Origin of the sequence: Algoriphagus sp. TR-M9, assembly GCF_027594545.1 — a bacterium.
Classification (GTDB): Bacteria; Bacteroidota; Bacteroidia; order Cytophagales; family Cyclobacteriaceae; genus Algoriphagus; species Algoriphagus halophytocola.
Genome location: NZ_CP115160.1, coordinates 3121858 through 3179528, shown reverse-complemented (window position 1 = coordinate 3179528; position 57671 = coordinate 3121858). Strand labels below are relative to the sequence as shown.

At 41.6% G+C, this 57671-nt stretch carries 56 protein-coding genes and 1 tRNA gene (2 of these 57 only partly in view); 22 read left to right on the top strand and 35 right to left on the bottom strand.

The window, feature by feature from the left end:
- On the bottom strand, nucleotides 1-521 hold the 5' portion of the coding sequence (locus tag PBT90_RS13340) for an ABC transporter ATP-binding protein (protein ID WP_270129694.1). Its footprint begins 112 nt before the window's first position; only the first 521 of its 633 coding nucleotides appear in the window; it begins with the start codon at nucleotides 519-521; its stop codon lies off the left edge, out of view.
- Nucleotides 522-923: 402 nt separating this feature from the next.
- Here PBT90_RS13340 and PBT90_RS13335 point away from each other — a divergent pair, with 402 nt between their 5' ends.
- On the top strand, nucleotides 924-1316 hold the full coding sequence (locus PBT90_RS13335) for a DUF1398 domain-containing protein (RefSeq protein WP_270129693.1): 393 nt from the start codon (nucleotides 924-926) through the stop codon (nucleotides 1314-1316).
- 166 nt (nucleotides 1317-1482) lie between these two features.
- The gene (locus PBT90_RS13330) at nucleotides 1483-1929 is read left to right on the top strand and encodes a hypothetical protein (protein WP_270129692.1); all 447 of its coding nucleotides are present in this window, start codon (nucleotides 1483-1485) and stop codon (nucleotides 1927-1929) included.
- Between the two features lie 87 nt (nucleotides 1930-2016).
- Here PBT90_RS13330 and PBT90_RS13325 read toward each other — a convergent pair whose 3' ends face one another.
- The gene (locus tag PBT90_RS13325; protein ID WP_270129691.1) at nucleotides 2017-3360 is read right to left on the bottom strand and encodes an ammonium transporter; all 1344 of its coding nucleotides are present in this window, start codon (nucleotides 3358-3360) and stop codon (nucleotides 2017-2019) included.
- Nucleotides 3361-3638: 278 nt separating this feature from the next.
- Between PBT90_RS13325 and PBT90_RS13320 the strand changes: the two genes are divergently transcribed.
- Entirely contained in the window at nucleotides 3639-4478 is an 840-nt protein-coding gene (locus tag PBT90_RS13320) for a cyclase family protein (RefSeq protein WP_270129690.1), read from the top strand.
- Nucleotides 4479-4518: 40 nt separating this feature from the next.
- Here PBT90_RS13320 and PBT90_RS13315 read toward each other — a convergent pair whose 3' ends face one another.
- From PBT90_RS13315 to PBT90_RS13305, 3 genes are all read right to left on the bottom strand, one after another.
- The gene (locus tag PBT90_RS13315; RefSeq protein ID WP_270129689.1) at nucleotides 4519-4710 is read right to left on the bottom strand and encodes a helix-turn-helix transcriptional regulator; all 192 of its coding nucleotides are present in this window, start codon (nucleotides 4708-4710) and stop codon (nucleotides 4519-4521) included.
- Nucleotides 4707-5108, bottom strand: coding sequence for a hypothetical protein (locus PBT90_RS13310; RefSeq protein ID WP_270129688.1), 402 nt, complete (start codon nucleotides 5106-5108; stop codon nucleotides 4707-4709). Before PBT90_RS13310 ends, PBT90_RS13315 begins: the two co-directional genes overlap by 4 nt.
- 124 nt (nucleotides 5109-5232) lie before the next feature.
- Nucleotides 5233-5934 (bottom strand): LytR/AlgR family response regulator transcription factor, encoded by a 702-nt coding sequence (locus PBT90_RS13305; RefSeq protein WP_270129687.1) that lies wholly within the window; start codon nucleotides 5932-5934, stop codon nucleotides 5233-5235.
- Between the two features lie 148 nt (nucleotides 5935-6082).
- On the opposite strand from PBT90_RS13305, the gene PBT90_RS13300 reads away from it, so the two are divergent.
- Entirely contained in the window at nucleotides 6083-6412 is a 330-nt protein-coding gene (locus PBT90_RS13300; RefSeq protein ID WP_270129686.1) for a MotA/TolQ/ExbB proton channel family protein, read from the top strand.
- 35 nt (nucleotides 6413-6447) lie between these two features.
- Here PBT90_RS13300 and PBT90_RS13295 read toward each other — a convergent pair whose 3' ends face one another.
- The 4 genes from PBT90_RS13295 to PBT90_RS13280 all read right to left on the bottom strand — a co-directional run bounded on the left by PBT90_RS13295 (nucleotide 6448) and on the right by PBT90_RS13280 (nucleotide 11822).
- Entirely contained in the window at nucleotides 6448-6795 is a 348-nt protein-coding gene (locus tag PBT90_RS13295; protein ID WP_270129685.1) for an N-acetylmuramoyl-L-alanine amidase-like domain-containing protein, read from the bottom strand.
- Entirely contained in the window at nucleotides 6788-7288 is a 501-nt protein-coding gene (locus PBT90_RS13290) for an N-acetylmuramoyl-L-alanine amidase-like domain-containing protein (protein ID WP_270129684.1), read from the bottom strand. Before PBT90_RS13290 ends, PBT90_RS13295 begins: the two co-directional genes overlap by 8 nt.
- 95 nt (nucleotides 7289-7383) lie before the next feature.
- Nucleotides 7384-10947 carry a M1 family aminopeptidase gene (locus PBT90_RS13285; RefSeq protein ID WP_270129683.1) on the bottom strand — a complete coding sequence of 1188 codons (3564 nt, stop codon included), beginning with the start codon at nucleotides 10945-10947 and terminating at the stop codon, nucleotides 7384-7386.
- A complete protein-coding gene (locus PBT90_RS13280) occupies nucleotides 10944-11822 on the bottom strand; it encodes an ABC transporter ATP-binding protein (protein WP_270129682.1) in 879 nt (292 codons plus the stop codon). Before PBT90_RS13280 ends, PBT90_RS13285 begins: the two co-directional genes overlap by 4 nt.
- Before the next feature lie 58 nt (nucleotides 11823-11880).
- On the opposite strand from PBT90_RS13280, the gene PBT90_RS13275 reads away from it, so the two are divergent.
- Together PBT90_RS13275 and PBT90_RS13270 are read left to right on the top strand one after the other, a co-directional pair.
- Nucleotides 11881-13143: a sensor histidine kinase gene (locus PBT90_RS13275; RefSeq protein WP_270129681.1), complete on the top strand. Its 1263-nt coding sequence runs from the start codon at nucleotides 11881-11883 to the stop codon at nucleotides 13141-13143.
- Complete coding sequence (locus tag PBT90_RS13270) at nucleotides 13131-13820, top strand: LytR/AlgR family response regulator transcription factor (RefSeq protein WP_270129680.1); 690 nt, start codon at nucleotides 13131-13133, stop codon at nucleotides 13818-13820. The genes PBT90_RS13275 and PBT90_RS13270 overlap by 13 nt, the downstream gene beginning before the upstream one ends.
- A gap of 74 nt (nucleotides 13821-13894) precedes the next feature.
- On the opposite strand, the gene PBT90_RS13265 is transcribed toward PBT90_RS13270, so the two are convergent.
- From PBT90_RS13265 to PBT90_RS13220, 10 genes are all read right to left on the bottom strand, one after another.
- Nucleotides 13895-14764 (bottom strand): SDR family oxidoreductase, encoded by an 870-nt coding sequence (locus tag PBT90_RS13265; RefSeq protein WP_270129679.1) that lies wholly within the window; start codon nucleotides 14762-14764, stop codon nucleotides 13895-13897.
- A gap of 44 nt (nucleotides 14765-14808) precedes the next feature.
- Nucleotides 14809-15963 carry a serine hydrolase domain-containing protein gene (locus PBT90_RS13260; RefSeq protein ID WP_270129678.1) on the bottom strand — a complete coding sequence of 385 codons (1155 nt, stop codon included), beginning with the start codon at nucleotides 15961-15963 and terminating at the stop codon, nucleotides 14809-14811.
- Nucleotides 15964-16052: 89 nt separating this feature from the next.
- Nucleotides 16053-16613: a hypothetical protein gene (locus PBT90_RS13255; RefSeq protein ID WP_270129677.1), complete on the bottom strand. Its 561-nt coding sequence runs from the start codon at nucleotides 16611-16613 to the stop codon at nucleotides 16053-16055.
- A gap of 141 nt (nucleotides 16614-16754) precedes the next feature.
- Entirely contained in the window at nucleotides 16755-16970 is a 216-nt protein-coding gene (locus PBT90_RS13250) for a hypothetical protein (RefSeq protein WP_270129676.1), read from the bottom strand.
- A gap of 319 nt (nucleotides 16971-17289) precedes the next feature.
- Complete coding sequence (locus PBT90_RS13245) at nucleotides 17290-17910, bottom strand: CatB-related O-acetyltransferase (RefSeq protein ID WP_270129675.1); 621 nt, start codon at nucleotides 17908-17910, stop codon at nucleotides 17290-17292.
- Nucleotides 17911-18014: 104 nt separating this feature from the next.
- Nucleotides 18015-19241 carry an MFS transporter gene (locus PBT90_RS13240; protein ID WP_184492713.1) on the bottom strand — a complete coding sequence of 409 codons (1227 nt, stop codon included), beginning with the start codon at nucleotides 19239-19241 and terminating at the stop codon, nucleotides 18015-18017.
- Between the two features lie 4 nt (nucleotides 19242-19245).
- Nucleotides 19246-21027 carry a tetratricopeptide repeat protein gene (locus tag PBT90_RS13235; RefSeq protein WP_270129674.1) on the bottom strand — a complete coding sequence of 594 codons (1782 nt, stop codon included), beginning with the start codon at nucleotides 21025-21027 and terminating at the stop codon, nucleotides 19246-19248.
- A 228-nt stretch (nucleotides 21028-21255) separates the two neighbouring features.
- Complete coding sequence (locus PBT90_RS13230) at nucleotides 21256-22212, bottom strand: NAD(P)-dependent alcohol dehydrogenase (RefSeq protein ID WP_270129673.1); 957 nt, start codon at nucleotides 22210-22212, stop codon at nucleotides 21256-21258.
- Entirely contained in the window at nucleotides 22209-22913 is a 705-nt protein-coding gene (locus PBT90_RS13225; RefSeq protein ID WP_270129672.1) for a DUF4386 domain-containing protein, read from the bottom strand. Before PBT90_RS13225 ends, PBT90_RS13230 begins: the two co-directional genes overlap by 4 nt.
- 217 nt (nucleotides 22914-23130) lie before the next feature.
- Nucleotides 23131-24108, bottom strand: a complete 978-nt coding sequence (locus PBT90_RS13220; RefSeq protein ID WP_270129671.1) for an AraC family transcriptional regulator — start codon at nucleotides 24106-24108, stop codon at nucleotides 23131-23133.
- A gap of 329 nt (nucleotides 24109-24437) precedes the next feature.
- Between PBT90_RS13220 and PBT90_RS13215 the strand changes: the two genes are divergently transcribed.
- The 3 genes from PBT90_RS13215 (at nucleotide 24438) to PBT90_RS13205 (ending at nucleotide 26663) form a co-directional block, all read left to right on the top strand.
- The gene (locus tag PBT90_RS13215; protein WP_270129670.1) at nucleotides 24438-25679 is read left to right on the top strand and encodes a serine hydrolase domain-containing protein; all 1242 of its coding nucleotides are present in this window, start codon (nucleotides 24438-24440) and stop codon (nucleotides 25677-25679) included.
- A gap of 38 nt (nucleotides 25680-25717) precedes the next feature.
- Nucleotides 25718-26368: a hypothetical protein gene (locus PBT90_RS13210; protein WP_270129669.1), complete on the top strand. Its 651-nt coding sequence runs from the start codon at nucleotides 25718-25720 to the stop codon at nucleotides 26366-26368.
- 100 nt (nucleotides 26369-26468) lie between these two features.
- A complete protein-coding gene (locus PBT90_RS13205; protein WP_270129668.1) occupies nucleotides 26469-26663 on the top strand; it encodes a LytTR family transcriptional regulator DNA-binding domain-containing protein in 195 nt (64 codons plus the stop codon).
- A 58-nt stretch (nucleotides 26664-26721) separates the two neighbouring features.
- Here the strand turns inward: PBT90_RS13205 and PBT90_RS13200 are convergent, their stop codons facing one another.
- The 4 genes from PBT90_RS13200 to PBT90_RS13190 all read right to left on the bottom strand — a co-directional run bounded on the left by PBT90_RS13200 (nucleotide 26722) and on the right by PBT90_RS13190 (nucleotide 29256).
- Nucleotides 26722-27519: a hypothetical protein gene (locus PBT90_RS13200; protein WP_270129667.1), complete on the bottom strand. Its 798-nt coding sequence runs from the start codon at nucleotides 27517-27519 to the stop codon at nucleotides 26722-26724.
- 330 nt (nucleotides 27520-27849) lie between these two features.
- Nucleotides 27850-28290, bottom strand: coding sequence for a hypothetical protein (locus PBT90_RS13195; RefSeq protein ID WP_270129666.1), 441 nt, complete (start codon nucleotides 28288-28290; stop codon nucleotides 27850-27852).
- 542 nt (nucleotides 28291-28832) lie between these two features.
- Complete coding sequence (locus tag PBT90_RS20465) at nucleotides 28833-29126, bottom strand: GIY-YIG nuclease family protein (protein WP_264811055.1); 294 nt, start codon at nucleotides 29124-29126, stop codon at nucleotides 28833-28835.
- A gap of 56 nt (nucleotides 29127-29182) precedes the next feature.
- A tRNA-Asn gene (locus PBT90_RS13190) sits at nucleotides 29183-29256 on the bottom strand.
- Nucleotides 29257-29571: 315 nt separating this feature from the next.
- On the opposite strand from PBT90_RS13190, the gene PBT90_RS13185 reads away from it, so the two are divergent.
- Nucleotides 29572-30429 (top strand): hypothetical protein, encoded by an 858-nt coding sequence (locus PBT90_RS13185; protein WP_270129665.1) that lies wholly within the window; start codon nucleotides 29572-29574, stop codon nucleotides 30427-30429.
- Between the two features lies 1 nt (nucleotide 30430).
- A complete protein-coding gene (gene ctlX / locus PBT90_RS13180; protein WP_396127643.1) occupies nucleotides 30431-31363 on the top strand; it encodes a citrulline utilization hydrolase CtlX in 933 nt (310 codons plus the stop codon).
- Nucleotides 31364-31370: 7 nt separating this feature from the next.
- On the opposite strand, the gene PBT90_RS13175 is transcribed toward ctlX, so the two are convergent.
- Nucleotides 31371-31508, bottom strand: a complete 138-nt coding sequence (locus PBT90_RS13175; RefSeq protein WP_270129664.1) for a hypothetical protein — start codon at nucleotides 31506-31508, stop codon at nucleotides 31371-31373.
- 235 nt (nucleotides 31509-31743) lie between these two features.
- Nucleotides 31744-33087: an adenylosuccinate lyase gene (purB, locus tag PBT90_RS13170; RefSeq protein WP_270129663.1), complete on the bottom strand. Its 1344-nt coding sequence runs from the start codon at nucleotides 33085-33087 to the stop codon at nucleotides 31744-31746.
- A 216-nt stretch (nucleotides 33088-33303) separates the two neighbouring features.
- Here purB and PBT90_RS13165 point away from each other — a divergent pair, with 216 nt between their 5' ends.
- A complete protein-coding gene (locus tag PBT90_RS13165) occupies nucleotides 33304-34407 on the top strand; it encodes a ferredoxin--NADP reductase (RefSeq protein WP_270129662.1) in 1104 nt (367 codons plus the stop codon).
- Nucleotides 34408-34416: 9 nt separating this feature from the next.
- Entirely contained in the window at nucleotides 34417-34899 is a 483-nt protein-coding gene (locus tag PBT90_RS13160) for a hypothetical protein (protein ID WP_270129661.1), read from the top strand.
- A gap of 145 nt (nucleotides 34900-35044) precedes the next feature.
- Here PBT90_RS13160 and PBT90_RS13155 read toward each other — a convergent pair whose 3' ends face one another.
- From PBT90_RS13155 to PBT90_RS13120, 8 genes are all read right to left on the bottom strand, one after another.
- Nucleotides 35045-35974, bottom strand: a complete 930-nt coding sequence (locus PBT90_RS13155) for a DUF4097 family beta strand repeat-containing protein (protein WP_270129660.1) — start codon at nucleotides 35972-35974, stop codon at nucleotides 35045-35047.
- A gap of 206 nt (nucleotides 35975-36180) precedes the next feature.
- The gene (locus PBT90_RS13150) at nucleotides 36181-36978 is read right to left on the bottom strand and encodes a hypothetical protein (protein WP_270129659.1); all 798 of its coding nucleotides are present in this window, start codon (nucleotides 36976-36978) and stop codon (nucleotides 36181-36183) included.
- 45 nt (nucleotides 36979-37023) lie between these two features.
- The gene (locus PBT90_RS13145; protein ID WP_264811047.1) at nucleotides 37024-38055 is read right to left on the bottom strand and encodes a PorT family protein; all 1032 of its coding nucleotides are present in this window, start codon (nucleotides 38053-38055) and stop codon (nucleotides 37024-37026) included.
- Nucleotides 38056-38188: 133 nt separating this feature from the next.
- The gene (locus PBT90_RS13140; protein WP_270129658.1) at nucleotides 38189-39019 is read right to left on the bottom strand and encodes a hypothetical protein; all 831 of its coding nucleotides are present in this window, start codon (nucleotides 39017-39019) and stop codon (nucleotides 38189-38191) included.
- On the bottom strand, nucleotides 39012-39581 hold the full coding sequence (locus tag PBT90_RS13135; RefSeq protein WP_264811045.1) for an RNA polymerase sigma factor: 570 nt from the start codon (nucleotides 39579-39581) through the stop codon (nucleotides 39012-39014). The genes PBT90_RS13140 and PBT90_RS13135 overlap by 8 nt, the downstream gene beginning before the upstream one ends.
- A gap of 123 nt (nucleotides 39582-39704) precedes the next feature.
- Complete coding sequence (locus tag PBT90_RS13130) at nucleotides 39705-41105, bottom strand: MBL fold metallo-hydrolase RNA specificity domain-containing protein (RefSeq protein WP_270129657.1); 1401 nt, start codon at nucleotides 41103-41105, stop codon at nucleotides 39705-39707.
- A 64-nt stretch (nucleotides 41106-41169) separates the two neighbouring features.
- On the bottom strand, nucleotides 41170-43152 hold the full coding sequence (locus PBT90_RS13125; RefSeq protein ID WP_270129656.1) for a PspC domain-containing protein: 1983 nt from the start codon (nucleotides 43150-43152) through the stop codon (nucleotides 41170-41172).
- Between the two features lie 132 nt (nucleotides 43153-43284).
- Nucleotides 43285-43620: a PadR family transcriptional regulator gene (locus PBT90_RS13120; RefSeq protein ID WP_264811042.1), complete on the bottom strand. Its 336-nt coding sequence runs from the start codon at nucleotides 43618-43620 to the stop codon at nucleotides 43285-43287.
- A gap of 357 nt (nucleotides 43621-43977) precedes the next feature.
- Between PBT90_RS13120 and PBT90_RS13115 the strand changes: the two genes are divergently transcribed.
- The 8 genes from PBT90_RS13115 to PBT90_RS13080 all read left to right on the top strand — a co-directional run bounded on the left by PBT90_RS13115 (nucleotide 43978) and on the right by PBT90_RS13080 (nucleotide 54797).
- Complete coding sequence (locus PBT90_RS13115; protein ID WP_396127641.1) at nucleotides 43978-45108, top strand: putative type IX sorting system protein PorV2; 1131 nt, start codon at nucleotides 43978-43980, stop codon at nucleotides 45106-45108.
- Nucleotides 45108-50129, top strand: a complete 5022-nt coding sequence (gene porU2 / locus PBT90_RS13110) for a putative type IX secretion system sortase PorU2 (RefSeq protein ID WP_270129655.1) — start codon at nucleotides 45108-45110, stop codon at nucleotides 50127-50129. Before PBT90_RS13115 ends, porU2 begins: the two co-directional genes overlap by 1 nt.
- A 147-nt stretch (nucleotides 50130-50276) precedes the next feature.
- Nucleotides 50277-51050: a hypothetical protein gene (locus tag PBT90_RS13105; protein ID WP_270129654.1), complete on the top strand. Its 774-nt coding sequence runs from the start codon at nucleotides 50277-50279 to the stop codon at nucleotides 51048-51050.
- 167 nt (nucleotides 51051-51217) lie between these two features.
- Nucleotides 51218-52027, top strand: coding sequence for a hypothetical protein (locus PBT90_RS13100; RefSeq protein ID WP_270129653.1), 810 nt, complete (start codon nucleotides 51218-51220; stop codon nucleotides 52025-52027).
- 416 nt (nucleotides 52028-52443) lie between these two features.
- Nucleotides 52444-53061, top strand: coding sequence for a hypothetical protein (locus tag PBT90_RS13095; RefSeq protein ID WP_270129652.1), 618 nt, complete (start codon nucleotides 52444-52446; stop codon nucleotides 53059-53061).
- 124 nt (nucleotides 53062-53185) lie between these two features.
- Nucleotides 53186-53665, top strand: coding sequence for a hypothetical protein (locus PBT90_RS13090; RefSeq protein WP_270129651.1), 480 nt, complete (start codon nucleotides 53186-53188; stop codon nucleotides 53663-53665).
- Between the two features lie 150 nt (nucleotides 53666-53815).
- Nucleotides 53816-54160, top strand: coding sequence for a hypothetical protein (locus PBT90_RS13085; RefSeq protein ID WP_270129650.1), 345 nt, complete (start codon nucleotides 53816-53818; stop codon nucleotides 54158-54160).
- An 88-nt stretch (nucleotides 54161-54248) separates the two neighbouring features.
- On the top strand, nucleotides 54249-54797 hold the full coding sequence (locus PBT90_RS13080) for a hypothetical protein (RefSeq protein WP_270129649.1): 549 nt from the start codon (nucleotides 54249-54251) through the stop codon (nucleotides 54795-54797).
- Nucleotides 54798-54957: 160 nt separating this feature from the next.
- Here PBT90_RS13080 and PBT90_RS13075 read toward each other — a convergent pair whose 3' ends face one another.
- The gene (locus PBT90_RS13075; RefSeq protein ID WP_270129648.1) at nucleotides 54958-55653 is read right to left on the bottom strand and encodes a TVP38/TMEM64 family protein; all 696 of its coding nucleotides are present in this window, start codon (nucleotides 55651-55653) and stop codon (nucleotides 54958-54960) included.
- Between the two features lie 115 nt (nucleotides 55654-55768).
- Between PBT90_RS13075 and PBT90_RS13070 the strand changes: the two genes are divergently transcribed.
- Nucleotides 55769-56914, top strand: coding sequence for a cystathionine gamma-synthase (locus PBT90_RS13070; RefSeq protein WP_270129647.1), 1146 nt, complete (start codon nucleotides 55769-55771; stop codon nucleotides 56912-56914).
- Between the two features lie 272 nt (nucleotides 56915-57186).
- On the opposite strand, the gene PBT90_RS13065 is transcribed toward PBT90_RS13070, so the two are convergent.
- Nucleotides 57187-57671 carry the 3' portion of an App1 family protein gene (locus PBT90_RS13065; protein ID WP_270129646.1) on the bottom strand. Its footprint extends 652 nt past the window's final position, so the window shows 485 of its 1137 coding nt (coding positions 653-1137); the start codon falls outside the window, past its right edge; the stop codon is at nucleotides 57187-57189.

The following is a 57671-nucleotide window of genomic DNA, read 5'->3' as shown; positions in this document are numbered from 1 at the left end:
TCTAGTTCACGTTTTACCAGTTCGGTAAGTCGCTTCTGCGAACCCACATCGATGGTGGTGTAAGGTTCATCCAGAATGATCAAGCTAGGTTTGCCCAGAAATGCTAAGATCAATCCTGCTTTTTTCAGCATTCCTGAGGAATAGGTGGTGATCGCATTTTTGGAAAAATCACCAATACCCAGGATCTCTTTTAAGGATTCAATTTGGGCTGTTTCAGCTCCTTTGGTTTTGGATACAAAAGCAATCAACTCATCCAAACTTAGGAAGTCAGGAAATAGAGGTTCTGCCTCGGAGTAGTTGACCAGCTTGCGAAAGGGGATAGGATCTCTTCTTAGTGAAACTCCATCCAAAATAATCTCACCCTCAAAGTCATGAATTCCGGCAATTGCTTTCAGTAAAGTTGACTTGCCAGAACCATTTTCACCTTTGATCAGATGTATGCCCTTAGTCAATTGAAGAGATTCAATTTCCAACTGGAAACCTGTAGGGTAAGATTTTTTGAAGTGCTGGATTTCTAGCATAGGGTTTTAACCACAGAGTACACAAAGGTCGCGCAAAGGTCGCGGTTGTCCTGCTTCTCCCGAAGTTGGACATGAGTTATTATTTCTAATCCATTTAGGGGGGGGTTATACATAATCGTTTTTCAAAAAGTACTGGGTTCAATATCTGAATTTCTGGGAATTAGTGAGGGAGGTTTAGGAATTTTAACCAATTCAGGTCTGAAATAAGAGATTGTTTTTTTACTGCCAAAATTATAATTCCTGATATCATATAACTTAAACTGTCAAATGATTACTTTAATCTAAGTAATCCAAGAACACATCTAGAGATTTGAGATATCAACGCTAGTGAAAGTGGGAGTTGAGTAAACACAAGGTTTGGAGCTCATAAACTATACAATACAGAAAGTAACAAAAGGAACGATGTTTACAGTAGAACAAATTGAATTGGCCCATACTAAAGTCAAGTCGGGAGCAGAATTTCCAGCATATATTCAGGAGATTAAAAATATGGGCGTAACCTCATTTGAAACATGGGTTACAGATAGCCATACCAAGTATTTTGGGAATAATGATTTTCAAACAAAGTCAAATCCGAAGTATGAAGAAATAGGAATAGCAACCCACAGTGATGAAAAACTATTTAGTCATTATTTAAAAATCCATCAAAAAGGAGAAACGGATTATTTTACATTTTGTCACCATTGCGCTGAAACAGGAATTGAAAAATGGATTGTAAATCTTGATAAAATGACCTGTACCTATTATGACAAGGCTGAAAATGAAGTAGTAATAGAAGATGTTCCCTCTGTATAAAAACCTAACTTCCAACATTTTAAAAAGCATTAGCAGGTGAACTGTAAAGCTGGAAGTTTGTGCAATTAATATACTTAGGTTGTGGGGGGAATTATCGCTCTGAAATCCGCTATTGTTTTATTAGACCGTTGGAGCTCGTTCGAAGAAAAGTAAAAAAACTAGAGAAATGGAAAAGATTCATAATAATTCAAGACTTCTACTCTTAAAGTATCTGCTGATTACAGGTACTGTGACCATTATCGCAATCGTCTTGCTGATCTTAATTATGGTGGGAACCATTGGAGAAAGCAGTAGCGGGTTAGCAATTGGCTTTGCAATTGAACCGATGCAAATTTTTATGGTTGGGCTGTTAATCTTTTGCTCACTTACGATAGCGTATTTCATTGGATCATTCGCTTTTAATGCTATAAATCAAGGGCAAAATGGGGCTTATGTAGGTTTCAAAAGTCTTTTGATCTGTTGGTCAGTTCCTTGTGTTTTTAGATCTCTATTGGCTGCTATTCCTGATCTTACGTGGGGTGTTTTGTTAGGGAGTGGAATCATTGCTATCGTCCCAGCCGTGCTATTGGGGCCAATTTTGGGGCTTGCCATGAAGAAGGAAATAGTGAAGTAATACTTCCTGTCCTTAACAAATTAGCCGCTTTTGTTTCCAAAAGCGGCTGATTTATTGAAGGGATATTTTAGATTTTTCGTTGATTCTTTAGATAGATTCCCCGTGCTGGGACATATCCAGTCCTATTTCTTCGTATTCCTTACGTACCCGAAGGGTTACAAATTTGTTCAGAACAAAGAATATCGCGTAGGACATGCCAAAAGAGAAAAGGCATACACCTACCAGGACTAACATATGGGATGCAAAGACACCAAAGCCCCCATGAAGTAAACTAGAGCCTTCCTTGCCAGCAAAAATTGCCGTTAGGATCATTCCCATAATTCCCCCGATTCCATGGCAGGCAAAGACATCCAACGTATCATCTATTCTCTTCAAAAACTTGGCATTCATAGCCAAATTGGAAACTACCGCACCAATTCCTCCGAAGAAGAAACTTTCAGGAACGGTAATGTAACCCGCGGCTGGTGTGATCACTACCAAACCAACTACGGCCCCGATACAAGCCTGCAAAGCTGAGATTTTTCTCCCCTGGATTCTATCAAAAAGCACCCAAGTCATCATCGCTGTAGCTGAGCTGATCGTGGTAGTCGCAAAGGCTAATGCGGCTGTCCCATTGGCTCCAAAAGAAGATCCTGCATTGAATCCAAACCAGCCAAACCAAAGCATGCCGGTTCCCAGAAGTACATAAGTGATATTAGATGGCTCATGATTAGGCTTGTTTCTCTTGCCCAAAAACAAGGCACCGGCTAGTGAAGCCATACCCGCACTGATGTGCACCACTGTACCTCCAGCGAAATCAAGTACTCCAAAATAGGAACCGATCAGCCCATTGGGATGCCAAACCATATGGCAAAGTGGGGCATAGACAAAAATGGAGAAGATCCCGATAAAGAAAAGATATCCAATAAATCTCACCCGCTCAGCAAATGAACCTGTGATGATCGCCGGAGTGATCACGGCAAATTTCATCTGGAATAAGGCAAATAGGATAAATGGAATAGTGCTTCCCAGGGCTTTGTGCGGAAGTTCGGCCACCTGATCGAAAAACAAGTATTGAAAGGGATTGCCAATAATTCCGTATTTCACCCCATCTATGGTGATTCCAATTGGATCTCCGAAAGACAAGCTAAAACCTACCACCACCCAAAGCATAGTGATCACCCCCAAAGAAATGAAACTCTGTAGCATGGTGGAAATCAGGTTTTTTTTGTTGACCATGCCTCCGTAGAAGAGGGAGAGACCAGGGGTCATCAAAAGTACCAGACAAGAGGCGGTCAGCAACCAGGCGATATCCGCAAAAACCAAATCCTCTTCTGTTCCGAAATTATCAAGAACTGGTTGGGCATGTTTCCAAAAAAGTCCGATAACCGGTGCCGCAATCGTAATCAGGAAAGCAACTTTCCACTTAAATTTCATTCCACTTTTTTCCATGTTGCAAAAATAATGGATTAAATTTTTTATTCTGTGTTTGAAAGAAAATTCAGAATAAAAAATCAGTAATTCTTAATTTTATGATTAAAATTAAGGTTTTGAGGCGGTCTCTAAGCTCTTCTGAAACAGGTTTTTAGCGCGGGTATGGTGTCATTCGCGCTGCCTTTTGAGAAATGCGGGGTTGATTTTTGGTAGTACTTTTAGGTGTGAATAGTGTAAGGAAATGTACTTTTACTCAAATCTGTTTATAACTTACTAGTAACAAAATAATTAGGAAGATGAAGCTTTTTAAAATCACCAAAACTCTAGTGATCCTACAGCTATTTATAGCTCTGGTAGCTCTTTTCTCTTGTAAACAGCAGAAATCTGAGGTAGAAGCACCGAAAGTTTCTTTTCATGAGCTGGAATGGATAGACCTGAGTTATGCATTTGATTCCACCACTTTGTACTGGCCAAATAATCCGGATGGATTTCAGCACAGAGTGGATGCAGAAGGCGTGACGGATCTGGGCTATTACTATTCTTCCTACACCATTTTAACTCCCGAGCATGGAGGTACGCATTTGGATGCACCCATTCATTTTTATGAAAAGGGAGAAACGGTGGATGAGCTTCCGCTAGCTAAGTTGACCGGGGAAGCAGTAGTGATAGATGTGAGTGCGAAAGCCCTGGCTGATCGGGATTACCTGATAGATTCTGTGGCGGTTTTGGATTGGGAAGCTAAGCATGGAAAAATCCCGGAGCAGGCGATGGTACTGTTTCACACTGGGTATGGCAAGTTTTATCCTGATCGGGAAGCCTATTTTGGAACAGCCAAAACCGGTGCTGATGCTATTCCTGAGCTTCATTTTCCTGGAATTCAACCGGAAACTGCTGAGTGGCTGGCAAAGTCCCGAAATATAAAAGCAGTGGGCTTGGATACACCAAGCTTGGATTATGGACAATCCAAAGACTTTGCGGCACATCAGCGCTTGATGGAAAATCAGATTCCCGGCTTCGAAAATGTAGCCAATTTGGATCAGCTCCCTGCAACTGGGATTTATGTGGTTGCATTACCCATGAAAATCAAAGGGGGAAGTGGAGGTCCATTGAGGATTGTGGCAGCTGTGATGGAATAATCTAGAATCCATGAACTTCTCAGACCTTGTCTGTCCCGAATCAATCAAATTGAAAAATCTCTTCAATAGGTTTTTCAAAAAGCTTTGACATTTTAAAAGCTGTGGGTAAACTCGGATCAAATTTTTCTTTTTCTATGGCATTGATCGTTTGCCTAGAAACTCCGATGATTTCTGCCAAATCTTCCTGAGTCAGCCCTTTTGCTGTGCGAAAATCCCTGACACGGTTTTTCATTTGAAACGTCTTTTATTTATGAACAAGGTTATCATATATGTGATAGCAATAAACATAACCAGAAAGCTTATATCAGCATCAAATGGGATTATATCCAATTGGTCGAGAAGTGAAAAAGTAAGGCCGAAAACTAGTCCTAGACCGAGGGAAATTGCCATGCTTTCCAGGTGAATTTTCTTTTCGAGTTCATCAAAATGATTGAAAAGATCTCTGTTGGCTAGGATCATCAATATGCCATTGGATAGATTAACTATGATAGCAAAGTAGGTTAGTAAGGAGTTATCATCCCAAATGAACATGGGGCCAAATGTGGCAATAGCCAAGGTGGCTACCCAAGTCCAGGTCCAAAGTGCCAGTTTCTTTAATCTTTTGTTGCGTTCCAATTTCATTGTTTCCATTTTGTTTTTGTAAAGTTGACTTTACAAATGTAAATAACACTTTACAAAAGTCAAGTTTTGTTTACATTTATTTTAATGCAAGATGGAAATTCTAAAAGGCGATAGGGCTTTGGTATACATTAAATTAGGATTCTAAAAAATGGCGTCGAGTGATTTCTTTAAATTTTCGTGATATTGGAACAAGCTGTTTTCCATCCATTTCAATCTCATTGCCTTTGTAGATAGCAAAGGTTGGATTGATCAGAAAAGACCGGTGAATTCTTAAGAATTTAGGAAGCTTATTCTCCCATTCGCTAATTTTAATGCTGTTTTTCAATGTTTGGCCATTTGAAAGTCGAACCGTGGTATGATCCGACAAGCTCTCTATCATCAAGATATCTTTAATTGGGACAGAGGTAATTTTTCTTTCGCTATAGAAACTAATAGTTTTCTCTTCCACATCTTCCTGTTGCTGACTTCTATGAAAAAGGAAAAAATGAAGCCCAACAAAAAAGCCCATAATCACCCACAATAGGATTGGATTAATGATTGATTTTTCAAAAAAGTTTGGGTTAAAATTCAGGAAGTACCAATAAACAAATGCAATAACCAAATACGCTAAGTTGAGTGAAAGAATACCACTCAGCAATAGTCGGACAATACGCTTGAATGAGTTGAATTTTAGGGACCATTTTATCCCAAAAAGAAGCGTGCCAGTTGGTAATAAAAGTAAGGTGCCTGCTAGCCAACTTCCACTAATATTGGAGAAAGCATCTTTCACCAGAAAGCTAAGTAAAATAGCCGTCGCTAACCAGAAAATGGCCTTGCGTATTATTTGATTAAGCATATTCGAAAATACGTAAAAACAGCTTTAATAACCTTTTCGGCAAATCGCGAATGCCCTAAACTGGGGTTTTTACTATTCAACAGCTGTTTTTGACTTACCTTACGAACTCTATCTCAGGTAAATTTGTGTCAAACCAAAACACAAAATTATGATACATTTATTTAACGCGGGAGGGCCAGTTTATATGAGTATTCTGACTATCCTTTTATTGACGGTACTGTTATCAGTATATAAATTTCCAAAATGGACTAAGGAAATAGGATTATTGGCCCTGACTGTGGGTATTTTGGGCCAAGTCGTAGGGCTTTATGGGGTTTTTGAAGGGATAGAATCAATGGGGGGTAATGTGGAGCAGGCAATGATTGTCGGTGGACTTAAAATAAGTATGATTTCCATGATTTATGGAGTAATAATCTTTATCGTTTCCCTTTTGGGAAGATTAATAAATAAAAGGGGGATTTTGAATACTACTCCATAACTAAATCACCTCGGTTCAAAAAAATGAACCGAGGCTTACTTTAGCCTAGCCACCATAATCCCTGACTGAGATTTGTTTCCAGCCAGGTAGTCGCTTAGCGGCTTTTCGGAAATCTCCACTTCCATACTCTTCGAACTGGCATGTAGCAAATGGATTCTTCCGTTTTTCTCAATAGCGAAGCCCGTGTGGACGATGTCCAGATTAGTCATGGAGGTCGTAATTGCGATCAGGTCGCCGGATTGGATATTTTTCTCTAGGGACTGAATTTCCGCTTTTGGGATGTAGAAATATCCTCGTTTGGCAATTTTGGTTTCCGCCTCTTTGATTGCGTCCAGATTCTCAGTTTCGCTTAGTTGCCTGTAAAATTGTGGGTTTTCAGACATAAAAAGTAGGAGCATTGGCATAAGGAGAGCCACCTATTTCCTGGGTGACATCAGTGATAATTTCCTTTGCTTCATTTTCAAAGATCCAATCGGAGAAATAATGAAGACGGGAGGAATATCCCTGATTTTTTCCTGCTCGGTATCGCAGGTTTTCCAGTTCTTTCTCAAAGTCCTCAAAGGAAACTGTTCCGGATTTGGCAATTCTACTGAGCGTAACCACCGTTTCCAAAAACGTGGTGCAATCAACACCAGTGGTATTGATAACCAGCTTTTCTGTGCCCGGTAATTCCAGCGTTTTTTCCACATAAGGAGTCGCCAGAAACCACTGTCCAATTTCTATATTCAATTCATTTGGGGATTTGACGGAAAAATCGCTTTCCTCTAGTTTGGCCAAAAAACCTTCCAGTTTTTCACGGCTTTCTAGGGTGCAAACGGTTTGGGCTGAGGAGATGAAAGGGAGAAATAGTAGGAGAATGAAGAATATTCTGTACATAGATTAGATCCAATTGCAGCTTGAAGATAATTGATTTGCCAAGATCATACCATTCCTTGAAGAGGAATTGAATGCTGAAAATTACAGTATACAGTTCAATCTAGCCTGATGAAATTATCCCTTCTATCCTGATCTGGTCTGGTTCCCCAAGGATCGATTCCTATCCATTTTGGCTTTACTCTAGAATGTAAGATCAGCTCGTTTTTGCCACTTTCTAGGGTAAATATCTCTGATGAAATAATCTCTTTCTCCATGATGTTTTTATTTGGGTGATTCTCAAAAAGAGCAATTCTTATCGGCTCATTCAATTCTATTTCCCGGATAGATCCATCACTTAGCGTTTCGAGTTTTTTTGCAGCATAAGCCACTCTAATCTCGAAATTTCCATTGTCAAATTCGCTGGATTGTAAAGACTCGATTTTGATGTCGTAGTGGATTACTTTTTCCAGCCAATCCCGGATTAACCTCATTTCGGAAGCCTTGCAATTGGCATCTAATTCCTTGAGGAAATCCTGAAAGGCGATGCTTGGAATACTATTTTCTCGACTTTTATCGACCATCTTTCGGATTACGGAGTTCAGTTTTTTTGATCCGATTAAGTCCTCCATTGCCAATAAACTCAAGACACTTTTCCCATAAGCTAAATAGTTTTGGCCCCTCATTTCGCTGAGTGCAGGTTCAGTCTCCGTGGCAAATGCTCTCCCTGAAAAATAGTTCCGATTGGCATTATCAGTTATGTTCCAAAACGCTTGTTTTCCTACCGTTTTCTCCAAAACCAAAGCCTCCGAGTACTTTGCCAGACCCTCTACAAAAAAGGATGCGCCAGGAAGATTTCTAGGCGCCAGCAAATGTCCGAACCATTGATGCGCAACCTCGTGAATTACCCTTTTGGATTGAAGGTCAAACTGATTTTTAGGGTTGGGCTTTACCAGAAAATAGTTGTCTTCCACCATACTGATCATCCCCGGATGGGCAAATCCGCCAAATCCCCAGTAGGAAGGAATCTCCAAAATGGAGAGTTTTTTGAAAGGGTAAGGACCAAAGGTTTCTGTTAAAATTCGGAGACTTTGGTCCATCACTTCCAAAGTTTTCTTGGAAGCAAACTGATGCGCTGGATGGGAATAAACCTCGAGTTGTACGGAATCTGAGATTAGGATCTCCTTCTGATAAATGCCAGAGAAAATGGCGATTGCAGGCATAATTTTCTCAGGGCTTTTGAAAAAGAATAACTCCCTGTTTCCTTCCGTTTTTTTCGCAACTAAATCACCAGAGGTTAACGCTGTTTGTCCTGATTCGGTACTGATCTCAGCTTCGAAATCCACTTTCATTAGGTTGACCTCCAGCATCTCGGGGTGATCCTGAGTTGAAAAGCTATCAGGCTTGAGTGGGAGATCCCGCTTTTTTCTTTCCTGATTATCCCTGATTTCCCTTCCTTCCGAATAGCCAAAATAAGGGGCGAAATCCCTGAAATTGAGGTAAGAACCATCTTGAATAACGCCTGGATTATTATGGAATAACTCAGACTTGGTTTTTACCTCAAAAGAGAATTCTATTTCCTGATTTGGAGAAATAGGGTTTTCAAATTCTATTTCGTAGACCTTCAGGTACTCATTTTTAGTCAATTTAGAAGCTTGCGCTATCCAGAGGTTTTCTAAAAGTTCTTTCTCTGTGAGAAGCATTTTATCAATAGCTTCCTCAGAATTATTCTTCAATTTTCCTTTCACCAGAGCCTGATAGGTCCCATTGGAAGGGAAAAGGTCCACTTTCAATTGTAGGGAAGAGTAAGTCAACTCCGGATCATTCTCAAATTGCTTGTATGTTAGCTCATAGGCTTCCTGCTGATCCAGTAGCTGATTTCTGCTTTGATATCCTTCGATGAAGTTGATCTGATACGCACAGAAACCCGATAAAGCGATAAATCCCAAGAAAGCTCCTAGCCCTAGGAATGTGGGTTTATCCCAGGCTGGCGCTACTTTGATCCTATTTAATCCACCTTTCCAATGCTTGGCCGAAAGCAGCAATGCCGACAATGCCAGCACAGACCATAGCAAGGCCAAAATCCAAAAACCTGCACTGTTCATTTCCCATCCCGCTTGCTGGCTGTAGCTTAGAGGAGGTAGATCACCCATTTTCCAAAGGGTATGATTTAAGCCAATTGCTGTTCCCAGAGGTCCGGTAAATAAAGCAAAGGCAATGACCGAAAACCCCATTCCCAGGTAATTGTTTCTACTGAAATTCTGAATCAGGAGAAATAAGCAAGTATAAAAGAGCAGGGGGATTCCCGGGAAGAGCAACATGCTGAAAATTGCGAAGCTGTCCATACTGAGATAGCCTTCGACCAACTGGAAACTGAAGGAAATAGCCATGGTAATCCCGATCAAAAGCATCAAAAGAAGCGAAAGCGCTCCCAATTTTGAAAGGAAAAAATAGGCGTTTGGGGTAGGAGTGGCCCCTATGATTTCATGGAATTTCCCGTTCTTCACTCTCCAGACCAGTTCACCGGAGAAAAACACCAACAGCAAGATTCCAAACAAGTACAAAGGTTGCTGCACTTGCTCCAATAGCAATTGGCTGGCTGGAAAGTAGTTTTCATCATAAGCTCCGCCTGAGTAGATTTTAGTATAAATTTCGGTGATAGCCAGTACCACCCAAGTTCCCAACACTGCCCAAAAAGGAATGCTTTGAAGAATAAATTTCAGATCCATTCGGATCAGGGAAGATAGGATTGGGAAGTAATTATGGATTGATGTTTTGATCCTTTTGGGTTGGGTAAAATAGGCTTGCTTCGAATTTTCGAATTCTATAGAATCATCACTTTTAGGTAGTTTTTTATGGGAAATTCTAAAAGAGAATTTGCGATAGCTAACAGCCATAATCAATCCGCTAAACCCAAGCCAGATCAGCCTATTCAATCCCAGTAAACTGATGAAGGAAACCTGCTCTTGGTTTTTTTGAAATGGGGTCCAAAGATTGGTTTGCTCGAAGAAAGCAGACAACCCAAAAGGATCTGCCAGTGCCGCAGGAAATAAGCTTTCACTGGAAACCGGAGCTGCATTTGCCAAGAGCGGAGAGTTCAGAAAAATGGCAGATATGAAATACAAAGCATAGATTAAAACCGCCACGGAATAGGTGGCCAAGGAGTTTTTGGTGAGCAGGCAAACGGAGAATAGCAGGACTGTGCAAATGCTAACAGAAGGAATCAACAGCATCCAAGCCACTGCAACTGTATCATTCCATTGAAGAGGTGTAATCCGGTTTGGGTCCAATTCGGAAAGGAAAAGTCCGCAATAAAACCCTGGAATTGCCATCAGAATGACTAGGATTGAGACGATCCAAGCGCCAGCAAAACGGCTCAGGAAAAATTCAGATTTGCTGAGCGAGGTGGAGTAAATCAGTGATTCCATCCCATGCTTGTGATCTCTTTGGATGGCCGTAATCACAAAAAACATAATGGAAAAAACTGCTCCTAAACTCAGTAGCCCCATTTTAAAAAACAGCACATATTCTGAATTGAAATTGACTCCGGCCGGAACTGCGCCTTGGGTTCCCATCAAGTAGGAAAACCCAAAATAGATCAATGAAAAAAGATAGACCGCTTTGGTTTTAAGCTGGTATTTCAATTCGAATAACAGAAGTGAGGGAAATCGGGAAGTATTCATTTCTGGGAGGAAGTCAAGGTTGAGAAATAGAAATCTTCTAGACTTGGGCTGATTTGCTCGAAACCGACATCAGGCAAGTCCTCTGCCTGAACATGAATCAAGGTTTCTCCAGCGATCAGCTTAGAAGAGATCACCTGAAGTTTTTCTTTGAAATGAAGCAATTCTGCTTTGCTGACTTTTTTAGCCCAGATTTTTCCGTCCAGACTGGAGGTGAGAGCAGCAGGATTTCCCTGAACCAAAATTTGCCCTCGATTCATGATTGCCATTTGGGAGCAAAGCTCAAAGACATCATCCACCAAGTGGGTAGAAAGAATGACAATGATATTTTCTCCGATTTCACTCAGAAGGTTCAGGAATCGATTTCTTTCTTCAGGATCCAAGCCGGCTGTAGGCTCGTCTACGATAATCAATTTGGGTTCACCGAGAAGCGCCTGAGCGATTCCAAAGCGTTGTCTCATCCCTCCTGAATAGGAGTGTACCGCCTTTTTTCTATGTTCGTAGAGATTGGTTTGTTGCAAAAGATAATGCACCTGCTCTTTGCGCTGTGCAGCATCCGTGATCCCTTTGAGGACAGCGATATGATCCAATAAATCCAAGGCAGAGACTTTGGGATAGACGCCAAACTCTTGAGGTAAATAGCCTAATACAGACCGGATTTGCTCTGGCTTTTTTTGCACCTCCTGGCCGTTAAAAAGTATCTCCCCTGACCCAGCCTCCTGGAGCATGGCAAGGGTTCTCATCAAACTTGATTTTCCTGCTCCATTGGGGCCCAAAAGTCCAAACATTCCATTTTGGATCGTGATGGAAATATCATTTAATGCTTTTACACCATTTGGGTAAGTTTTGCTGAGATTGCGAATTTCAAGTTGGTTCATGGCCTGTGTTTTTTACTCCGGTAAATCTTAAAAATCCGCATGGCTTGGTCTAATTAATATGTCGAACAGGCTAGTATTGAGGATGAACTTGGAAAAAAACAGCAGATACAACCTGATCGTAATTTTCTTGGCGTTCGTCATCAATATGTTCCGGTTGGTCATCTATATTTTCAAACTATACGGGCTTACTTATCTTAGAAGAATGTTTCCAAAAACTTCTTTTTACAAGGCACTGGGCTGGGGTTTTGCAGTGACCTTGCTAGTCACCTTTTTGTTCCAAAGAATGGGGTTTATCAGGATTGACTTTGATGAATACCTGGAGAATATCCTGATCCTAGGTTCTTGGTGGATGTTGAGCAGTTTGGTGTTTTATTACAGCCGCAAAATCCGATTGCGTAAGCAGAGCTTACTCAGGATTCTTTATCTGGCACTTTTTCTCACGGGGGCCTTGCTTTTGGACCAATGGATGTCCGTTCCTGACAATCCTGTATCCATCTTTTTGCTGATTCTATTTTGGATGGGGATAGCCCATTTTGTGGCTCCGGCTTTTTTCAAAAAATACCAAAAGGTCATTTTCTTTGTTTATGGGGTGATTTGGATAGGATTTACGTTGATTCGATGGGATGAGACTTTCATGCAGGAAAACCATGATTGGGTGATTTTAATGCTGCTGATGCCTATTCCTGTTTTCCTGCTGCTTTGGGTTTTCGAACAGTGGAAAAGGATCAAAGATCTGGAAAATCAAAAAAATCAGGCCGAGCTAGCCATGTTGAAAAATCAGATCAATCCCCATTTCCTCTTCAATACCCTAAATAACCTTTATGGACTTTGCGTGGAAAAATCCGATGCAGCGCCTGAGGTGGTGCTGAAGCTGTCGGAAATGATGCGGTACACCATTTATGAGGGAAAAGAAAATGAGGTTTTGTTGAGCAAGGAGGTGGAATACCTTGAGAGTTTTTTGGCCTTGCACAAATTGCGTCACCGGAATGAGCCTACCATTGAATTTAATGTTGCTATCATTGAAAATCTAAAAATCGCCCCTTTGCTTTTTATTGTTCCGGTTGAGAATGCTTTTAAACATGGGGTGGAAAAACTTACTGAAGGCGCTTTTGTTACCATTGATTTGTCTGCAAATCTGGAAAAGCTTAGCCTGAAAGTGGCCAATAATTATGATTTGGAAGGTAAGAATAAGGGAAATGGAATCGGTTTGGAGAACTTAAAGAGAAGACTGGAATTAACTTATCCCGGGGAACATTCCTTGCAAATCACTCAAAAGAACGGTATCTATACTTTGGTTTTGGAAATCTTATGGAGCAGGTAACCTATGTGATTTTGGATGATGAGCCTATCGCGCATCGTATTATTGAAGGCTATTGTGAGAACTTTTCCTTTTTGGCAAAAGCGGGCAATTTCTACAATGGATTTGAGGCTCTGGAGTATTTCAGGAGTAATCAGGTAGATCTGATCTTTTTAGATATCAATATGCCAAAACTTACAGGCTTTGAATTATTGAAATCTCTGCCAAACCCTCCCAAGGTGATTGTAACTTCTGCTCATCAGGAGTTTGCCCTCCAAGGTTATGAGCTGGATATTGCCGATTATTTGCTGAAACCATTTAGTCTGGATCGGTTTATCAAGGCCATTAATAAGGTGACCTCTTCAAATACTCCAGCTTCCAAAAAAGAGGATGAACCAGAGCGGATTTTTCTTAAGTCGGACAAAAAGCATGTCCAGCTTAAAATGCAGGAGATTTTATATGTGGAGGCACTGGGGAATTACTGCAAGGTTTTTCACTCTGGAGGTATGATAATTTGTCCTGAAAAGATTTCAGATTTGGAATCCAAGCTCCCTTCACACAATTTTATTCGTGTTCATAAGTCATATCTGATCAATCGGCATCGAATAGAATATGTGGAAGGAAACCAAATCAGTATTTCTGGGATAAAAGTTCCTGTTGGTCAGACTTATAAAGCAAATCTTTTAGGGTATTTGACTTGACTTTTTGTCCTATAATTGTCGTAGAATGAGCTAGTTATTTAAGAATTCATCAATCTATTTTCCAGGAAAACTAGCTACACTGCTTCTTTTGTATGATCGCTCTCTTCCCGGAAAAAAGTTTCGAGACGATGTACGCCATGCCGTGGAGCTATATTATCCTGAGCCATCATACTTAAAAAGAACTCTATTGGCCCATAAGTCTTAGAACTTGTAAAGGTACGCATGAAGGCTAATGCAGTCCTCCGCATCCAATCAGGAAGATGGACGATTTTTATTTTTTTACCCAAGGCTTCTAAGGCAAGTTTCCCGATTTCATTTTGTGTAAAAATATCCGGGCCGCCAACTTCGATTTCCTTTTGAGGGGACGCAATGCTGTCAATGACCACTCGAGCCAGATCCATTCCGTGAATGGGATTGAGTTTGAATCCCCCGTTTCCAAACAGAAATACGCGCCCTGATTTTGCCATTGCCAAGAAGTCCTTCATGTCGGAGAAAAAACCGTTAGGTCTAATGATGCTGTATTCCAATCCTGAATCTTTCAAGGAATCGACGAAGCGTTCTTTAGCTGCAGTTATTTTCAAGTGACGCAGTTGTTCTCCATTTAGCACGGATACATAAACAAACTTTCTTGCTCGGTGCCGTATGGCAAACTCTAAAAGATTGAGATTGGCTTGATAATCCACATCCATATAACTTAGTCCGTCCTTTTGACGGGTGATTCCAACAGTTGAAATAACTGTGTCTATTGGTTCCTCGATTTTTGGAAAAGTATCCAATTTCGTAACATCGAGGACTTGAAATTGCTTATCTGCTAAGCCCATTTTTTTGAGCTTTTCTTCGCTACGTCCAAAAGCTAAAAAATCAAATTTTTGATACTTGATCTCCTTGGAGATATAACCTCCTAAATACCCGGTGGCTCCTGCCAGAATTATTTTTCCTTGCATGTTTCTTTGAGTTTGGTCTTTTAAATTCAGAGGGTTATCTAAGCCTAAATTTTAGTGTTTTTTAGCTCCATCAATACCTTGACCAAAAAGTCCATAGATCCTTTTTGGTATTCAGATTGGTTGAAAGTACCGCTGAAATAAGCATCCAATTCTGGGCAATAGTACATGAAGGAACTTGTAAAACCGTGGTGCCCAATCAGGGTAAGCTTGGGTAAACTTGGGAATAGTTCCTTAAGTTTCCATTGCATCAGGCCAAAGCCATAATAAGTCCCTTTGCTGGCAGGAGTCCATTCTTGCATGATCTCCAAACTTTCTTTTTGAATCAGTTTTCCTTCAAAAAGCGATCTCAAAAAGATTAAAATATCCATGGTAGTACTTTGAATACCGCCGCCTGCCCAATCACTTGAAAGGCTTTTCATCCCCGATACCTCCTCATTTCCAAAGTAGATCTCGGTCAATGGTGTGTCGGGCTGCTCGAAAGGTTTAGATCGCAAATGCATGGAAGTATTGACCATGCCTAGCGGACTGAAGATCCTCTCTTGGAATACCTTGTGGAGTGGTTTTTCCTCTAATTCTTCAATGATCAATCCAAGCAATAAGTACTCCGTGTCAGTATAGTGGTAATCAGTTCCGGGAGGGAATCGAGCATGGAACCCCGCTTTATAGAAGTCCAGGATTTCCTGCGGCGTCCAAAACTTATCTGGATTTTCAAAAGCTACAGCGAGCATGTTTTCGCCGTTGCTGGTCAGGTCTTCGAAGTAATCGGAAAGTCCGGAGAGGTGTTGTAACAAGTGGGAAACTGTAATCTCTCGAGTCCATTCTTTTCCTTGCCAGATATGAAGTCCTTGAGTGAATTTCTTCGGTAAATAATGATGCATGGGAGAATCATAGCTCAGTTTTCCTTCTTCTGCCAATTTGGCAATAGTCACTGCTGTAAAGGTTTTTCCCAGGCTGGCAATATGGAATGGGCTATTGATTTCTACTTTTTTGCCGTCATTAAAGTGTCCATGAGCCCAGCTTTTTTGAAATTCCAGCGTTTTGGATTCAAGCCGAAAGAGGGCATTATGAAGCAAATCATTTTCCATTGTTTCCTGGAAAAGACTGTCTAGGTTTTTTTCCTTTTTAAGGATGTTTTGAGCAAAGAGGAATTGAAAGTTGAACATAGCAAAAAGGAATAGGAAAATATTTTGGGATTTCATGGCTTAATTGGTTTGGAGAAATCCAGAAGGATAGCCTATGAATGAAACATGACTGTCCTAGCTGGTTCTTTTTAAATGATTTTCTGATTTTAGAAAAGCGTAATACCTACTCCGATGGAGAAATTGGTTGCATCCAGATTACCACCTTCAATTCGGGTTACCCGAGCCATATAAATACGGCTTTGGATATCCAGGGCCCACTTTTCACGCTGTAGAACTTCGTAACCTGTAGAGATCAAAACTCCTTTTCCCCATTCATTTTTTTTGGAATCAGCCTTTGATTCATAAAGTGCTCGCATATCAAGAGATGCACCATAACCGCCGCTGATCCACCACTTATCCGTAGCCCAGTATTGGATGGATGGGATAATGCCCTCGAAGCTTCGGTCAACTCCCTCTGAATCATAGATTTGACCAACGGTATTGACATAAATTGCCGTTCGGGGAGATACAAACCAACCCATTTTTAGGTTAGGGAGGGAGATTCCTCCCCGGGTGGCTTTTTCGGACATCCCATCTGTGAAGTGTAGTACTCCTACACCGACAGAGGCTCCGGCGGTGAAGCCTTTGCGGATGGGGTTTTCAGTTTGGGCCTGAATATTCAGAGTGGTGATCAGGCCAAAGAAGAAGATAAAGATTAGCTTTTTCATTTTTTGTGTTGTTTAAGTTTTACTTGTGTCTGTTTCAAAATTGATGGGACAAATTTGGGCTAAAGGGGGTGGGCAGTCGTCTTGAAATATGATTAAGGACGTTTTGGTGAGATTCCGGACTTTAACCCAATTGATGTCTGATTATTCTTCTTTGGAGGATTTGAGCATAAAGTTGACCAGGCTGATTCCTCCACCTACAGCCATTCCGGTGCTGATCCAGAAAGTGATTTGATTGTCAAAGTCCACTCCCAATAATCCGAGTGCGATGATGCCGATGGATGTGCCTATTGCTACTCCGAGCAGTGTTCCAATGGCGATACCAATACTTGTTCCTAGTGTGATTGCTTTATTTTTCATCGTTGTATGTGTTAGGTTTTTGATAAATAACTGTGACAAAGTTGGGGTATAGAGCGTCTCCAGTCGTCTTGAATTATGATTTGGGACGTTTTCGTGAAATCCCGGACTTTGGAGGAAATTGAGGAATGAAAAATCAGCCTGCAGAGCAATTCATATAAAAAAAAGATGAGGCTGTATCAAAAGTCATTCTGCTGTCAGCCTGAGCGGAGTCGAAGCCCGTTTCCAGCATTCTGGACAACAAGTTGACTTCGCTCAATGTGACAAACTTTACTTTTGATAAAGTCTCATTTGAATTAATGGGAATAAGGTAAGCTCCTGCTCAAAGCAAATTCGCTACTCGATCGCCGGTAAGATGCTGTACGTTATGGGTGATTCGCTCAATCGGCCAATCCCACCATTTCAACTTCAATAGCTGTTCTATTTTTTCTTTAGAAAAGCGCTTTCTGATTTCTTGGGCAGGATTGCCTCCTACAATACTGTAAGGTTCTACATCTCTCGTGACGACCGACTTGCTCGCAATGATAGCTCCATCTCCGATTTTGACGCCGGGCATGATGGTTGCAGCATATCCGATCCACACATCATTCCCGATGATGGTGTCACCTTTTTGAGGATAGCTTTTGCCTTCCATGGCTTTTTCCCAGCCTTTCCCAAAAATTGCAAAAGGATAAGAGGATAGAGCTTTGGAAAGGTGATTGGCTCCGTTCATAAGGAAGGTCACATCTGAAGCGATCATGCAAAACTTTCCGATGATTAACCGGTCGCCTACAAAATCGAAGAGGTATTTGACATTTTTTTCAAAATTGTGAACATCTTCAAAATCATCATAATAGGTAAAGTCCCCTACTTGAATTTGTGGGTTTTTGATCAGGTTCTTTAGAAAGCAAAGTCGCTTATAGCCGGCAAGGGGAAAGGCTTGTTCTTTATCTGGACCAGTCATAATAAGATCGTTTTTTGATGGGAATGAAGTAAAAGTGCCCAAAAAAGTGATAATAAGCGTCCGGGTTTATGATTTCGGACGTATTAGGAAAGATCTCTCCTAAATCAGTTCTCTTCGGAGGTAGATTTGGTATTGACTATTATGTTTACCAAAAGCACCAATACCGAAGAAAGGACCATCAATACTGCAATCAGCGAACCTATTTGAGGATAATGAAGTAATCTGCCATCCGCATCTTGAAAAATAACCCAGCCAGCAACTGCAGCAGCTAAACCTCCAGCCAATTGCTGGATAGATGAATCAATGGCCATGAAAGCACCACGGTTGGAAGCTGCAGGGATCGCTGTTGCCAAAGCAGAAAGGGAGATCATTCTTGCGTTTATTCCCAAATATAAAATTACATGGAGCAAAATAATCCATTCAAAAGATGCAGTATTTGACCAGGTGTAAACCAGAACTGCTAAAATGGCTATCAAAGTCCCCGTGGAAAAAACAACCCATTTCCCAATCCTATCCGAAATCCTTCCAAATACAGGAGCTGAAATCAATGTAGTCAGACCAATGGCTCCATAAACCCATGGAAGTTCACTTTCTTCAATTCCAAGGTTGTAAGTAAGGTAAGCCGCATTGAATGTCATAAAAATCACATCTCCTCCTACAATCAAAATATTGGCTCCAAAAACAGTCCAATAGGAAGACCTTCTTAAACTTTGAAAAAGATGTGCCCAGGGGGAAGAAAGTCTTGTGCTATGTTTTTTTGAAGGACGAATAATAAAACTAACAAGCAATAGAGCCAAGCTTCCCAAACCAAAGATCAACCCATAAGATAATTGCCAGGAAAAAGAACTGGCTAGAAATAGGGACAAAGGAAGGCCTATCACTAAACTGGCAGCAAAAGCCATTTGGATCCATCCCATCACTTGACCTCTTTGTTCTAAGGTAAACAAATCAGCCACAAGGGCATAAGAAATCGAGGCAATCATTCCTCCAAAAGCCCCAGTAATAATTCTGGCTCCCAAAAGCATGGGAAATGAGGGCGACAAAGCACAGAAAATGATTCCCATTAAAAATCCACTGTAAAATACGATCAGAAAGGATTTTCGATCAAATCTATCCGCAAAACCAGATGCAAGAATGGCGGAAATCCCGGCACTTACGGCATAGGCAGAAGCAACCAAACCGAATTCTTCCGTGCTGAGATTGAGCTTATCGAGAAGAGTACTGCTCAAGGCTGGCAATAGCATGTAGTCTAATACAACTGTAAAAAGGAGGCTGCCCAGGCCCAAAATGACTAACTTTTGATAAGAAGTGAATTCTTCCTTTTCTCGCATGGGGTTAATTTCTATGAGCTTTTACCCAGGCTTTTGGAGTAAATCCAGTTGATTTTTTGAAAAAGTCATTGAACACTGATTTGGATGTAAATCCACTTTCATATGCCATTCCCAACAAGGTAATATGTGCATTGGCTTTGTCAATGACTTTTCGCTGGAAGATAGAAAGGCGATGGGAATTGACATAGTCATTAAAATTTTGACCCAGTTTCATGTTGATTAGCCAAGAAAGCTTGTTGGGGTGCAGCTCAATCTGCCCGGCCAAAGAGCGTAAGGTAAGATTGGTGTCAGTCACTGCCTCCTCCGATGCCATTTTCTCCTGTAAGACTTGTAAAAAATGCTCGCATTCTTCCTCACTCATTTGACTGGATTGGGTAATGACCAGTTGTTGGTTGGTAGGGTGATGTCGATGAGGTTTATGATCTTGGAAATTCATCTGGTTGTAGATTTCCTTAAATCGATTATCATCTCTGATATTGTCCCAGACCCACCAGTATTTTAGGCTTACCATCATACTTGATTTTTCTTCCAAGCCTTTCTGAAGAAAGTAAACCGCCTCCTCTGGTCGATTCATCAAACTGTATAAAGCCGCGGGGTCACAAGGGTCAATGTAGTGACTGTTTTCGAGCTCCTCGAGCACTCCTTCGATCTCTCCGCTGAGTACTTTTACTGTCATCAGATCCAGTTTGACCAAGCCTTCCCCCTTGGTCAATTCGATCGCTTTGTCGAGGGTCTGAAAGGCCTCTTCAAATCTTCCCAGGTACCCTAAAACCAAACCTTTCCAGCGAAGAGCTTCACTGAAATCAGGGTCGATCCGTAAGCTTTCTTCAAATGCAGAAAGAGCTTCTTTAAATCTGCCCGAGAGGTAATAACAGAGTCCTAACCACCAGTAGCTTATGATGTGAAGTGGATCCCTAGATTGATTTTCTTTGGCGATAGCAATGGCCAAGTCGTAATCCTTTTGGATGAAAATATAGTAGTTGGTAATAAAATCAATTTCGTTATTCAGTCCTGCTGCCACTGCTTGATTATAGGATTGGATGGCTGCTTCCCAATTCCAGTCATGAAAGAGGTGGACATATGCCATGACCTTATGGGCACGCCTATCTTTTTGATTAATATTCAGTGCTTTTTGAGCATATTCTCTGGATTTCTGAAAACCCTCTTTGGCAGAAATTAAATTGAAACCAGCATGGTGAAGGTAGGTTTCTCCGATGTAAGAATAAGCCTCGGTAAATTCGGGGTCTAGTTCGGTGGCTTTGGTAAACAACAGGAGAGCTTCTTTGACATCGGCCAAGTCTTTTCGCTTAAAGTGATGACTTGCCTTAAGGAAAAGGTCGTATGCCTCCGGGTTACTTGTTTTGGAAGATACAAGGCTGTCCTCAATATCCATATGCCCAAAATTCTCTCGAATTCGATCTGCGACCAAAAGGCTGATTTCATCCTGTAGGTCAAAAATATCCTCCAAAGTCCGGTCAAAGGTTTCGGACCAGATATGAAATCCATTGTCTGTGCGAATAAGTTGTACTGCGATCCGAACCCGGCTTCCCGCTTTTCGAATACTACCCTCGATGACAGAAGCGACGCCCAGTTTATTGCCAATAATACGTACGTCGATTTTTTGACCTTTAAAGGCAAAGGAAGAAGTTCTGGCTATTACTTTTAGGCTTTGGATTTTGCTTAGTGCATTGATGATTTCCTCAGCCATTCCGTCAGAAAAATATTCATTTTCCGGATCTGAACTGAGATTATCAAAAGGGAGTACTGCGATGGAGCGTTGATTCATCCAAAGGAAAAAAAGCCCAAGAACATCTTGGTAATTGAAATTAGGTCATAAATAGCACTCAAGATAAAACTTCCTGAAGTTTTTGGCTAAATGTTAAAGCTAAAAACATAGATAAAGTGGATTTATTGAGTCTTTAATTGATACTTTTTTTGGCAATCATTTATTGCCTATTTACTTACAATTCAATAGTAGAAAAGGTAGCTGAATTCTAAAATCCCAATCATAAGATTAGATGGTAATTGCCAATTTTCCTGAAACCTTTCCATTTATCAACAAATCCAAAGCCTGAGGAACTTCATCGAGCGTAAAGCTTTGTTGGATATAAGGTTTGATCTTTCCTTCATCAGCAAGGTTTGCCATTAGCTTAAGGTCGGCTTGTTTCACTTTTGCAAGAAGGGTTTTGAATTTCTTCCCAGTTCGGAAAGATTTCCAAGATCCCAGAAGAAGCGCCTCCATGGAAAAGCCAAAGGCAACATACCTTCCATTTTCTTTCAAAACTCTTTCTATTTCACTGAGTGAATGATTGACTGGTCCATCTAGAATCAAGTCGAATTTTCGATCTTCTTTGGTGAAATCGCGAAGGGAATAATCTATGACTTCATCAGCCCCCTGTATTTTAGCCAGCTCCTCATTTCTTCCGCTACAGACTGCTGTTACCCGGGCACCGTAGGCCTTGGCGATTTGGACGGCAAAACCACCTACACCTCCTGAAGCTCCGTTGATAAGTACCTCATCTCCTTTTTGAATTTCTCCCAAATCCCTTAATCCCTGCAAAGCCGTTACCGAGGCCATGGGCATGGCTGCTGTTTCCCCAAATGATAGATTTTTGGGCTTTATTGCCAGGATCTCTTCTTTGGCTACAGCATATTCAGCAAAGCCTCCAAAGCCAATCCCTGAAAGATCCCCATAAACTTCATCACCTACCTTAAACTGGCTGATGTTTTTCCCAATGCGCTTAATCACTCCCGAAACATCTGCCCCAAGCGTTTGAAACTTCGGTCGAAACAATCCAGCGGTAAAACGAACCGGAAAGGGAGTTCCACTCAAAAGATGTCTATCAGCTTGATTGACCGATGCCGCCAGAACCTTGATTAAAACCTCATCTGCTTTGGGTTCAGGCTGATTTATCTCTTGAAGTTTGAGGTTTTCTGTGGAACCATATTCTTGATAGATTATTGCTTTCATGCTGAAACGGATTTGATTTTTGAGCCTTTGATCAGGAAGTAAAATGCCAGGGTGACTTCGCCTAAAGCAGCAGCTATGCCAACGATCCAAGCGAATAGCGCCTCGTTTCCGGGAAAAGCAAAGTCACCAAATGTTTCAATTAAATAGCCCAAACCGGCAAAAAACATGAGGATGCCAAGAAATTTAGGAAAAACACCACTTTGGAAGAGCTGAACTCCCAGTAAAAGACAATGAATCCCAAAAAAAGCTCCTGCGATCAGGTACCCATAGCTATGTGCATCCATGTAGAGATGGCTTAAAGAGGCTATTTGATCCTGATTAAAAGACAAAGACAAAGGTTCACTTTTCAACACATGAAGTGCAAGGTAGTGGTTGAGTAGATTGAGCGTTCCAATCGCGGGATGTGCCAAAAGCCGTAGGGAAGAAGAAATAAGGGCCAGCGTTTTTCCGTAGGGTTTTAAAAGTAAATAAAGCATTACAGAAATGATGGCATCTAATAAAAAAGCTAAAAGATCCGTCAAGAGTCCGAGGCGGAATAGCCCCTCATTTTCAAGGATATTCTCGGAAGTATTGAGAGCATCTCCTGCTACAAAAATTCCCTCCCTCACATATCCCTGACTAAAACCTGCCAAAATGATAACAAAGACATAAAGTATTCCAATAAGTCTGACCGATGGGGTATTTTGAATTTGATTTCCCATTATTCTAGGGGTTTTTGCTTGGTTGTGCTTCAAATCAGGAAATAATCATTCCATTACTTTTCTACTCGGAAGTCCATTTCCGGAAATGAGGTAAAATCTTGAGGATTTCCTTGATTCAAAATCTGTTTAATTGATAGGTGTAAAAGTAAAGCAGGGTAAAAAAGTAAGATTGACGCTTTGTGCCAATTCTTTGACATTTAAGACCACTCGAACTCATTCACTGAGTTTTGCGATATTCCAAAGGGGAAAGTTGGGTCCACCTTTTGAAAGCCCTGTTAAAAGCACTTTGCTCGGAAAAACCTGTCTGAAAGGCGATTTCTGCTATGCTAAGGGGGGAATTCAGTAATAAATCCTGTGCAGTTTCTTGCTGAATCAGTTGAACCTGATTCCGAAAGGTCAATTCTTTCTCAGCAAGTCTACGCTTGAGCGTTCGGGCACTCATATTGAGTTGATCTGCAATTTGAATGATACTAGGGATACCACTGGGTAGAACCTCTGTGATCAGTTGCTGAATGTCCATTAGTAGGTGATCTGCTTGCGAGAAAATTCCTTTTTTCTCCTCTTCCAAACGATCTAAAAGAAATCGATGAATACTTTTATCGGCTTTTATTGTCCGAATTTCTAGTAATTCTGTTCGAAATCGAAGCATATTTTGAGAAGCTCCGAATTCCACCGAACATTGAAAAAAATCTTCAAGCGCTTTTTGAGAGGAGGATTCTGAATGCTGAAAAGTCACTTGATTTGGCTGGATTTTTTGCCCTGTCACTTCCTGCAAAACTCCCGTCAGCATGACAAAGGAAACTTCATTTGCCATTTCGATTCCTTTTCGACGGGGAGGTCGGTGGAGAAAGAGCTGAGAGTGAGTATTTTTTTTCAGTAACTGTATAGTTCCCTGATCAGTGACCAATACCATGTATCGCTGCAATCTTTCCAGGATATCCTTTGCCTGCCAGCTGGTTTTCCAGGATAGCCCCAAGGTACCATAGTCTTCTGAATTCAGTTGCTCTCCCTGACGCACACTGAATCCCGGTGAAAGGTTGTCTCTGGCCCATTCATAAATGTCATAAAGGAAATCAATTGGTAAATAGGTAGGGTTAACGGTTGAGTGTTTCTTAAGGAATTGAAGCGTAGGCATCCCTTCTTTAATGGCTAAAGATTTGGCTTTTAGGTAGATGCTTGCGTTTACAAAATCCATATTATTCTTTCTGGTCAAGTAATATTACCCAAAAAAATAGATTTATTTCTGGAAGACTCTTTATGGATTCTTCAAGGTTTTTTTAGGAATTGTAAAGCATAGCTGCTTATTCCGACTTACCACTCTTGCCAAAAAGCCCCGAATCTCATCAAAATGTCCACAATTACATTTTGGGACGATTGACCTGTTATTCAACTTCATTTTTGCAATGTCAATTTGATCAATCAGCATTTCAGATCAGTTGATAAGGATTTCTTTTTCTGCTGATTTTTCGGTAGGAGACAGGGGGAAAGCATCCTATTGAATTAAAATTTTAATAAAGTCAATCTATGAAAAAGCCTTTTATCGTTCTCTCATTTTTCATGATACCAATTCTTTTTTCATGCAACAAATTTGAGGAAAATCCACTCCCACACTCAGGTTCCATTTCAACACCTTCGGAATTAACAGCAGTTTTAGCTGAAATTTATATCAAAGCGAAAGCACCAGGTTTTGCAGTTTCAGTGGTAAAAGACGATTCACTTCTTTACCAACAACCATTTGGAAAAGCAGATTTCCAAAACGGCATAGCCTACACCAATCACACTACCCAACCTATAGGGTCAATCAGCAAAACTTTTGTTGGGGCGGCTATCGTGAAAGCGATTGAGCAGGGGTATTTTTCTTTAGATACGGACATCAATGACATTTTGCCTTTCACCATACAAAATCCCAAACTGCCTAATGCTGTTATTCAGATAAAGCATCTCGTTACCCACACCTCTGGACTGCTCGATAATCCTGATGTGTACTTTAAAGCCTACCATATTTTGCCTGGCGAAAATTTATCCACTGTAGGCGCTCAATTGTTGACTGATGGTTTTGGTATCCAACAAAGGGAAACTTTGCCTCTAAATGAATTCTTGGCTGAATACTATCAAGAAGGAGGAGCCTTCTACAGCTTGGATAATTTTGCTGAGACTGCTCCAGGTGAAACTTGGAGTTACTCCAATGTCGCTACTTCTTTGGCGGCCTATTTAGTTGAGTCAGCTACAGGCCTACCCTTCAAAGCGTACGTAAATGCAAACATTTTTCAGCCTTTGGATATGTTTCAAACCGCTTATGAGGTGGCTAATCTAAATCCTGCTGACCTCGCAATATTATATTGGGACAAAAACACTCCTCTCCCAAAGTACGCCAATGATTCCTACCCAGATGGCAGTATTTACAGCAGCAACGAAGACTTAGCAAAATACCTGATGGATATGATGTCTGGTGCAATGGGAAAGTCATCCAATTTGTTTTCAGAAGCGGGTTATCAAATGCTTTTTGAAGCTATGCTTCCCCATGGCGAATTGCCAGCAGGGTTGGCTGCAAATCAAGGTATTTTCTGGTTTTTGGATGGAAGCGAAGTCAAACATGATGGCAGCGACCCTGGAACAACTTGCAGTTTACAGTTCGACATGACTGAAAATACGGGCTATCTCCTTTTGACCAATATGGATGCTTCTACTGAAGAAAATGAAACGGCCTATTTTGAATTGGCCGAAATGATTCAAGACGCAATTAAGGAATTCACAACGAACTATTAATTCTTAATTAAACTATCTCACTACTAAAAATTAAAAAAATGAAAAACGTACTGATCATTATTCTAACGCTTATAACACTAAGTGCGTCTGCTCAAAACAGCCAAAAAACTAGCAAGGAACCTTTACTAGCCCATCAATATAGGGTCAGTTTCCCCGTGATTATTGTCCCCCAATTAGTTGAAAAATCCTGGAATGATAGGACAAATACTCAGCACATAGAATTTCATTTGAAGCGCAATCTGGATAATAAGAATATAGTTGGGGTAAAGTTTGCCACCTGGCGATTATTTCAGCCAATGGGTATCCTCTGGTGGGATGGACTTTTGGATAAAGTAGATTCTGAAACTGAATTCTATCCTGGGCATGTACGAGAAACCGGTATAGGAATAAGTTATCAGCGAATGCTTTGGAAGGGCTTATTTGCCACAGTGGAAGTATTGCCACAGTATAAAACCTATTTAGATGAAGATAATAACAAAATTGGGAATGGCTTTAAACTATATAATTCATTTCATCTTGGCTATCATTTGGACTTTGGCAATAAAAAGCGATTTTTCATCGAGCCTCAGATTCATTCCCAGTTTTGGGTTTTTGATACCAATACTCCTGAAGGATTCAAACAACTGGATGATAAATGGAAGAATTATTTCCTGTTTGAACCCAATCTTTACTTTGGAGTAAACTTCTAATCGGCTGAATATCATCTTTGGAATGTTGCTGGTTTGGAGCTGATTATATTTTCTTGGTGGAAGCCTTGGGGAATTACTGCAAGGTTTTCACTCTGGAGGTATGATAATATTTCCAGAGAAAATCTCTGAGATAGAAGAGAAATTGGTACAGGGAAATTCCCTAAGGGTTCAGAAATCCTATTGGGTCAATACTGCTAAAATCCAAACCATCAAGGGTAATCGAATCAAAACTGATAGGAATGAAATTCCAATCGGGCAGACGTATAGAGCGGAGGTAAGTAGCTTGTTGGGGTAAGGGTATTAAAAGTTGATGTTTATTGGTTTCTGTAATTTCTCCTTGAAGTTCTACGCTTTTACTTTTCGAGATTAAAAATATTCAAAGGTAGTTTGTAAGCAATTTCAAAAATCAATCCATCGATTTTTGTTTCATTCCGAAATGAGCCAGATTCATTGTTTAGTTCCCAATTATATAAAATTGTCCTGTAGGTAGTTGGAGATAAAATATAGCTGCCTCGAATGACCAAGAAAGAAGATTTAAAAATGGCTATTTCTGAATGTAGGCCAACCTTAAAAAAGGCTGGAAACTTTTTCTCTTCTATTTGCATGTCAAGGTAAATATTTTCGGTTCCTGCGGTTTTAGAATAGGAGGTTGATCCAAACTCATCAGGCTTATCTGTTGAAAAAAGGATGATATTTGCCGAGGCATGAGCACCAAATCTGACACTTTTTTTGTCATCTAAAGGAATATCGTACCTAAACCCTACTGGCAAATATCCGGAGTTGAAATTTACATAGGTCTCAAGTTTTTCACCTGTATTACCTAAAAAATGATTGATAGTAGAATTGTGCCAAATGAAGCCAAAGCCAGTTTCAAAAGAGAGATTGCCTTTTCTAAACCCATAAAGCCCACTTACCACTCCGTCCAATTCACCATTGATGTCAAAGTATAGGTTTTCTCCTGGTGTGGTTTTATGTTTTCGGAGTCCTGCCTGAAATAGGAAATATTTGCCATCCTCCCGGCTTTCGCTATATCTTAATTTTCTTTTTTCGTATGAAGAAAGATTGTTCATAGTGTATGCAGCATGATCCTTTACTTGAGAAAAAATGATGTTTGGAATCATAAATAACACGAATAGTAGAATTGTCTTCATGGCTAAAAGTTAAAACTTTAGTTTTAACGAAATAAACTAAAAATAGTATATACTAGATTTATTAAAATTAGAACATAAAAAAACCTAACACTTTCGTGTCAGGTTTTTCTTCTCCTATCAATGAAAGGGCAACCATTTAAGGTTTTTTCGATATTTAAAGGTGTACTTCTTCAGCTGGGTAATTCAGGTGATATGAAGTGAATTACTTCCTTTTAAATAATGGAACCCGAACAGGTATTCTTCGAAAGTAAATAGGAGTTTTCTGTGAACAGTTAAACCTAGGGCACTATTTTATTTGAAATTTACTCTTGCCGAGTGCTGCTTTTTTTCTCAGTATATAATCGAATTATAGCCCAAAGCCTGTAATTGAAGAATGCGTATCGTGTAAGTTTCTACCACTTCCAATCCAGGAAAAAGCTGCTCTTTGGAAACTCCAAGTCTTTTCATCGCTACACTACAAATACTAACACGAACTTTGCCATTATATTTCTCAAAATACTTCTCAAGTTCAGAGTCTTTCACCATCGTTTTGACTACTGGGCCTTTCATTACAATTTCAAAATTTTCAATCTCGACTCCATTTTCTATGAAGGTATCATATATCGATAATGCGCTTTTGAAACCATCTTCGTCTTTTACTCCAAAGGCGTAGTTTGGTGTTTTACTGAGGTCGGTAACGGTTTCTTTTTTAAGGATTGTCTGACCAAAACAGGTTTCATTTCCAATAAAAATGAGTGTTAGTGAAATGAGGTACAAAAATGATTTTTTCATAGTCGAAGCTGGGTTTGGGAATTCTTAGAACATAAGAAGATTAAAAATAAGGATTTTGTAGGAAAGCAGGGGAGGAAATAGAAAAAGCAAAGTTGAAGGTAAAGTAAAAGCCTTTTAGAAATGAGTGGCTTTTGCTTCTTCTCTCAATCCAATAGTCATGTGGTCGAGAATTTAGAAATGGAAATCAAATCACCAATCATGTCAGTTCGAGCGTAGTCGAGAACAAGAATAGCTGTTAATTATGCTTACCTCTCACAATTATTAATTTTCCCTGAACTTGATATAGATACAAAGGCTTCGATATCCGCTACCCCCGTAGCTCCAGTGCTCAGCCTGACAAAGAATTCGAGTCTCTTATCCTTTCATTTCGAGCAATACCTACCCGGTCAAGGTTGGTTAGGCTTGTCTTGAATGTTGTCTTGAGAAAGTATCCTTTTCTGATTAATTGAAAAAATGTTGGCATAAAAAAACCTGACACTTTCGTATCAGGTTTTGCTCCTTCTCTTGGGCTCGAACCAAGGACCCTTCCCGATGAATCGGGATCAGATGCTTTTCCTAAATCTTTGTATCAGCGCATCGATTGCCGAAGGATCGGCTTTTAGATTAATAAGATAATTTCTGGACTTCATTTTTTTTAGGTGTTTTTCCATCTTCAAAGCTTGGGATTTTTCTAGCCTGTCAATTAGCAGATGAACTTCCCAAGGCTGTCCTCTTTTCGTCCAGATTTTATTTTGGGTACTGTTGTGATAAGCTAACCTTGCTGTGAAATTAGCTGTATATCCAATGTAGAATTTGTCCAAACTCCTGGAATACAGGATATATACTGAAAAATCCATGGCATATCTTTAAAACCAAAAAAAGCCTCAGATCTTCCGAAATGAGGCTTTATATGCTCCTTCTCTTGGGCTCGAACCAAGGACCCTCTGATTAACAGTCAGATGCTCTAACCAACTGAGCTAAGAAGGAATTTTATGTTTAACCCGGAGCTTTTTCCGAATTGGTGATGCAAATGTAGGAGGCTATATGATTTATTCCAAACCCTCACCCTAAAAAAAATGTGATTTTCTTACTCCTTCTTTCTTTTTGCTTCATGCTCAGTTACTTATTTTTTGAATAAAGCTTTAGGATTGAAATCATCTTTGATTAAATCCAATTTTTCTTCTAAAAAGGAATCTCGGAGCCTGTTTTTACTGTTAGCATGATTGGGCTTACTCATGTTCCTGTCCGGTGTGATCAATCGTTGTTTTCATTAATTTACCTACTACGCTCTACTATATGTTTATGAAATTCGGTCTTTTACTACTAGTTACCTTACAATATTCGATTTGGGCTTTCGCTCAGGATACCAGCTCTCAAGCTCCCTTGGCACTAAAGGAGATCCAATCTCAGACACTGGAAGAAATCAGTGGGCTTGCTCAAAGCCGAATAGATACAGACAGGATATATGTACACAATGACAGCGGTGGAGAGCCTATCATCTATGTGCTCAGTCTGGAAAAGGAGCTTATTGCTGAGTTGGTTTTAGAAGGCGCAGAAAACATAGACTGGGAAGATATTGCGGTGGGCCCTGGACCAGGTGAAGAAAGTTACATCTACTTGGGTGATATAGGTGATAATCTTGCAGTACGCGATCAGGTGGTGGTCTACAGGGTAATGGAGCCAGAAACTTTGCTCAAAACCCAGACTGTCTCTATGGAAAAGGTGGTTTTGACCTATCCTAAGGGGCCTAGGGATGCGGAGACTTTGATGGTGGACCCCATTTCCAAGGATGTTTTTATAGTGAGTAAACGGGATAAGTCCAATAACGTATTTCGACTCAAATTTGAGGATTTCCCAAAGGGGAAGGTGGAATTGGAAAATGTGGCGGAATTGGATTTTGGTGGTTCTGTAGGTGGAGATATCTCGCCTGATGGTACCAAAATCCTCATCAAAACTTATCTCGAAGTTCATTATTGGAATAGAAAAGTAGGGGAATCTATAGCAGAAACCTTAGAAAGTGAATCGGAGCTATTGCCATACGATCCCGAACCGCAGGGAGAGGCGATAGGTTTTGACAGTAGAAAACCAGGTTATTTTACCTTAAGCGAGCGCAGGTTCAATATTATTCCGGTACTTTACCGATATCCTTTGACTCATTAATATGCAGACTACTCCTCACATCATGATGGTTCGCCCATCCAACTTTGGGTTTAATCCGGAGACTGCTATGGATAATTTTTATCAGAAAAGTGATGCCAGGAGTTCTGAGGAAATCCAAAAACTAGCGATGCAGGAGTTTGATGCATTTGTGGCCATGCTCAGGGATCAGCGCGTGAATGTGGAGGTGGTGGAGGATACTGCCAAGCCTGTGAAACCTGATGCGCTTTTCCCAAATAACTGGATCAGCACGCATTCGGATGGGAAGATGCTACTCTATCCCATGTATTCTCCAAATAGAAGGCCGGAAAGGCGAAAGGATCTGATTGAGCGCTTAATGAAAAAAGGCTATCAGGTCAGTGAGATATTGGACATTAGTTTTTTTGAAAAGGATGCGCAGTTTCTCGAGGGAACTGGAAGCATGGTGATGGATCATGAGAGCAAAACGATATTTGCTTCTTATTCTGATCGCACTCATCCTATTCCTTTGCGCTATGTAGGGGAGATTTTGGGGTATAGCGTGGTGGGCTTTCATGCGGTACAGGAAGTCAAGGGTGAGCTGGCACCCATTTATCATACTAATGTTATGATGCATATTGGGACGGATTTGGCGGTAGTTTGCCTGGATGCAATCCCCAAAGCTTCTGAAAAACAAAGTGTACAGCGGAGTCTGACCCAAACCGGCAAAAAGGTGATTCCGATCACGGGAAAACAAAAGTTTAATTTTGCAGGCAATATGCTTGAAGTCAGCAATGATGGGGGAGAGAAATTCACTGTTATGTCCCAGACTGCCCTTGATAGCCTGAATGTAGGGCAGATTCAGTTGATAGAAAAATACACAACAATCATCAGTCCTTCCATTCCCACCATTGAAAAACTGGGGGGAGGAAGTGCTAGGTGCATGATGGCCGAATTGTTCCTGCCAAAGAAGAACTGAGGCTTACTTAAGAGTCAGAGGGATCTACTCTTTTTTTACGCACTAACTCTGGCGAAGTCAAATTGACCTTTAGAGCTTGAGTGTCCTCCTGGGTAGTGTTTGAAGATTCGTTGATGCTGGGGTCTACTAGTTTTTTTCTGGCCATGATTTCTAAAGTTAAGTTTCAGGTTTATAAAACGGATTTTTAGTTATAAAATACATTTTAAACTTTATGAAAATAATTTAGGGCTTTTTGTCGAGAATGTAATCTGTTTCCGGTAAAAAGTTGATTGTCTTGGTTTTAGCCTACAGTTGAAATAGGGTTTTTGGCAGATAAAAAAAGCCGAAACACTTAAGTTCCGGCTTCTTTAAATTTCAAAAAAATCGGGATTCTTTTCGGGTCAGATTCCGGTATAATTAAAGGGTGAGATTAGGCTCAGCTCTTTTTTCAGCTCATCTGAAATAGGCAGGTTAGAGATGAATTCTGAAATTGACTGTTCCGTGATTTTGGTGTTGGTTCTGGTCAGGTCTTTCAGGGCTTCGTAAGGTTTCGGGAAGCCTTCTCTTCTCAATACGGTCTGGATTGCTTCTGCTACTACTGCCCAGTTATCCTCCAGATCCGCTTGTATAGCAGCTTGGTTTAATTCCAGTTTACCTAGGCCTTTCAGGAGAGATTCGAAGGAAATCTGCATATGCCCCAGTGGCACACCTATAATTCTCAAAACAGTGCTGTCCGTCAGATCCCGCTGCAGTCGACTAATCGGAAGCTTGGCAGCCAGGTGTTCCAGAAGCGCATTGGCAATGCCTAGATTCCCTTCCGCATTTTCAAAATCAATGGGGTTGACCTTGTGCGGCATGGCTGAGGAACCTATCTCTCCGGCTTTGATCTTTTGCTTGAAATAGTTCATAGCCACGTATTGCCATACATCCTTTGCCAGATCCAAGAGAATGGTGTTGATGCGTTTTAGGCTGTCAAAAGTAGCCGCTAGGTTGTCGTAATGCTCGATTTGTGTGGTGGGATAGCTGCGCTCTAAACCTAGGTATTCACTGACGAATTTGAATGCAAACTCATTCCAGGCAAAGGAAGGATAGGCGACCTGATGGGCATTCATATTCCCTGTGGCTCCGCCAAATTTGGCCGAATATGGCACATGGTTTAGCAGCTCCACTTGCTTTTGCAGGCGCACAATAAATACTTCCAGTTCTTTACCGAGTCGGGTAGGAGAGGCCGGCTGTCCATGCGTTTTGGCAAGCATAGGAATAGCTTTCCATTCTATGGCTAGGGTCTTTAGTTTGCTGATTACCTGATCCAGCTGAGGCAAAATCACTTGCTCTAAGCCTTCTTTAAGCATCAGTGGCGTGGCCGTGTTATTGATGTCCTGAGAAGTCAGGCCAAAGTGTATGAATTCCTTGTATTTCTCCAGTCCCAAACCATCGAATTTTTCTTTGAGAAAATACTCTACCGCTTTCACGTCATGATTGGTGATTTTCTCGGTTTCCTTGATCGTATGAGCATCTTCTAGGGAAAAGTTGGAGACAATGCCTCTGAGCTCGGTGAACAGCGCGGGGTCAAAATCCGCCAACTGTGGTAAAGGCAGCTCGCAAAGCGCGATAAAATACTCCACTTCCACATGTACCCGGTACTTGATCAGGGCAAATTCTGAAAAATAAGCTCTCAAAGGTGCCGTTTTGCCGGCGTAGCGTCCATCTACAGAGGTGACCGCAGTCAGTGCATTTAATTCCATTACTTTGAATCGTTGGTTAAAAGGAAGGTGCAAAGTTAATTTTTTGGAGCCAATACTCCTGTGTGAATCAGATTAAAAACCGGATTAAGCTGAAAAATAGCTGAACCTCTCGGGCATTATCTCGGTTATCCCTTGAAATATTTGACAGCAACCCTGATAAATTCACTTTGGGGGTTAATTTTGCAGTCGAAAATCAGATAAACGCTTAGATCAGGAATGTTCAATTTATTCAAGAAAAAGAAACCGGCGGCCAAGTCAAATACTTACTTGCCGCTGAAAGTGAGAGAGGTAGTCAAGGAAACATCGGATACGGTCACCATTTATTTTGAACAGCCAGAGCCATTTTTAGAATACAAACCGGGGCAGTTTTTGACTTTGGTGATGGATTTTGAAGGCAAGGAGCAGCGCAGATCTTACAGTCTTTGCACTTCGCCTTTTGTAGATCCATTTCCGGGAATATCCGTCAAGCGGGTTTCTGAGGGTTTGTTTTCCAATTTTCTGAACGAAAAAGTATTTCCAGGCAAAACCATCAATGTGTTGAAGCCACTGGGAAACTTCACCACTGATTTTCATTCCCAAAACCAAAAGCACTTTTTCCTGGTCGCAGCAGGATCTGGAATTACCCCCATCATGGGGATCTTAAAGTCAGTTTTGGTCAATGAGCCTAAGTCCAAGGTTACGCTTTTGTATTGTAGTAGAAACGAAGAGCAGATCATCTTCAAGAAGCAATTGGATGCCCTGGTGGAAAAGAATCCTGCTAGACTTGAAGTGATTCATAATCTGAGCCAACCAGCTGAATCCTGGACCGGAATGAGGGGCCGCCTGAGTAAAGAAAAGTTACGTGAGTTTGCTCAAAGTGCCGAATCTGATGCTTCTTTCCAAAAGGAATACTTTGCCTGTGGACCCGAGGGAATCATGGATAATTTCGAAGAGGTGCTTCAGGAGCTTGGCGTGCCATCTGGGCAGGTTCACCGTGAAAGTTTTTATTCTGCAGCGGCAGATCAAGCGCATGAGGCTGCTACACATGGTCAAACTGGAGGTATTTTGACTCGGGATATTACGGTAGTATTGGAAGGAGAGGAGCATGCAGTGACAGTCACGCCGGACAAGACCATATTAGAAGCCGGACTGGCGCAGGACTTAAATATGCCTTACAGCTGCCAAAGTGGACTTTGTACCGCATGTAGAGGTAAACTGCTGAGTGGTGAGGTGAAAATGGACGAAGATGCAGGCCTAAGTCCCAATGAGAAGGAAGCAGGTTATGTACTTTGCTGTGTGTCCCGGCCACTGACTGATGATGTGAAAGTCACCATAGAATAAGCTGGATAAGTGGAGGGAGAACTACGAAAATTGATCAAAAGCTATGAGCTGCTGATCACTATTCTGATGGTGGTCGCATTGCCAGTTTATGGTATGATCTATCTGTACCAAAGTTCCGGTGAGCAAAACTGGAATCTTCCAGACTTGCCCGATTTTGTAGAAGAATTGCTCTGGGGAGCGGGTATAGGACTTTTGGTCAGTCAATTTCTCTTATTTAGAAAGCGGATCAAGGGCAGTCAGCAGGCTCCCGATTTTATTCTGAAAATGCAGGCATTCTCCCGGGCTGTGAAAGAACGGTATTTTCTTCTTTTTCTGGTCTCAATGCTTAGTGCGCTAGGCTTATTGTTTTTTGGATCTGCTATTTTCAACTTGATTTTTGCTGTTGCGCTCTTGTTTTTCTCCTTGGGAAAACCCAGTCCGCTCCGTATTCAAAAACTACTTAAGATCAGTGATGAGGAGAAAGAATTGGTAGAACTGGCATCCCGTCCTTAAACCCAAATTATGCATTAGCCATTCTAGGCCACAGCACCAGTGATTACTGCCCGCATCACCAAATACGCACACAAAATCCGGGTTAATAATAGGGCATAAAAAAACCAGCACTTTCAGCGCTGGTCTTTTCAGTTATTATGGCTAATTAGTTGTCTATAGTAATGTTTCCTGAGGAGATGGAGCCTTTCACCCAGTCAGCTGCGCCATTGTCGATTTCTAGATTCCTTCCCGTATTGATTCCCCCCACTTTTAGGTTTCCAGATGAGGCCCGAAGGGAAAAATTGAAGGCTTTGAGGTCTGAATCTGTCTGGATTTTAAAGTTTCCTGAAGTTCCGTTGAATTCGGTGTTTCCGCTAAGTCCGGCATTGCTGGCCCGGATATTACCCGAGGTGAACTTTAGTCTGCCCAGGGAGCCAATGTTGCTCAGTTTGGCATTGCCAGAAGTAAGGGATACGCTGAGCTCCCCGTCAATGCTATCTGCGTCTAGTGAGCCACTGGTGGACTCGTAATCCAGGTTGCCATTGACATTGCTGATATTGGCATTGCCAGAAGTGACTCCAGCTATGACATCTCCGGAGATGTTGTTTAGGTTCAGGGAACCAGAACTGGCTTTTACTCTCAGGTCTCCCATAATGTTCTGAGCGTTTACTTTGCCGGAGGATACGCGTAGATTGGTTTCTTCATTGCTCACACCGTCCACGTCCACTGTTCCTGATGAGTTTTTAAGGCTAAGCGCAATTTCTTTTGGGCCGGTGATTTTGATGTATCCCTTGTTGCGGTTGTTTCCCCAGGAAGAGTTTCTGCTGCTGCGTTCGTATGAGATTTTCAGTACATCACCCACCGTGACAAAGATTATATCCTGCTCTTCATCGTTGGATTCTAAGTAGGCATCTACATTGACCTCAGAGCTGCTACCACCTGTATACGATACATCCAGCCAGCCACCGCTAACTTCGATCGCGCTTATGTTGGAATAGGATTTCTGCGTGTCTACTATTACCTCCTGAGCATAGGCACCCAGGCAAATCAGTGTCATGGCTATTGCCAAAGTCGAAAATTTGAAGAATTGTTTCATCTGTTTGTAATTTGTTTTTAAAAGGTCAGATGGAATCTCGCATGGTTGATAATCATCCCTCTGTGTGTCGCTTACGACATGCTCGATTTCATGTGTTTATAATTGTTTTTTAATGGTTAAATAGCCTCTCCCGAACTTGTTTCGGGAGAATCTCGCAGAAATTAATTTCATGCCAGTATGCGGCTTATTGAGTCATGCTCTATTAATTATCGTAAGGTTACACCAAAGCTCATGGCCTGTACTTCAGGTCCAAGATCTGGTTGGAAAAGGTTGTTTAAATCGTAATTGAAAAAGAGGGTCACCTCACCCACACCGAATTCTGCTCTGGCACCATAGCGAAAGTTGTCAACGTACATGTTAGACTTTTCGAAGAGTTTTTGTTTTTTTCCATTCTCATCATCATAGACAAACTTGCCGCGTCCGCCTATTCTCACTCCGGCATATCCACCTAGTCCTAATCGAAGTTTATTATTGTTGGAAAGGAGGGTAGGAACCAGCGTGAAATTCAGATAAGATGCCGAGATCTTGGATTTAGTACCTGTGCCAGGACCTGGAAATTCTTCCCATTCTATGCCCTCGGGAGTTTTGATGGCGATCAGGCTTCTGTCTTCTAGCTTGAAATTGTACCAGTTTACGCCCAAACTGGAGAGAATGTGGAAGTTTTTAGAGACTTTGGTAGTACCTAATAAGTTGATGGCATAGTACCAGGATCCCCATGGTTTTACGGTGGGCATTTGGTCGGTAGGATTCACCAGGTTGATACCCAGTTCTGTATCCAAATCCATGTGGAAGCGACTTCTTTTGTGGATTTCATCTACTTTCACCTCGTCGTTTTCTTCGATGTCAAGGATCCACTTGCCATCCTCCTTTTGCTTGTATGACCAAGTGTTTCCAAAAACCTTGATGACCTTAGTTTTGGTGTAGATGACGGTGTCTGGTTCTTGGGCAAAAGCTTTGCCTATGACCAAAAAGAAAATTATTAGCGGTAGTATGGTAGTTTTCATTTTTTCTAAAAAAGGTGTGAAGGGGAGGGGACTCCCCGTTAGTTTTTAAAATACTATTCCGAAAGTAATCGGGTTAAGCTCTGGACCTTTGCCTTCTTGGAACAGGGTGTTCAGATCGTAGGTGGTGAAGAAGTTTATCCTCCCTACGCCTATTTCTCCTCTGATTCCGTACCGAAGATTATTCAGGTAAAGTCCGGTGTCTTGCTTGTCCTTGCGACGTCCGGATCCGCCCAGCTCACGATAGACATACTTTGATTGACCACCTAATCTATAACCTACATAGGGTCCGGCAGCTACTCTGAGTCCACGGCGTCCATTGTCATTCATCTTACCAAAATCCAGTTCCAGCATGGTCATAGCCGTAATGTAAGAGGCGGAGATTTTACTTTTGAAACCATCCACATCGTTTCTTTGGATAAACGCTACCTGGTCATCCCCACGTACTGCCTGGTAGTCTCTGTTTTCAAACTTGAAATTGTAAAACTGAAATCCGAGTCCGAAATCCCAATAGAATCCTTTGGAGATGCGCTGTGCAGCCATCCAATTGATGCCTACATTCCAGCTTCCCCATCCTTTGACGGAGTATGGTTTATCTGAGGTAGGGAAGTTACCGTCTTCCAGGTAGTTATTCACACCTAGGTCCAGGTTGAAATAGGTTCTGAACGGAGGGTCTTGCTTTCTCCTGAGGCCAGGCTCCAGGCGCACCTTGGTACTGGAACCGGTTTCGTCCACCAGCAGTCGCATTCCGCCTATATAAACTTCTGTCTCAGCTCCGTCTTCGGTTACTTTGACTACTTGCTTAGAGGTACCGTCTTTTTTCTTGATTTCTACTATGGTTATTTCTCCTGATTCATCATCTTCTTCGAGATCTAATTCCCGGATGATTTGATTGATATTCATCAGTTTGAGCTTTTCAAAGTCTTCTTTGCTCTCTACCAGGATGACGATTCGACCGGATTTCCCAAATTCTACCACCACGCTATCGCTAGGAGTGACTGGGTCTGTGGATGGCCAGCTAGCCGCAAAGCTTGCCTGTACTAGGGCCATCAGGCAAAATAATAGAAGGTATTTTTTCATCTTTTTGTAATTTGATTTTTTAGGGTCAGATTGAATCTCGCATGGCTTTATATCATTCCAGTGTGTCGTTTTCGACAGGCCTGGTCTCAGATAGGCTAGATTTCAAGTGACCGTTTTTTTTCAAGAGTGGTGGTTATTCTTCTGACCGGGATTTTTTAGAAGTAATGGTGGCAAAGAGATTGTTTTTTGCATCCTGCAGGTCTGCAAATCCCTGATCTACTTTGTTGAGCAATCCTTCTACTTCGTTCACTGTTTTACCTATCCCGGCAATTAGGTTTTTATCTTTTGGTTCTTCTTTTAGTCCAGAGGAATAGATTTTCACTCGGTAAGCTGGCTCTTCTTCCTCTGGCGTAGCATCTGCCAGGCTGTTTTCCAGAGATAGTTCTGGTGATTGAGGAATGATAACTTCCAAAGGCTCAATCTCCGGAGTGCTTATTTCTACCTGAGGGATGAGTTCAGCTTTGGGCTTTTCCTCTTCCATAGCCACCAGGTGAGTGCTGGCTGGATCCACTGGGTCAAAGCTGGCAGAAGAATCAGCAGGCTTTTCGGTTTCCTGTTGGGCAGGGATAGTTGGTTTAGTATTGGTGTTCGGTGTAGCCTGCTGATTTTCTGTTGTTTGTGGTTTTTCTTCAGTAGTGTTTTCTGTGCTTTCGATTAAGTCTGTGGTATCGCTTACAGTCGGAGTGTCGGTGCTGGTTTTTGGTTGTTCTGTTACCGTCTCTGTTTTGTTCTCTGCCAATAGTGGCTCGGTGTTTTCTGACTCAGTTTCTTTCATCAGAAAGTATCCGGCTGTGAGAATAATGGTCAAGGAAGCAGCTGCTGCCCACCAGATTCCCAGGTTGGAATTTGATTTTTGTGGAAGTTTTGCTTCTAGTCTTTCCCAAGCCAAATGGCTCGGTGCTACTGTATGGTCTTCTAGTCTTTCCTTGAAAAACTTGTCGAGATTATTTGAGTTCTTAGCCATTGATTTTCCTTTTTATTGGGTTTTGACTGGCGATTTTTTCCTTCAAAGTCTTTCTAGCTCGATTCAGCTGGGACTTTGAGGTACTTTCTGTTATACCCAGGAGATTTGCTATTTCCTGGTGGGAGAAACCTTCGATGGCGTACAGGTTGAAAACTGTCCGGTAACCTACCGGGAGACTTTCCACCATTTGCATCAAATCTGCGGTTTCCATGTGATTGAGCTCATAGTTTTGATCCTGGTATTCAGAACCGCTTTCCATATTGACCTCCATCATGAGATGACGATTGCTTCTCAATGTCATCAAAGCCTGAGTGACCATGATGCGCTTCATCCATCCTTCGAAACTGCCCTTTGCTTGGTATTGAGGCAGTTTTTCAAAGATTTTCATGAAGCCTTCTAGCATCACATCTTCGGCATGTTCCCGGTCTTTGAGGTACCGGATGCAGATGGCCAGAAATTTCCCGGAGTAGGAATCATACAGATGGCGCTGCGCCATCCTGTCGCCTTTGAGGCAACCTTTGATCAATCCTGATTCTGTAGAAAAATTGGTTCTGCTGAACATTACTTTTAGCTTTCAATTAGGTAGATGTCCCTTAGGGAGAAATGGTTGCTTAGTCCAGTGAAAAAAAGTTAATTTTTTTCTACGTAACCTTATAAATGGTTAAAAAAGAAGGGGTTAATCTCTCTAAATGTTTTTGAAAAGTAGGACTGATTCCAGGTAATTCGGGATTATGGTATTCCAGCCCAGTTCATTCGATAGCTTGTTTGCCAGTAGTTCGGCGCTATCCGGCTCCCCATGTACTATAAAAGCCAGCTTTGGTTTTTCGCTGAAGCCCTCTGCCCATTCCATCAGTTCATCCTGATCCGCATGGGCCGAAAGTCCTTCTATGCTGTAGATTTTTGCCTTCACCGGGACTTCCAAACCGAAGATCCTTACTTCAGGCTCTCCGTCTACCAGTCTTCTTCCGCGTGTGCCCTCGGCTTGATACCCCACGAAAATCACCCCGTTTTTCTCATGTGGCAAGTGATGAAAAAGATGGTGAAGTACCCTGCCTCCCGTGGCCATTCCACTCGCTGAAATGATGATTGCCTTTCCTTTGAGTTCATTGAGCGTACGGGACTGCTCCTGTTTTCTATAATAATGAAGCTGAGCATGCTGAAATGGGTGCTGATCCTTTTCGTCAAGTACGGCTATGAGCTGGTGGTCCTGATGAAAATCCTTGTAGAGCTTGGAGACATTGATCGCCATGGGTGAATCCAAGTAGATGGGTACGGATGGGATTTTTCCTTTGCGCAGCAACTGGTACAAATAGTACATCACAAGCTGCGTACGGCCTACGGCAAAAGCTGGTATGATGGCTACCCCATCCTTTTCAAATATCTCATTGATGGCATTGGCTAGTTCTTCCTCGGCTTTGACGGGCTTGGAGATCCTATCCCCGTAGGTGGATTCTATCCACACGGCGTCTGCTTCAGGAATCAAGGTAGGGGGAAATAAGATGGGGTCATGATACCTGCCCAGATCTCCCGAAAACACCAGGTTTTTGGACTGGGAGTCTCCTAGGATTTGGATTTTGACAGAGGCGGCGCCCAGAATATGACCTGCATGGTAGTACGTAACTTTGACTGAGGGGTGGATTTCAAATGGTTTTTTGAAATTCTGCGGTGCAAAAAGCGGGAAAACAGCCTCGGCATCTTCTACCGTGTATAAGGGCTCTGGGTTCTCATGCCTTGAATACCCTTTTTTGCGAGCATATTCAGCTTCTTCTTCTTGCAATTTACCAGAGTCTAGTAAAAGTACCTTCGCAAGCTCCGCAGTAGCAGGTGTGCAATAAATCGGCCCTGAAAATCCATCTTTCACGAGTTTGGGCAAGGAGCCGATATGATCCATGTGCGCGTGGGTGAGAATGATGGCCTCCATGTCGGTAGGAGGCATGGGGAATTTGTCCCAGTTTCTCCTTCTCAATTCTCTTTTGCCCTGAAAGAGTCCACAATCCACTAGAAATTCAAAATCTCCTAGATCCACTAAATACCTGGAGCCAGTCACGGTACCCGCGGCACCAAGAAACTTTACGGTTACGTCCATTGCTACTTTATGTTAACAGCAAAAGATACAAAAAAAGAGGCATCCATTTGGATGCCTCGGTGATTTAGTCCAGGGTCACTTGGGAACTGTCTACTTTGATTTTGCTGAGCTCGTATTTTGCCCTGCTGATGCTGTCGAGTTCCTCTCGGGTAACCTCATCCACCTCGTAAGATTCAGCGTCCTCCTCCTCTTCTGCTTCGTCCATGTCTATTTCCTCTCTACAGGTCAGGCAAACCAGCCCTTTTTCGTTGAATGCCCAGACATTGTTGGAAGAGACATCACTGGATCTATAGCCATTTCTATAAATGGTGTTTCTCAGGATTGCTAGAAGCGACTGCTCCATAATAAATGGCTTCTCATAAGGAATCTCAAGATACAGGTTGAGCTTTTGGTCCCGGAATACATCCAGACTGCTGATATCATAGCCCTCTTCAAAGGTCACCATGGAATCCAAAATGCTGTAATTATAGGTGATCATTTTAGCATTGTTCATGGCTTCAGCTTTGGTTCTGCCTCGGGAGAAGAAATCCTCTCTCAGCGTTACTAGGCTGTCAGCGGTACCTTCCAATTTGAGATTAACATTGTTGAAAGTGGACTCTTCGCCGATCGGATTGGTCCGCAGGATCATAGTACCTGAAGTGACAGGGATAGTCTGCTCGGTTTTATGCCAGTTTTCTTCTTTGAACTGAGCCACGATTCTCGGGATCTGGAAAGCACATATACCTACACAGAGTAACCATAGTCCCAGGGCTATCAATCCAAACCTGCCATTGATCAGGTTTTTTTGCATGAGCACACTCAGTCCCAATAGGATGATAATGATTCCTGGAATGATCAATAGGAAAGATGCTCCTATCACCAACCAGATCGGGATCAGGTTAGAAAATAACTCTATTGGGAAATTATCCATAAGTACTCTGTAGTCGTCGTTGGAGAAGATGCCCAGGTACACCGCCATGCTGAATATGGGGGCAATCGTAAGTGCTAATCCGAGGAAGAATACGAATAGGCCGAATATCACTCGGATGATGTTAAGCAAGAGTCGTCCCACTGGGCCTAAGGCTTTGCCTATGGCTTCTATGATCTGCCCGATGATGCGAAAAGGGGTCAGCAGAATCTGCCGGGTTTTGGATTCCGGTTTTTCTGGGATGGGATTCATGTTCTGCTTGATGGTAGAGTCTATATTGTCCAGGGTGATCTCCCCGCCTTTCATTCGGATTCTCTCTGTAATAGAACTAGCTACCGGAGTAATGATCCATAGGATCAGGTAAATCAGGAAACCTGAACCACCTGCCAGAATCAACAAAACCAAAGCAAGCCTAATATACAGCACCTCGATTCCGAAATACGCAGCAAGCCCGCTGGCTACTCCGCCGATGACCTTATCGTCAGGGTTACGGTACAGTTTCTTGATGTTTTTATCTTCAATGACCTCATAGGAAACCGGTAAAATCACCCAAAGGACTATGTAAGAAATGGCTGCAAACAAGCCGAAACTTAGGTTTAGTCTAAAGTCATCAAAAGGTAGAATGTCCAGGAAGCCTAAGTTGAAGTGGAGGTTTCCTGAGAAAAGCAACAAGATGGCTATCAGCCTTGGCCATAGTGGGTCTATGGCAAAGTAATTGGCGATGCCGGCGCAAACTCCACCTAGTATTTTCTTGGTTTCCAGGCGTACGAGCTTTTTATAGCCGCCTTTTTCTGTGTTAGGAGGGGTGACGTACTTATAGAAATCTTCTTTGCTTTGCGCTTGCTCCTCCTCTTCGGCTATGATTTTCTCTTCCTCTACAGAAGCAAAGTCTGCTATGGTTCCCATTTTTTCAATGAGTTTGTCCACATTTTCGGCAGTGATGACCTGTTTGTTGTTTTTCAGGTTGCTCAGAAAGATCTCCGCAATACGGTTTTCTATATCAGAAATGATTTCCTGATTGTCTTTATAGGAAGAAAAATGGCGATTGATCGCATCCAGGTATTTCCTCAGCGTATCATAACCGTCTTCTTCGATGTGGAAAAGAATTCCACTGATGTTGATGCTTATCGTCTTTTTCATGGGTGTGTTATTTTCTTTCAAAGGTCAGATAGCCTGTCCCGATCCTGCCTGATCTATAGGAAGGCTTGATTCGGGAGAATCTTGCAGTACGGAAATCCTTCATTCCGTATGATGTTTGGTAAGCGCTGGGTTTCATGATGAAATTTTTGAGGTGATTAGATGGGTGGAATTGACCAGGGAATCCCAGGTGCTGACCAGCACTTCCAGAAAAGCTTTACCCTCCTCAGTGATGGAGTAATATTTTCTTGGTGGTCCCGATTCGGATTCTACCCAGCGATATTCCACCAACGCGGCAGACTTCAGGCGATTGAGTAAGGGATACAGCGTGCCCTCTACCACGATCATTTGAGCTTCTGTCAGCTCTTCGATCAGATCCGAAGTGTAAACCTCACCTCGTGAGATGATATGCAACACGCAAAACTCCAGGAGTCCTTTGCGCATTTGAATCTGTGTGTTGGCGACATTCATTTGTACAGGTGATTTATTTCAATTTTTGGGAATGGGTTGTTCCCGCTGTGATCTATATTCAGAAAAATGATACCAATCTTTTCCAAGCTACCTTGTATTACCTAATTCCTTGCGATGTAGAGTCGGTTCCTCAGGATCTTTGGTAAAAAATGCCTGTTAATTTGATTTTAAGGCAGGTTAGGTGAATTATGTTTTTTCCAGAAAAAAATCCCCCCTCTTTTTCTCAAAGTACAGCGCTTCCCGGAAATGTTAAATATTTGAACAATTTTCTGTACGCAGGCGGACAGGTGTTTGCGACAAAGTCAATATTTTGTGATGGTTTTACCGTAGGACTGAATATTTGGTTTATTTTGAAATGTGAATTCAAACAGAGCGACAAACACTTTTTATTTCATTCTTCTGGTTTTCCTGGCTTCAGGTAATACTTATGTTTTTTCGCAGGATCTTACTCCTAAGTATTCCAATGAATTTCTGAACATAGGGGTAGGCGCCAGAGCTTTGGGAATGGGAGGCGCGCAAGTCTCCGCTGTGCGTGACGTGACAGCGGCCTATTGGAATCCAGCAGCTTTGATGGGTATAGGGCATAAATATGAATTTAGCTTGATGCATTCGGAGTATTTTGCAGGAGTAGCGCAGTACGACTACCTCAGCTTTTCCATGCCGATCAAAGGCCAAAGTCAAGTAGCTGTTTCTCTGATCCGTTTTGGAGTGGATGATATTCCGGATACCCGTTTTCTCTACGATGCTAATGGAGCCTTGAATTATAACAATATCCAGTTTTTCAATGCGGCAGATTACGCGCTTTTGCTGAGCTATGCCAGAGACTTGTCAGACCATTTCAAAGTAGGACTTAACGCCAAAGTGATTCATAGAAATGTGGGGAAATTTGCGCAGGCATGGGGGTTCGGACTGGACGTGGGTGGGATTTACATCAAGGATAGGCTGACGCTTGGGCTGATGGTCCGGGACATTACCACGACCTTTAATGCCTGGTCACACAATGCAGACCTGGTGCGCGAAATCTATGCACAGACTGACAATGAGATTCCTGTAAATTCTGTTGAACTGACCTTGCCAAGGGCTATTTCCAGTATTTCTTACGCATTTCAGTTTGGGGAGCAGTTTTCCTTGTTGACAGCTTTGGATTTGGATATGACCTTTGACGGGGAGAGAAATACCCTGATCAGCAGTTCACTGATGAGCATTGATCCCAAATTTGGCTTGGAAGCAGGCTTTCAAAATGTGGCTTTTATCCGTGCAGGGATTAGCAATTTTCAATACATCAAGGATTTTCAAGGCGAAAGGAGTTTGAATATGCAGCCTAGCATGGGGGTAGGGGTGCTGCTGAGCCAGAAGTTCCATATTGATTATGCGCTCTCGGATATAGGAAATGTGTCAGAAACTCCTTACTCCCATGTGTTCAGCGTGAAAGTGAGTTTGGAAAAGCTAGACGATGAGTTTCGGAAATTTAAAAGTTGGGAATACTGATGATGCGAAATCTACTTTATGTGTTGCTGACAATTCTGGTTTTTACCGGCTTGACCAATGCCCAGCAGGCAGCTTGGTATAATTATGAGCAGACTTACTACAAAATTCCCACTGCCAAAGACGGGGTGTACCGGGTGACAGCGGAAGCGCTGGCAGGTTCTGGAGTGAATCTTTCCACACTTGACCCGAGGAATATCAGCCTCTACCATAGGGGTAAGGAAGTGGCGGTTTACATATCCGGAGAAAGCGATGGTACCTTAGATGGGGAAGATTACATTGAGTTTTATGGCCTGAGAAATGATGGCACCTTGGACCGTTTACTTTATACGGACTTCGAGGAGTTGCCAAACCCCTACTATAATACCACTTCTGATACCACGGCTTTTTTCCTGACGGTAAATTCTTCACGATTAGGAAAACGCATGGCGTCCAGAGCTGCTCCCGAGGCCAATCAGCCTGTAATCAATACTTTTTACACAGAAAAGCTTCAGGTATTTGGGGAGCAATACTCCTTAGGAATAGGGTATGCCCTAGACTTCCGCCTGTCCAAATATGATCAAGGACAAGGATGGATGAGTGCCGTGATCAGTAAGGGGAATACACGGCAGGTGACGCTGGATGGTCTGGGAGAAGTGACGAATTCTGGAGGCGCAAAACTGGAAATTGGCCTGGTCGGCAGGTCATTTCATCCACATAGTACCCGCATATTAGCCGGACCTACGGCAGGAAACCAGCGGTTGATTTCTACAGCTTCGTTTTCAAACTACGAGTACCCGCATCTGATTTTGGACCTGTCCATGAGCGATTTTAATGCTGATGGAAGTATAGTGATCGGCGTGCAGTCTGCTGGATCTGAATCTGTGGACAATGTATCCATAGCTTATTTGAAACTGCTCTATCAATCCAACTTACCCACAGGGGAATTTGAATCGAAACTGATGCTTTCCCCTCCCGGAAATCAACGCATTCAGCTCAACCAAGCTACTTCTTCTTATGTAGGATATGAGATTTCTGATTTGGGAAATGTAGAAAAAGTGAGCTTTGCTACCGATGGGCAAGTACTTTCTTTTCGTGGGGCTATGGCATCAGACAGCAGCAAAGTGTGGCTGCAAAGTGAGGAGTCAATCCATAGGGTAGAAAACTTAGAAGCTGTACGGTTCAGGGATTACCTGGGACAGGCGGCGAATTACATCTTGGTAGGAAACCGGGCTTTGGAGCAGGCCAGCGAGCAATTTGAGAATCCTCTAAAGGCCTATGCCGAGCATAGGGCTTCTCCTGCTGGTGGAGGCTTTGATACCTTGACTGTAAGAATGGAGGACATTTATAATCAATTTGCCTATGGGGAAAAGTCTCCTGTAGCCATATATGAATTTCTCCGGGCTTACTATCCTATTCACAAGCCAACGCATTTACTTCTTGCAGGAAGGGCTTTGGCCACTTACTCTACCGCCAGGCAGGGTGGGGTCAACTATTTTTACAGAAATAACCCTGAGGCTTTTAGTTTTCAGGAGATGGTGCCGGCAGGTGGTTTTCCATTTTCGGACAATGTATTTGTGATAGGTTTGGATTCGGAGAAGCCATTGGTGCCCGCTATGGCCGTGGGGCGTATCCCTGCCCGGAATTCGCAACAACTATCGGATTACCTCAATAAGGCCATAGAAAAGGATGCGGTGGGGATTTCGGATTCCTGGCAAAAGGAACTGGTGCATCTGAGTGGGGGAGTTTCGGAGTTTGAATTGGAAAGGTATTTCAACTTTATGAATGGCTTCAAAACCATTGCCGAAAGCCCCTTTTTGGGAGGGAATGTAACAACCTATAGAAAGCGTTCCAATTCCACCGTAGAGGTGATTGATATCACTGGGGATTTGAATGAAGGCCGGTCTATGCTTACGTTTTTTGGGCACGGATCTCCTACGGTGATTGATATAGAGATAGGTTTTGCCTCTGATCCTACTTTGAACTATCAAAACAAGGGCAAGTATCCGGTCATGTTATTTAATGGCTGTGACTATGGCAGCGCCTACGGCAATAGCTACACCCAAGGTGAAGACTGGGTGATTACTCCCGAAAAAGGAGCAGTATCTGTGATGGCTAATTCGGCAATTGGAGTGGATGTCTATCTGCGCAGGTATTCGGATATGTTTTATAGAAAAGCATTCGGCGATAGTACCTTGATCTACAGAACACTTGGCGAGGTGAAGCGTGAGGCGGAGCAGGCTTATGTGGAAAATTATGGCACAAGCCCACTGTCCTATTCGCACATGGAGCAGATGATCAATTACGGTGATCCGGGCTTGAGGATATTTCCTGCGGACAAAGCAGATTATGCTATAAAAGTGGAGGAAGTGGCAGTGGATAGCTTTGACGAGGTGCCTGTTTCAGTGCTTTCTGATAGTTTGAAACTGAGTTTTGTCATTAGAAATATAGGTAGGGTAGATACAGATTCTATTGAATACCAAGTGAGTAGAAAATTGCCGGATGGCACCACAGAAACATTTGATCCGGTGAAAATCCCATTTGTAGCGAGGATAGATTCTCTGTTTTTTACTATACCGAATACGGGCAGGAATTCAGCTGGGGAAAACACCTTCACTGTAACCTTGAATCCAAGCATGGAGGTGCAGGAGATGACTTTTGCCAACAACTCAGTAACCTATTCGAAGTTTGTTCCCCTGAGTGGTACCTTAAATCTATATCCCCTGGACTATGGGATAGTCAGTGAGGAAAATATCAATTTGATCGCGCAGGTGCCAGGTAAGGTATCCGAAGACCGGACTGTAATCATCCAGTTGGACAGTGCCGCAGGATTTAACTCAGCCTACAGAAAAGAGGTGAGAGTAACTACGCGCGGTTTGGCGGAAATGCCCTTTTCTTTAACGGCATTTTCGGACAGCACCACCTTTTATTGGAGGTCAAAGTATCAGGACGCCAAGCCTGGAGAGTCCGAGGCCTGGACTCAATCATCCTTTTCCTACATCCCGGATGGGCCTGAAGGGTGGACCCAGCGAACCACTTATCAGCTAGATGATGATCAACTGAGGAATTTGGAAATAAAGGAGTCGGACAGAACCTGGAAGTATGAAGATATTCAGTCGCAGGTGGAGGTATTTACAGTGGGAGCTGGAGTGGATAGCCTTTCTTTCCGAAATACACAGTTTTACCTCAATCAGATTCCTCAGATCATCGATAATGTAAACAATGCCAATAGTAGGCTTTGCCCCAATGGTTCCCTGGGTTTGGTGGCTTTTGAGCAAAAAAGTTTGATGCCTTACCTGGCGATTCCCGTACCGGGTTTTGATATTTTGGACTCCAGAGCCTGCGGGAGAGTGCCTCAGATGATCCAGAGCATTCGTAATTCTTGGATTACCACACCAGGGCAAACCATGTTACAGGAATATGTGAATAATGTGCCTGAGGGGGATTATGTGGTTATTTTTTCTGTAGGCAATGTGACTTTTGAGGATTGGCCGGATATAGCTTACGAAAAGCTAAAGGAGTTTGGCGCCAGCGAAGCAACCCTCAGGGCGCTGAAGACAGGTGACCCTTACATATTGTATGGTAGAAAAGGCATGCGACCCGGGGAGGCTATAGAAATCCTGGGCGATAAAACTATGGAAGTACCGGCCTCACAGCAAACACTATCCTTTGATACCGAAATGAATGGTTACCTCACTTCCGGAATGATCCTGACGCCTAGGGTGGGGCCAGCGTCTAGTTGGGAGCGTTTTTTCCAAAATGTAAATTCAAGAAACTGGATCAATGAGGAGGAGAAAACCTATTTTGACATTATAGGGGTGAAAGAAAATGGTGAAGAGGATTTGCTGATAGGAAATTCATTTGATCGGGAAATGGATCTTTCCTTTATCAGCACAGCGGTATACCCGTACTTAAAACTGAGGTACAGCATGGATGATCCTGAGTCCACGGCTCCGGCTCAGCTGGACAAGTGGCAGGTGAACTATACCGGCGTGCCAGAGGGTGTTTTGATGCTCAAATCAGCCCAAGTTCAGGTGAACCTGCGTGAGGGTGAATCTGGTATTTTGGAACTGCAATTCAAGAATATTTCTAAGTACAACTTCCTGGACTCCATTCAGGTAGACTGGACTTTGACTAACGAAAGTAGCAATAAGGTAGAGCAGTTTTCTGAAAAATTTCCTGCCCTAAAGGCCGGTGAGGCTTTTGATTTTACGATTGAGTTTGGTTCTGTGGGAAAAGTGGGCGAGAATAGCCTGGAGATTTTTGCCAATCCTAGGATACAACGGGAGCAGACTTTTAGGAACAACCAGGTGGACTTGGAGTCTTACTTCCTCGTGGAGGGAGATCAGTCTACGGCCCTGCTGGATGTAAATTTCGATGGGATATATATTATGGATGGAGATATAGTTTCACCCAATGTGATGATCACCGCATTGCTAAAAAATGACCAGACACTGCTTTATAAAAAGGACACAGTAGGCTTGGATTTATACCTCAAGCAAAACTGTGAATCCTGTGACTTCAGACGGATCAATTTTTCCGATCCAAACCTCACCTGGACACCTGCATCGGAGGACGAGGACTTTAAAGTTTCTATGATTCCGGGTCCATTGGAAGATGGGGTTTATACCTTAAGAATAGCCAATGAAGACTCTACGGAGCCTTATGAAATTACATTTGAAGTGATCAACGAATCCCAGATCACGAATTTCTACCCTTATCCGAATCCTTTCAGTACCAGTGTGCGATTTGTCTTTACAGTGACGGGAATGGAAGTGCCTGATGAAATCAAAATTCAGATTATGACGGTAACGGGCAAGGTAGTCCGGGAGATTTTGCAGACTGAGCTGGGACCGATCCGAATCGGTAACAACCTGACCGAGTATGCTTGGGACGGAAAGGATGAATTTGGGGACCAACTCGCCAATGGCGTTTATATCTACCGGGTGTTGGTTCGCCAAAACGGGCAGTTTATGGAGCATAGGCCTACTACAGGTGACAAGGCATTTAAGAAGGGGTATGGGAAAATGTATTTACTGAGGTGATAAGGCAGGTCAGAGTTATGGATGAGATGAAAATAAACGCCATAGAATATTGCTATTTGTGGCGTTTATCTGCCCGAATCATAGGAATAAACGCCATAAAGTGGCGTAAATAAATAAGTTACCTGCAAGCTAAAAGAACGACACAGAATGAAAGAAACGACAAAAGCAAGAAAGAAAATTAAACTTGCAATCATACTAACAAGTATAGTTGGAATTCTGAGTTCTTTCTCATTTACTGTTACAACATTCGCCTATGGAATTGGAGACAATACAATACCAATTTTGTTACTTTATCCGACTTTCATTCTATCGACAATATTAGTTATAGCTAATATCCGACTTGGTTACATTCTGACACTTTTAACGGCTTTGACATACTCAATTATGCTGACAAGTGAAGTAGGATATTTTTTGGTATTTAATTTCAAAAATTCAGTTTTATTAGCAGTTTTACTATTGCCATATCTTGCATTTTTGACACTTATTCCGCTTACAATAACCTATTTGACACAAAGCCTAGGACAGAAAAGGATTTTCCAAATTGGTGCAACAGCTTTTTCTATTGGCAATTTCATTTTTGCAATTATTGACAGACAAAATCAAAACTATTACGACAACATATTTATTGATGCAGAAATATCGGACAACGGAGAAATTATTTTGAACTGCAAACCAGGATTTGCTGACTCAAGAACATTTGTCGTCAAGGCAGAATCAGAAGAGCTTGAAGACCAAATAAAAGAATTTGGAGAATTTTATCAAGGAAGGTATTTTCTTCAAAACACAAGAATTTCAAAGAATTTCAGATTTACGGAATTGAAGTCAATAACAATAAAGCAATTTGGCGGCAATGAACTTAAAAACCATTTGACTTGGACAAAAGAAGAACTAAATGGAAATACAGAGTTTTTGAAACCATAAAATCGACTAAAAATAAAGCCAGCAGGTAACAATATATATAAAAAATAGGCGAAGTAGTAGTAAATTCAATGGCTTAGGCTCGTATCAAACTTTGTGCTTAACTGAAAGTTTCGTGCTTCGAAATCGCCTACTTTTCATATACTAGACCGTTGGCAACAAGCTGAAAAATGAAACACGGAATCAAGATTTTATATGGAATTTTAATGATTGGAATATTAGTTTCAATATTTCATATTCTAAATGACCAAGGTGGTTCTGCTTTAGGCAACATAATAGATACTTTAACTATTACTTCAATAATTCTATTTCTGTCAACCATCCTTTTTATTTTTCTATCATTCAAAAAGCACATTCGAAAAATAAGTGTTTGGTTTCTTCTGGTTTTAAGTTGTCCACTTGCTGTTATGTCAATGACTCATTTGACAAAAGAGTATTCTCTTAAAATAACAGAAACAACAACGCCAAAAGAATTTGTTTATAATTTAAAAGTCGACCAGAAAACTTATGAACTTGATAAAATAAAAATTCAAAAATTAGTTGACAGTTTACTAAAAGTTAAAACAGTTGAAAGACCAGCAGAATTAGCTTTGAGATATTTTAACGGTAAAACTTATAACGACACAATCGAAAGAGACTGGGCAATTGATTTACCTGAAAAAGTTGAGTATAAAGAATCGATTATTGACACATTATTTTACTCGGAAAACGGAAATGAAATTGTAGCAGGATTATTAATAAGCAAAGTCTTTAATGAATATCAAGATTATCCAAAAGGCGAAATTGAATATTTTGGAAAAGGATTTAGGTTTGACAAAAACGACTTAAAACCAATAACAATGCTGAAATATTCTGTGACAGGATATGACAATTATAAATCTTGTTCGGAAAGATTAAGATATTATTATTTAAAAAAAATCGGAACTTTTGATAACGAATATAATATGAACGACACAAGATTTTTAAATGGAACTAAATAAAAAAAGCCAGTTGCCAACAATGTATAACCGCAATTACGGAGGATTCGACTACGTCCGAATCCTCTCGGAATTGCTAAGATCTGTTATAAACCGAAAATTAACGCATATTAACCCGTAACTGACGGTTATACGAGACCGTTGGCGGTAATGCAATGAAAGAGACAATCAAACATATTATAATTTGCCTTCTGACCATGTGGACGACAGGAGTTTTTGCGAGTCCACAAATGCCCGACTATGTGATTTATGGAAAGGACACGATAGCCACTTATAATCTAATTCTTGAGCAATATTTGCAACGACAAGACTCAGCAGAAACAGAAAAACTTTTTGGACTCACGTTTCGAGACGGAGCATCTTTTAATTGCTGGCGGGGTTATCAGGCAATCTACCAGATTGAGAATAACCGTTTGTTCTTGATTGACATAATCAATTGTGGCGAATTAAGAAATGGAAAAATAGATAAAAGTCAATCCCATGAAAAAATGAAATCCATTTTTGGAGAAAAGTTGAAAAATGGAAAAGTTTTTATTGACTGGTTTGATGGATACATAAATTTTCCATTGAACGATGAAGTCATAAGGTGGGACGGAGTTTTCTACACAATATTTGAAAGAGAAAAAGTTTTAACTATTAAAAATGGACTTGTTAAAAACGAAGAAGATTTTGACAATTATGTTGACGACCCGAAAAGAATCGATAGACGTGATAAGAGTAAAATATCCGACTTGCTATTTAAGAAGCTGAAAAAGGCTAAATGGAAAAACCCCGATGAATTCGACTGTTCTGAAACATATTTTGTGACAATTGATGAAAAAGGAGTTGTTTCAAAGGTCAGAATGGCCCTATCTGACGAACAGATTGATGAATATTACGACCCAGACGAATTAAACTTTTGTATTGACAAAATGACGACAGCTTTAAAAGATTTGAAATTCGACATCATCTTGGATAAGGGAAAGCCAATATCTGAAGACATCTATATCGAAATCTGGGTTGAAGACAACGGTAAAATTGAAAATTGGACAAATTAAAAAAAGCACATACCGCCAACAATGGCTAAAAAATCATAGCTGCCCTTCGGGACAGCAACGCTTTTTAGCCGGGCCGTTGTTGGGCATTAGGATTTAAAATTGTAAGAGCGGAAAAGAAAGTTAAATGAAGGAAGTTCAATTAACAGACGAAGAAATATCTATTCTTCAACAAGAAATTAGTCATGCTGAGGATTATCGAACAAAGAAACTGAAAGAAGTAACGCTCATGGTTATCGGAGGGGTCATACTTTCAGCTACAATTCTTATTTTCAACAAAGGATTAAAGTTTAGTCAGATAATTATTCCATGTGCTGGACTTGGACTACTGATGATATTAATTTCTTTAATAGCTTGGTTTTTTGCGTACAAGCCTATAAAGAAAATGAAAAACGATTTATCTAATCAAACTAAGCTAATTGGGCATTCTGAAATTGAATCAATAAATGTTTTTAACAGAAAAATTACTCTAGTAGATGGGACCAAGGTTTGGCAAATGGATCAACATCAAGAAAAATGGAAAAAGGGGGATTTGATAATTTACAGTATGACCCCTAGTAATGAATATATATTTGAATGTGTGAAAACGCCCCACAACAAAAGCTAGCGCCAAGCCTAAGTTGAAAAGAAATTTGGTTGCTTTTTGCTCTAAGTTCTAACAATGAAACACGAATAGAAAACGCAAACATGGCCGGCCTGACCGCTAGCCAAATCGTTAGGGCACATTTAAAGAAACAGACCTACAAGCATATAGGAAATGAATACGACACTCACACAAACTAAAGAATTTCTATTTAAGAATACATGGGTTCTTTGGTTAATTATATTTTTAGCAATCGTGAGTTTTTCGTACAGTATCAGAACAGGATTGTTGGCAACTGGATTAATAGCAAATGGACTTTTAATTGGACATGTAGTTCTAATTGGAGTTCTTGTTTTAAAAAAACGAACGCCTCCAAAATATTTGCTATTGCCCATTTTAGGAATCCTAATAATAACAATATCGATTTACTTGACACTGGATAATAAAATTATTTTATATTGTTCAATCCCCCTTTGTATTCCAAGTTTGGTCGCAGGACTGGGTATCTTAAAAAAATGAAAAATTTAAAGAAATTCACAAACTAAACCCCTCTAAATTAGGCACAAGGTATTTACAACTACTTTTACCTAATTTATCAGGAAAAATTATGAAATTAACACCAAACCATATTTATATAATTTTCAGAATAGTATTTTCAATAATACTTACTTATATGGTGATCCGCTATTTTGGCTCCGAAAGCGGATTTAAAAATTTTGGAATCCTATGGATTATTACCTACCCTATAATTCTGATGGTTATCATTGGAAATCTTTTCTTGAACTTTAAAAAAATTCCAAAACCTCTCAATTACTACAACTCATTCCTTTTACTGGGTTTCTTAACCATTCCATTTCTTCCCGAAAAAATGGAACAAGGGGTAATTCTTGAAGCTCATTTAAATGAAGAGAGGTCATCTTGGAATATAAAAATTTTTGAAAACGACAAATACCTAGTAAGAAGGTCAGGACTTGGTGGATTTAAAGACTATGAAGGGAATTATCTGCTAAAAAACGATACACTTATAATAGAAAGTTTTGATTGCAACCAATGCAATTTTAATAATGAATGGCTTTTAGTAGATAAAAGTTTAATTCCTTTGAATTCAAATACTGAAGATTGCTATGGTTGTTTTGAAATCGTGTACAGAAAATGAAAACATGCCCTAACAGCACCTAAGAAAACATGGGGCAGATATTCTAAAATGCAAGTATATTTCTCGTATTTACTTTTATCTTAGGTCTGCTGTTAAACGCTTCGAATGCCCCACGTTTCTTAGCCGCGGACCGTTAGGCCAATCTAAGTGGTGACTTAGTTCACTTCCTCGATTTTTTTACATAGCTATAAATCCCTCCCAGACCTATTACCAATAAGGCGAGTCCGATTCCCCACTGCAAGGGGCTGTTCATGGACTGCTTAGCGGCGATGTAACTGCTCGCTGCTACTCCTGCCGCAAAAGCAATCACCGTGCGGGTTAGCATGCCGGGAATTCCATAGACCAGCACTTTCCAAAGTTTGATATTCAGATTGGCAAAGAGAAAGTTGGAAACTGCAAAAGGCACCACAGGAGATATTCGTACAAAAAACACCAAGGAACCTTCTTTTTCTTTTCTGGACTCTAGTGCGGCCTTGAACTTGGGGTTTTTCCTGAATAGTTTTTCGGTCAGTCCCATATTGGTGATTTTTCCCAATCCGTAGCCTAATACAGAAGCCAGTGAATATCCCAAAATCAAGAAGGGAAGGGAAATCCAGCCAAAGAAAAATCCAGAAGCTAATGCAATCAAAGTGGTGGGCAATAGCGCTAGTCCCATCAGTAAGGCGCCGATAAGGGTGTATGCCAGGAAGTCCAACGCCGATTCGATCCGGACATCCCCTAATACCTGATAATTTACCGCAAAAATAGTACTGCCGATAAAAGGCATAATGCTCACCCAAAGCCAAGCGAAGATGCCAGATGGATGCCTACCAAAGTACGAGCGGATAGTTTTGAATATCCTGCCCTTTTTTGTCATATTTGATTCATCATACAGTTAAGAATGCAAGTTTAATACGCATCCCTTTAAATCACCCCGAAAATCTAAAAAGTTTTCATCACAATAAGCCATTAACAAGCTAAACCAATATCAAATGAAATTTGGAACCAAAGCCATACATGCCGGAATAGAGCCTGATCCTAGCACAGGAGCCATTATGACCCCGATCTACCAAACCTCTACCTATGTGCAGCAGTCACCGGGAGATCATAAGGGGTATGAATATTCCAGGACACATAATCCTACCCGTACTGCCTTGCAGTCCAGCCTGGCTGAGTTGGAAAATGGGAAACATGGGATTTGCTTTTCTTCAGGTCTAGGGGCCATAGATGCGGTACTGAAACTTTTCAACCCCGGAGATGAGATCATCAGTTCCAATGATTTGTACGGAGGGACTTATCGGCTTTTTACGAAAATCTATGAGCGATTTGGGATCAAATTTAAGTTTGTGCCAATGGCTGATCCGGCCAGTATCGCAGCGCATATCACCGAGAAAACCAAGATGATCTGGGTGGAGACGCCCACCAATCCCATGATGAATATCATCGATATCGCAGCCGTCGCCAAGTTGGGCAAGGGCAAGAAGATCATGGTAGCTGTGGACAATACTTTTGCTTCTCCCTACCTGCAAAACCCCTTGGACCTAGGGGCTGATCTGGTCATGCACTCCGTGACCAAGTATCTAGGTGGGCACTCAGATGTAGTCATGGGAGCCTTAGTGGTCAATGATGATGAATTGGCAGAAAAATTAGTGTTCATTCAAAATGCTTCTGGTGCGACTCCGGGGCCTCAGGATTGTTTTTTGGTACTGAGAGGGATCAAAACCTTACATTTGCGCATGGAGCGCCATTCCCAAAATGGGAAGACAATAGCGGCCTATCTGAAAAATCATCCCAAAGTAGAAAAGGTTTATTGGCCGGGATTTGAGGATCACCCAAATCATGCCATCGCCAAAAAGCAGATGCGGGATTACGGGGGGATGATTTCTTTTACATTGGTGGGGAATCAAGAATCAGATGCGGTGAAGGTGATGGGAAATTTCCGGCTTTTTGCTTTGGCAGAATCTCTCGGAGGAGTGGAATCTCTCTGCGGTCATCCAGCATCCATGACACATGCGAGTATCCCGAAGGAGGAGCGGGAAAAAGTGGGGCTGGTGGATTCCCTCATCCGGCTGAGTGTAGGCGTGGAAGATGCCGAGGATCTGAAGAATGACCTGGCCAATGCACTCTCGAAGATTTGAGGATTATTTTACATGGATATTCAGAATGATGCCAGTAACCAATAATTCTCTGCTCAACCGGCCATAAGACCGATCCTACGACTGCGCTCAGTATAAGTAGCCGAAGACACCTGCAGGAGCGGTACAGGCTGAAGTGGCCTCAATTCTTAAGTTTAACATATCCTATGCAGCTTTTGCACCCTTACTGGCAGAAAAGCGGATTTACATATTATTTTAATTGCATAGAAACAGCCACTTTCCAATAGAGAAGTGGCTGTTTTGTGCTATTAGCCTTATTCTATTGCTTTCTCATTTATTGCTTTTTCTACTGCTACATTTTCCAAACCATCAGGAAGTATCCAGCCATTCTCAATAGCGATCCGAGTAGCGGCTATGGTGTCCTCTACCAATTGCATTTCTACCCCGTACTGTGCTATCTCCTTACTCTTTTGCTTGACAAATTCATGTCTTGAGGCGTGAATATCCCGTATGAAAACTTTTAGGATTCGACCCGGAAATTCCTTTACTATTTGCAGGTAAATCTCGGGATCATCCTGACCACTATCCCCAAAAAGCAGAAAAGAAAGATGGGGATAAAAAAGCAGAATTTTCCTGATCTGCTCAAGCTTATGAGCTTCATGACTACCGGCGATCAGCTCTGTTCTGGATAAGCCTATATCCCGAAGCATCAACGGTCCTTTAGGTATAGCGTGTACTTCGAGTAGTTCTGTAAGGAAATCATAGAGATTCCAAGGGCTGCTGGATACGTAAAAGAAAG

Bases quoted from the DNA above. Each gene is read 5' to 3' on its own strand.
- PBT90_RS13335 (WP_270129693.1), top strand. From the start codon at position 924: ATGTTTACAGTAGAACAAATTGAATTGGCCCATACTAAAGTCAAGTCG.
- PBT90_RS13330 (WP_270129692.1), top strand. From the start codon at position 1,483: ATGGAAAAGATTCATAATAATTCAAGACTTCTACTCTTAAAGTATCTG.
- PBT90_RS13325 (WP_270129691.1), bottom strand. From the start codon at position 3,360: ATGGAAAAAAGTGGAATGAAATTTAAGTGGAAAGTTGCTTTCCTGATT.
- PBT90_RS13320 (WP_270129690.1), top strand. From the start codon at position 3,639: ATGAAGCTTTTTAAAATCACCAAAACTCTAGTGATCCTACAGCTATTT.
- PBT90_RS13315 (WP_270129689.1), bottom strand. From the start codon at position 4,710: ATGAAAAACCGTGTCAGGGATTTTCGCACAGCAAAAGGGCTGACTCAG.
- PBT90_RS13310 (WP_270129688.1), bottom strand. From the start codon at position 5,108: ATGGAAACAATGAAATTGGAACGCAACAAAAGATTAAAGAAACTGGCA.
- PBT90_RS13305 (WP_270129687.1), bottom strand. From the start codon at position 5,934: ATGCTTAATCAAATAATACGCAAGGCCATTTTCTGGTTAGCGACGGCT.
- PBT90_RS13300 (WP_270129686.1), top strand. From the start codon at position 6,083: ATGATACATTTATTTAACGCGGGAGGGCCAGTTTATATGAGTATTCTG.
- PBT90_RS13295 (WP_270129685.1), bottom strand. From the start codon at position 6,795: ATGTCTGAAAACCCACAATTTTACAGGCAACTAAGCGAAACTGAGAAT.
- PBT90_RS13290 (WP_270129684.1), bottom strand. From the start codon at position 7,288: ATGTACAGAATATTCTTCATTCTCCTACTATTTCTCCCTTTCATCTCC.
- PBT90_RS13285 (WP_270129683.1), bottom strand. From the start codon at position 10,947: ATGAATACTTCCCGATTTCCCTCACTTCTGTTATTCGAATTGAAATAC.
- PBT90_RS13280 (WP_270129682.1), bottom strand. From the start codon at position 11,822: ATGAACCAACTTGAAATTCGCAATCTCAGCAAAACTTACCCAAATGGT.
- PBT90_RS13275 (WP_270129681.1), top strand. From the start codon at position 11,881: ATGTCGAACAGGCTAGTATTGAGGATGAACTTGGAAAAAAACAGCAGA.
- PBT90_RS13270 (WP_270129680.1), top strand. From the start codon at position 13,131: ATGGAGCAGGTAACCTATGTGATTTTGGATGATGAGCCTATCGCGCAT.
- PBT90_RS13265 (WP_270129679.1), bottom strand. From the start codon at position 14,764: ATGCAAGGAAAAATAATTCTGGCAGGAGCCACCGGGTATTTAGGAGGT.
- PBT90_RS13260 (WP_270129678.1), bottom strand. From the start codon at position 15,963: ATGAAATCCCAAAATATTTTCCTATTCCTTTTTGCTATGTTCAACTTT.
- PBT90_RS13255 (WP_270129677.1), bottom strand. From the start codon at position 16,613: ATGAAAAAGCTAATCTTTATCTTCTTCTTTGGCCTGATCACCACTCTG.
- PBT90_RS13250 (WP_270129676.1), bottom strand. From the start codon at position 16,970: ATGAAAAATAAAGCAATCACACTAGGAACAAGTATTGGTATCGCCATT.
- PBT90_RS13245 (WP_270129675.1), bottom strand. From the start codon at position 17,910: ATGACTGGTCCAGATAAAGAACAAGCCTTTCCCCTTGCCGGCTATAAG.
- PBT90_RS13240 (WP_184492713.1), bottom strand. From the start codon at position 19,241: ATGCGAGAAAAGGAAGAATTCACTTCTTATCAAAAGTTAGTCATTTTG.
- PBT90_RS13235 (WP_270129674.1), bottom strand. From the start codon at position 21,027: ATGAATCAACGCTCCATCGCAGTACTCCCTTTTGATAATCTCAGTTCA.
- PBT90_RS13230 (WP_270129673.1), bottom strand. From the start codon at position 22,212: ATGAAAGCAATAATCTATCAAGAATATGGTTCCACAGAAAACCTCAAA.
- PBT90_RS13225 (WP_270129672.1), bottom strand. From the start codon at position 22,913: ATGGGAAATCAAATTCAAAATACCCCATCGGTCAGACTTATTGGAATA.
- PBT90_RS13220 (WP_270129671.1), bottom strand. From the start codon at position 24,108: ATGGATTTTGTAAACGCAAGCATCTACCTAAAAGCCAAATCTTTAGCC.
- PBT90_RS13215 (WP_270129670.1), top strand. From the start codon at position 24,438: ATGAAAAAGCCTTTTATCGTTCTCTCATTTTTCATGATACCAATTCTT.
- PBT90_RS13210 (WP_270129669.1), top strand. From the start codon at position 25,718: ATGAAAAACGTACTGATCATTATTCTAACGCTTATAACACTAAGTGCG.
- PBT90_RS13205 (WP_270129668.1), top strand. From the start codon at position 26,469: ATGATAATATTTCCAGAGAAAATCTCTGAGATAGAAGAGAAATTGGTA.
- PBT90_RS13200 (WP_270129667.1), bottom strand. From the start codon at position 27,519: ATGAAGACAATTCTACTATTCGTGTTATTTATGATTCCAAACATCATT.
- PBT90_RS13195 (WP_270129666.1), bottom strand. From the start codon at position 28,290: ATGAAAAAATCATTTTTGTACCTCATTTCACTAACACTCATTTTTATT.
- PBT90_RS20465 (WP_264811055.1), bottom strand. From the start codon at position 29,126: ATGGATTTTTCAGTATATATCCTGTATTCCAGGAGTTTGGACAAATTC.
- PBT90_RS13185 (WP_270129665.1), top strand. From the start codon at position 29,572: ATGAAATTCGGTCTTTTACTACTAGTTACCTTACAATATTCGATTTGG.
- ctlX (WP_396127643.1), top strand. From the start codon at position 30,431: ATGCAGACTACTCCTCACATCATGATGGTTCGCCCATCCAACTTTGGG.
- PBT90_RS13175 (WP_270129664.1), bottom strand. From the start codon at position 31,508: ATGGCCAGAAAAAAACTAGTAGACCCCAGCATCAACGAATCTTCAAAC.
- purB (WP_270129663.1), bottom strand. From the start codon at position 33,087: ATGGAATTAAATGCACTGACTGCGGTCACCTCTGTAGATGGACGCTAC.
- PBT90_RS13165 (WP_270129662.1), top strand. From the start codon at position 33,304: ATGTTCAATTTATTCAAGAAAAAGAAACCGGCGGCCAAGTCAAATACT.
- PBT90_RS13155 (WP_270129660.1), bottom strand. From the start codon at position 35,974: ATGAAACAATTCTTCAAATTTTCGACTTTGGCAATAGCCATGACACTG.
- PBT90_RS13150 (WP_270129659.1), bottom strand. From the start codon at position 36,978: ATGAAAACTACCATACTACCGCTAATAATTTTCTTTTTGGTCATAGGC.
- PBT90_RS13145 (WP_264811047.1), bottom strand. From the start codon at position 38,055: ATGAAAAAATACCTTCTATTATTTTGCCTGATGGCCCTAGTACAGGCA.
- PBT90_RS13140 (WP_270129658.1), bottom strand. From the start codon at position 39,019: ATGGCTAAGAACTCAAATAATCTCGACAAGTTTTTCAAGGAAAGACTA.
- PBT90_RS13135 (WP_264811045.1), bottom strand. From the start codon at position 39,581: ATGTTCAGCAGAACCAATTTTTCTACAGAATCAGGATTGATCAAAGGT.
- PBT90_RS13130 (WP_270129657.1), bottom strand. From the start codon at position 41,105: ATGGACGTAACCGTAAAGTTTCTTGGTGCCGCGGGTACCGTGACTGGC.
- PBT90_RS13125 (WP_270129656.1), bottom strand. From the start codon at position 43,152: ATGAAAAAGACGATAAGCATCAACATCAGTGGAATTCTTTTCCACATC.
- PBT90_RS13120 (WP_264811042.1), bottom strand. From the start codon at position 43,620: ATGAATGTCGCCAACACACAGATTCAAATGCGCAAAGGACTCCTGGAG.
- porU2 (WP_270129655.1), top strand. From the start codon at position 45,108: ATGATGCGAAATCTACTTTATGTGTTGCTGACAATTCTGGTTTTTACC.
- PBT90_RS13105 (WP_270129654.1), top strand. From the start codon at position 50,277: ATGAAAGAAACGACAAAAGCAAGAAAGAAAATTAAACTTGCAATCATA.
- PBT90_RS13100 (WP_270129653.1), top strand. From the start codon at position 51,218: ATGAAACACGGAATCAAGATTTTATATGGAATTTTAATGATTGGAATA.
- PBT90_RS13090 (WP_270129651.1), top strand. From the start codon at position 53,186: ATGAAGGAAGTTCAATTAACAGACGAAGAAATATCTATTCTTCAACAA.
- PBT90_RS13085 (WP_270129650.1), top strand. From the start codon at position 53,816: ATGAATACGACACTCACACAAACTAAAGAATTTCTATTTAAGAATACA.
- PBT90_RS13080 (WP_270129649.1), top strand. From the start codon at position 54,249: ATGAAATTAACACCAAACCATATTTATATAATTTTCAGAATAGTATTT.
- PBT90_RS13075 (WP_270129648.1), bottom strand. From the start codon at position 55,653: ATGACAAAAAAGGGCAGGATATTCAAAACTATCCGCTCGTACTTTGGT.
- PBT90_RS13070 (WP_270129647.1), top strand. From the start codon at position 55,769: ATGAAATTTGGAACCAAAGCCATACATGCCGGAATAGAGCCTGATCCT.